This window comes from Rhizobium sp. AP16, from assembly GCF_000281735.1.
Classification (GTDB): domain Bacteria; phylum Pseudomonadota; class Alphaproteobacteria; order Rhizobiales; family Rhizobiaceae; genus Rhizobium; species Rhizobium rhizogenes.
In genome coordinates, this window is the sequence record NZ_AJVM01000070.1 from 56461 (window position 1) to 106257 (window position 49797).

Below are 49797 nucleotides of genomic sequence, written 5' to 3' on the forward strand. Positions count from 1 at the left end.
CCTCCGCCGCCTCTTCCTTCTTCTCGTTGCAGCCGGAAAGCGTGAGGCCAACAGCGGCAATGAATGCAGCGCCGGCTATGGATCGTATCGTAGTGGTCGTCAGCGAACGCATGTCGCTCTCCTTAGTCAAACGGAATGCAAGCACGGCCGATCATTCGGCACGCGGACTGCTATTTCTTCAGCGCCCTGATGGCGAATTCGATAAGGTCTTCGGGTTCGGCCCGGTTCGGCTTGCTAAGACTTTGCGCGACCATCTGCGGATGGCAGAGGATAGTCGTCGCCGCGCCGAAGCATTTCGATGCAACATAGGGGTCCTGTTCAAGAAATTCGCCGGCAGCGATACCCTCAGCGATGATCTCGGCTATCAAATCATGAATACGATCGATAAACTTTTCGATGACGTGCCAATCGTGCTCGATGGCAATGACCACCATCTCATGCACCTTCTGCTCGTCGAGCATGTTCTCGCAGGTCTGCTTGTATTGCGCATAGACATAGGCATGCAGCCGGTCGGAGGCACTGATCGGGCGGCGGCGGATTTCCAGCGCCATCTGGTAGCTGTATTCAAGCATCCGGCCGCAAACGGCCTGGCGAATTTCAGTCTTTGAAGCAAAGAAGCGGTAGATATTCGCCGTGGACATGCCGAGGTCGCGAGCGATGTCGGCGACTGTCGTCTTGGCGTAGCCGTAATGGCGAAACAGCCTTTCGGCTGCGTCGAGGATTTTTGTGATGTTTTCCTGACGCGCCGGATCGGCGCTGACATCGGAAAGATCAAGCATGGTTTACTTTCGATTTACGAGTGACGATTTTCAATTTTCATCACTCGTAAACCATAAGACCACACCTGTCAAGAAACCGCACCGGCAACCGGACGGTTGAAACAGCGGTTGTGATCCGGTGTCAGGCACCCAGAATATGGGGACGGAAACGACGGACGCTCAGCAAGCCGACAATCAGGAATGCAATCAGCAGCACCGCCTGAACAGCCAGAAGCGGCGGCTCGTTCCCCTTTGGCGCCAGCGCGTTCAGCGCAGGGATCTTCTGGAAGGATTGGACGATCAGGACGACGCAATTGAGGTAGTGCATGAACAGGCTGCCGACGATAAAGACGAGCCGCCAGATGCCGGTCATCTGAAACTTATAACGCGCGAGCGCCGTGGGAATGAAGATCAGAACCGAGATGATGCCGAATATGATGCCCGGTGTCACGCCGTTAAAGGGAAAGAGAAACCCGGTCAGGCTCGTCAGCAGGATTGTGACCATGTAAACGAGCGTCGACCGTTCGTGACGGTCGCCGGTGATCAATCCCTGCGCGACGACAACGCCGGCGACGATCGCAATCAGACTGATGATGACGTGAATCCAGGTCAGTGCGGACATGTGAACAATCTCCCTCGCGCAGGACATTTCCGCGACAAGCGTAGTTCGGCGCGATAATGAGGGATTGTAGATTTATGCGTGAAACCGCGCCTTCCCATCGCAAGGCAAGGAAATACCGCCGGACCGCACGTAGCCTTGCCGACCTTGCAGTATAGCCAATACTTATGAGGCCGCCGGCTCTTTGAATTGGCGATGCAACGGCATCCCTTCTATTCATCCGATGAATGGCCGGATCGCGAGACGAAATGTCGAGAGCGCTGTCAGTTATGCGATTGATAAATAACCGGCCGTTATGACCGGCCCTTGTCTGGCTCTCGATAAGACACTCCCGCTCCCCTTATGAAATCCTCTGGAGGAGGAGCCTACGCGCATCCGCAGTTGACGCGGTTGAGCGAGAACCAAGCGCGGAACGAACAGGGAGGAAAATCAGGGATGAGCACCAATTATGGCGATGTCCGTCGAGATACGGGCACAGGGACGAACGTCACCGATAGACCGGCCTTATGGTCAACCATAAAAGCGGGTTTGATCGGTGGGATCGCGGGCGGCGTCCTGATCTGGATATATGAGGCGATCGTCTGGGTCGGCATCCAGCAACTGATGCCGCTGGCGGGCATTCCCCGCAATGCCACGGGCCTTGTATTCGGCAAGGGCGTACAGGAATCCCTGGGACTGACGGCCTATTTTCTCGGCACGGCAATTCATTTCTCTTTCGTTTTTGCCTGGGGCATCGCCTTTGCCTGCATCTGGCCATACTTCCGGCGTCGCGGCTATGAGGCGACCTTCGTGGCGCTCTTCTACGCTGTCGTGATCTGGATCGTGATGCATGCGGCGATCATGGTCGCCACCACGGATCATCCCAACTACTTCGATCCGATGGTCGTCATCGGTGGCTTCATGTCGCACTTCTTCTACACCGTGCCGCTAGCCCTGATCGTCAAACGACGCCTTGCAGCGGAAACCGGCTCGTAAGACCACCAATACCCGTTGGTGTGCAGAAATAGGCCACCTTGCCATCACGGGTAGCGTTCGACAGGCTCTTCGCATCGAGAAGAGCCTGTCGAATCATTGGATTTAAAGCCTAGGCGAGGCGCACGTCCAGCGAGATCGGCACCGAGGCCAGCGCCTTGGAGACCGGGCAACCGGCCTTGGCCTTGTTGGCAAGCTCGGTGAACTTGGCCTCGTCGGCACCGGGAACCTTGCCCGTCAGCGTCAGGTGGATCGCGCTGATGGCAAACCCGCCTTCGACGCTTTCAAGCGTGACCTTGGCCGTCGTTTCCATGCTCTCGGCGGTGAAGCCCGCCTCATTCAAGATCAGCGACAGCGCCATGGTGAAGCAACCCGCATGCGCCGCGCCGATCAGCTCCTCCGGATTGGTGCCCGCGACGCCTTCGAAGCGGCTGGCAAAGCCGTAGGGATAATGGTTGAGCGCGCCGCTCTGGGTCGAGATCTGGCCCTTGCCGTCCTTAAGACCGCCGGACCACTGGGCCGAACCTGTGCGATTGATCTGCATACCGTCCTCCTTGTCGTTGATTGAGCGTCGGGAAAAAGGGGCCTTGCCCTCCCGGCAATGGCCGATGGGGAACCGCCTTCTGGCAGCCCCAATCAGCAATATAGTGTTCTATCCGTCGATGACGACAGCGCGGTAACGGCGAGCCCACCGCTGCCTTGAAAAGACGCGCTGTTTTCTTCCCGGAGGATCCAAAATGGCGCATCCACCCTTTCCAGTCGCGCAAGTCAGTTGACAAATCATCATACCAGGGAATTGCCTGTGTATGATGATTGTAGTAAGGTGTTTTCGACTGCGAGGAGCGGGGAAGAGATAGTTGGATTCGTTTGAACGGCAAGAGCATGGCTTGGTCGATCGGCCGGAACGCCGCCCGCGCGTGCGCCGGAACGTGACGGCGGCGATTGCCGAAGATATCTGCTCCGAACGCTATCCATCGGGCTCGGCCCTGCCGCGTGAAAACGATCTCTGCGAGCTCTATGGCGTCAGCCGCACCGTCATCCGCGAATCCCTGAAGATCCTGGAATCCAAGGGCCTGGTGCGCGGCAAGCCCCGCATCGGCACCACCGTCTGCGACAAGGATGACTGGAACATCCTCGACCAGGACGTGCTCGAATGGATGGGGCCTTATATTGCCGAATTCGATATTCTCGGCAGCATCCTCGAGGCGCGCCGCACCATCGAGCCTGTCGCGGCCGAATACGCCGCCGAGCGCGCTACCGCCCAGGAGATCGCCGATCTCGACCGGGCCTGGCGGCAGATGTGCGAGTCCGGCGACGATCCGGAACGCTTCACCGAAGCCGATGTGATGTTCCATACGGTGCTCTTGGGCGCCAGCCACAACCAGGTGTTCCGCCGCCTGTCGAGTGCCATCCATGCCGGCCTCAAATACGCACTGCACGCCTCGAATGTCGCCGCCGACAGCCGCGATGAGGCGATCGCCGTGCATGGCGAGCTGGTGGAGGCACTGCGCCTGCGCAACGGCATTGCCGCGCGCGACTGCACCCATCGCCTGCTGGACCTTGCCGCTCGCGACCTTGCCGCCGGAAAGGCGACGGGACGAGCGGAGAAAAGCAGGACCTGAAAACCCGAGATCCGCGGCCTTCCGCCGCCGATGTGACCAAAGAGCCGAAACGGAAGCATTCCCATGAAAATCACCAAACTGACGACCTATATCGTGCCGCCGCGCTGGATGTTCCTGAAGATCGAAACTGACGAAGGCATCGTCGGCTGGGGCGAACCGGTCGTCGAAGGCCGTGCATTGACCGTCCAGGCCGCCGTGCACGAGCTGGAAGACTATCTGATCGGCAAGGATCCCTTCCTGATCGAGGACCATTGGAATGTCATGTACCGCGCCGGCTTCTATCGCGGCGGCGCCGTCCACATGAGCGCCATTGCCGGCATCGACCAGGCGCTGTGGGACATCAAGGGCAAGGCGCTCGGCCAGCCGATCCATTCGCTGCTCGGCGGCCAGGTGCGTGACAAGATCAAGGTCTATTCCTGGATCGGCGGCGACCGTCCTTCCGACGTTGCCAACAACGCCAAAGAGGTCGTCGCTCGCGGCTTCAAGGCGATTAAGCTCAACGGCTGCGAGGAAATGCAGATCGTCGACACCTACGACAAGGTGGAAAAGGCAGTCGAGACCATCGCCACTATCCGCGAGGCAATTGGCCCCTATGTCGGCATCGGCGTCGATTTCCACGGCCGAGTCCATCGCCCGATGGCCAAGGTTCTCGCCAAGGAGCTGGAACCCTACAAGCTGCTGTTCATCGAAGAGCCGGTACTCTCCGAAAATCGCGAAGCCTTGAAGGAAATCGCCAATCATTGCTCGACGCCGATCGCGCTTGGCGAACGGCTCTTCTCGCGCTGGGACTTCAAGCAGGTCCTGTCGGACGGCTATGTCGACATCCTTCAGCCCGACCTTAGCCACGCCGGCGGCATCACCGAATGCCGCAAGATCGCGGCGATGGCGGAAGCCTATGACGTGGCGCTGGCGCCGCATTGCCCGCTCGGTCCGATCGCTCTTGCCGCCTGCCTGCAGGTCGACGCCGTCAGCTACAATGCCTTCATCCAGGAACAGAGCCTCGGCATCCACTACAACAAGGGCAACGACATCCTCGATTACATCTCCAACAAGGAAGTCTTCCACTATGCCGACGGCTTCGTCTCGATCCCGCAAGGCCCCGGCCTCGGCATCGAAGTGGACGAAGCCTACGTCATCGAACGCGCCAAGGAAGGCCATCGCTGGCGCAACCCGGTCTGGCGTCATGAGGATGGCAGCGTAGCGGAGTGGTAGGTCGCTGATATTTTTGGAGGAGTGGGTGTCAGGGACCGCCGTCTCTCATGTGACGCACCTCTGATACCCCCTCTGTCACTTCGTGACATCTCCCCACATTGGGGAAGATCGTTGGGAGCTTGCCGCTCGTTACCCGCAAAACAACAAGCGGCATTTTCAACAGGCTCGATGCTTGCTCAAGCCGAGAGAGTTCCGCGAGTTGCCAATCTCCCCCTTTATGGGGGAGATGTCACGCCAGTGACAGAGGGGGTGCCGCACTCTCCACGAACGCGGAAGCCAACCACCCCAATCCCCACCCCAAAATAAAATACGCCTGCGGTATCGGCGCAGATACCGCAGGCGCGTCATGCGTCTCACAAACCCCCAGGGAGACGCATTCCCGGAGCACGATCAAACGAAAGAGTGGAGTAACTTTCAGATCATGCCCAAGCTTAAAAGTCCGATGCTATTCCCGCTCGCCCGTGAAGTTCAGGAGGAGCTGGAAGATGTTGACGAAGTTCAGGTAGAGCGACAGGGCGCCAAAGACGGCGAGCTTCTGCGAGGTCTCCTGATCGTGGTTCTCGGCATATTGTTCCTTGATGTTCTGCGTATCCCAGGCGGTCAGGCCGACGAAGACCACGATGCCAATGATCGAGATGGCGAACTGCAGCGCGCTGGAGCCCAGGAAGATATTGACGACGCTGGCGATGACGACACCGAACAGGCCCATCATCAGGAACGAGCCGATATTGGCGAGATCACGCTTGGTCGTATAGCCGTAGAGGCTGGTCGCGCCGAACATGGTGGCGGCGATGAAGAAGGTCCGCGCGATACTGGTGCCGGTGAAGACCAGGAACACCGATGCAAGCGACAGGCCCATGACGGCACAGAAGGCCCAGAACATCGTCTGCGCGGCACTCGCCGACATCGTCTGGATGCGGAACGAGAAGAACAGCACGAAGGCGAGCGGCGCCAGCATGACGACCCACTTCAGCGGCGACTGGAAGATCGGCACGTAGAGCGCCGGCGTCGTGCCGACGATCATCGCGACGATACCGGTCACCACAAGGCCAATGCCCATGTAGTTGTAGACGCGCAGCATGTGCTTGCGCAGGCCTTCGTCGAAGAGCGCCTGCGAGCCGGCAGCGGCGCCATAGCCGAAGCGCGGATTGGTCGGGTTCATAGTCGATCTCCTTTGATCAAAACTAGTAAAGGGTGCGGGCGAGCTTTTCAGCCTCGCCATCGAGTTCGTTCGCCTTGCCGCCGCCAATCAGGGCGTAGGCGACTTCGCCGATCTGCCAATAGGCAGCCTGGACGTCGTCGCGCGTGACATGGCTGACCTTCTGGACGGCGAAGTTGCCCGGACGGATGGCAAACAGTGATAATTGCCCGCCCTTGCCGGCATCGACCGTCATTTCGACGCTCGGACCGAATTCGGACGGATAGATCTGCGCATCGGTGACGCGCCAGCCTGTAGGCATCTCCGGAAGGACGATCGCCGTCGAGGCGCGGATCTCTTCCGGATTGTAGCCCGCCTGCCCAGGCTGCGACTTCATCGTGTCGCGCGTCGCGGTCGCCTGATAGGCGCGCACCGCATCGTCGACGAAAGCGGGTGCCGGAACCGATGCATTGACCTCGCTTGCCGTGAAGGCGCCGAAGGATGTATGCGCCACCCAGCCGGTCGCCATCAGCATGGCGACGGCCGCCACCCGCTGGAAGGAGCTCAGCACGCGGCCATAGGCGAGCCCACGCTCCAGCCGCCGGGCGGCCTCGCGGGTTTCCGCCCTTGCCGCCAGACCTTCACCCGCCAGCGCCATGCGCAGCTCGCCCCGCATGCTGAGATCAGCCATGACCTTGGCGGCAATCGCCGGATGCTCGGAGAGATAGGATTCCACCTCGACACGGCGCGCCACGGTCAGCTCGCCATCGACATAGGCGTCGAGATCGCTATCGATGATCGGATCAATTGTTTTCATTGCCGCCTCCGTCGATGAGCCGAAGATGCGAAATCTTGGGTGCCGTCTCCTCGAAGCTCCGGAGGCTGGCGCGGGCCCTGGCGATGCGCGACATCAGCGTTCCCATGGGAATGCCGAGCGCGGAGGCCGCCTCCTGATAGGAAAGATCCTCGATCGCCACCAGATGCAGCGCCTCGCGCTGCTCTTCCGGCAGATTGAAGAAGGCGTCGCGCACCTGGCTCAGGCGCACGGCATGGTCCTGCGAGGCCGGAAGGGCCGGCTCGAACTCGACTGCTGCCTCTTCATGGCGACGGTTCAGTGAACGCTTCTGGCGCAGGCGGTCGATATGGGCATTGTGCAGGATCGACAGCAGCCAGGTGCGCAGGTTTGCGCCACGCCGGAAACTTGCCTTGCGTTCATAGGCCTTGACCAGCGCATCATGCACCAGGTCTTCCGCCTCATCCGCATTGCGGACAAGCGAACGGGCATATCGTCTCAGCGAACCGAGCTGCCCTAAAACGTCGAATGTCCGTTTGTTGCGTTCCATACCCCAATATACGGAAGCCGGGCCGATCTTATTCCATGGCCCGACAAATATTTTTTTGCAGGCTCCTACATCAGCACGAAATCCCTGGGCTGCGGCATCGGCGGCAGGTCGGTTTCGCCGAGCGCTTCCCTGAGATTGATCTCGATCGTATCGGCGAGAGCGCCGATCGCCAAAGCGTTCGGACGATTGCCGAAGGGGTCCTCCAGCTCGTCGCCAAGCGCATCGAGGCCGAAGAAGGTGTAGGCGACCAGAGCGGCCACGAAGGGCGAACCCCAGCCCAGCGTGTCGACGAAGCCGAAGGGCAGCAGGAAGCAGAAGAGATAGGCGGTGCGATGCAGAAGCAGCGTATAGCCGAACGGCAGCGGCGTGTTGCGGATACGCTCGCAGGCCGCCTGCACCGCACCCATTTGAGCGACGCTGGCATCGAGCATTTGATATTGGATATCCGAAATTCCGCCCGCTGCCTTCAGCCGCGCCAGATCGGCCGACATCAGGCGCAGCAGGAGATCCGGTTTATTCTGAGCCGCGCGATAGAAATCGGCTTCGCTGGGCGCCAGGTGTTGCAGCACCTTGTTCTCGTCGCCGCCGGGCCGCAGATGGCAGACCAGCGCCTGCGCAAAGGCCATTGTCAACCGCAGCAAACCCTTGCGTGCCTGACGCCCGGTCTCGCCGGCAGCCTCCAGCATTAATGTCTGCCGCGCAAAGCCGCGGCTGACCTGGATGAGCAGCCCCCAGTCGCGCCGCCCTTCCCACCACCGATCGTAACAGGCGTTGTTGCGGAAGCCGAGGAAGATCGAAAGCGCGATGCCGAGCAGCGAGAAAGGCGACCCGTTGAAGGAGAGGATGACGTTCGGCCGCTCTTCATGCCCCCAGACGATCAACACCGACAGCAGGAAGATCACGACGATCTGCGGCAATATCCGTCGGACGACTGAACCGCGCACAATGAAGAAAAGCTGGAAAAGGCTCGGCCGGTCGCGGACGATCATGGTAAAAGGCACTCTCGATTGATGTCTGGCAATTGCAAAGCAATACACCAGACATCAGGAGAATAACGAGCATTTCCTGCAAAGCCGCTCTGACCGGCCCGCATTGCTAGCCGGCTCTCCTCAATTTGCCGAGGCGTTCGCTGCGACCAGCACCGGATCGGAGCGATAGTCCCCAGGGAACAAACGCTGCAGGTTTTTGACCTTCGGCAGGTCGTTGACGACGATATAGGGATAATTGGGGTTCATCGTCAGGAAGTTCTGGTGATAGCCCTCGGCGACATAGAACTGCCGCTCCGGCTCGATCTTGGTAACGATCGCCGCGTCGAAGACCTTGGCGTGATTAAGCTGCCCGATATAGGCTTTGGCGACATCAGCCTGCTCGGCGGTCATCGGGAAGATCGCAGAACGATATTGCGTGCCGCTGTCCGGCCCCTGATAGTTCAGCTCTGTCGGGTCATGGGCGACCGAGAAGTAGATCTGCAGCAGATGCCCGTAGCTGACCTTGTGCGTATCGAAGACGATCCGCACGGATTCGGCATGGCCCGTATCGCCGCCGCTCACCGTCTCGTAGTGCGCCGTATCCTTCTTGCCGCCGGCATAGCCCGAGGTGGCGCTGATCACACCGTTGACATGCTGGAACACGCCCTGCACGCCCCAGAAGCAGCCACCGGCAAGCACCGTGGTTTCCGTGCTGCCCGAGCCCGGCTTTTCATCCACGGCCGGCGCCGGAATGACGCGAGCATCTTCAGCCAAGGCGTGGCTTACGAATTGCAGTGCAACGCCGGCCAGCAACACGGCGCCAACAGCAAAGGCTGCCGGGCGGGCAACATGCGACAGGGCCTTGCGGATCGTAACTTTCGATGAAACCGTCATGATGATCTCCTCTCGACCGCGATTATAAATTCTCTGGTCACAAGGAGATACGGGAGGACAGGGTTTTTTGTTACACACGCCCGCGTGAAACACCGAAACGTGATGCTGCGCCAGGCCAGCCGAGTCAGTACGACAGCTCAGTAGTGCGGCGGCTTTGTAATGGCCGGCGCATCCATCGTCTGCTCTTCCAGCGTCAGGAAACGCTCGGCCAGCCGGTCGAGCTTCAGCCTCGTCTGCTCGACCACTTTCCATTGTTCCGCCACCTGGTCGGACAATTCCTCGATGGTCTTTGCCTGATAGGCCACCAGCTCTTCGAGCGTGGTGATGCGGCTTTGTTCGTCTGACATCTCTGTTCCTCTTTCGGCAGCGATCTATATCACCCGAACCGCCGGCGTATAGTCTTTCAATTAGGCATATGACAGGCACCGGCGCCATTTGACGAATATATGACAAAACTGGAAAACAGGTGAAAAGACCCGTTACCTAACTGACATCGGGGCCTTCTAAAGAGATCGGCAAGAAGCGCCGGTTTTGAAGGATATTCCCTCCACAAGCGCTCTCTTTCAAGATTTCCGGAGAAGCGCCTTGAAGATCATCCAGATCACCGACACGCATTTGAGCCCGAACAAGCCGCATTTCAACGGCAATTGGGAGCCGCTGGCGCGGTGGATCGAAGCAGCTGGCGCCGATCTCGTCATCCATACCGGCGATCTCAGCGTCGATGGCGCCGACAAGGACGAAGACCTCACCTTTTCCATGGACCTGATGCGTCAGGTCTCCGTGCCGATGTTGATCGTGCCCGGCAATCATGATGTCGGTCATTTGCCGGGCTCCTACCAGCCCGTCAATCCCGAGCGTCTGGAGCGCTGGCGCCGTCTCGTCGGCCCGGACTACTGGGCGAAGGACGTGGACAACTGGCGGCTGATCGGCCTCAACAGCCTGCTGATGGGCTTTGAAGACGCCGAAGAGCAGAAGCAGTTCGATTGGCTGCAGGAGACGCTCGAAAGCCGCGGCGACCGCCGCGTGGCGCTCTTCGCCCATAAGCCGCTGTTCGTCGATGCCCCGGACGAAGGCGACACCGGCTATTGGAGCGTTCGCCCGGTGCAGCGCCGCCGTCTCTACGATCTGATATCAGCCCACGACGTCGCCCTGCTCGGCAGCGGCCACCTGCACTGGACCTGGGAAGGCCGCTTCAACGATACGGCGCTAGTCTGGGCGCCGCCCGCCGCCTTCATCCTCGACACAATGGAACGCGAGATGCCGGGCGAACGTCTGATTGGCGCCGCGATCCACGAACTCGGCGACACCGTCACCACCGAGATCGTCGCCGTCCCCGGCATGACCGCCTATTTCCTCGACGACGTCGTCATGGAAGTCTATCCGCAAGCAGCTCCGAAGGCACAGAAGGAGCCGACGGAATGAGCGCGCTCTCGCTTCGCGGCATCACCAAATCCTTCGGCGGCAACGCCATTCTGAAGGGCGTCAGCCTTGACGTCGAACCGGGCGAATTCATCGCCCTCGTCGGCCCATCCGGTTGCGGCAAGAGCACGCTGCTGCGCATCCTTGCTGGGCTCGATCATGCCGACACCGGTGAAATCGTTCTCAGCGGCAACGACGTTTCCGGCGTCGCGGCGGCCGACCGCAACATCGCCATGGTCTTCCAGTCCTACGCCCTCTATCCGCATCTGACGGCTTCGGAAAACATCGCCGTGCCGCTCGCCATGCGCCGCCTGACGCGCGTGCAGCGCCTGCCCTTCATCGGCGCGCTGATCCCCGGCCAGCGCGCGACCCGCAGCGGCATCATCCGCGATGTCCGCGAGATGGCGACCTCGCTGAAGATCGACCACCTGCTCGACCGCAAGCCCGGCCAGATGTCCGGCGGCCAGCGCCAGCGCGTGGCGCTCGCCCGCGCCATGGTGCGCCGCCCCAGCGTCTTCCTCATGGACGAGCCGCTTTCCAATCTCGATGCCAATCTGCGCGTCCATGCCCGCGGCGAAATCGTCGATCTGCATCGCCGGGCCGGCGTTCCCACCGTCTACGTCACGCATGACCAGGCCGAAGCGCTTTCCATGGCCGACCGCGTCGCCGTGATGATCGGCGGGCAGTTGCTGCAGCTGGCCTCACCGCAGACGATCTATGATGATCCGGCCCATGTCGAGGTCGCCCGCTTCGTCGGCCAGCCGCGCATTAACCTGCTGCCGGCGCTCGCCGAAAACGGCATCGTCGCCTTCGGCGGCATCAGGCTGGCGCTGGAGGAGACTACTTTTGCCGGCTCCACTGTTACCCTCGGCATCCGCCCGGAATTCGTTCGCCTCGCCGGCAGCCGCCAGGACGCGCTCGCCGCCCATATCGAGCGGATGGAATTCCTCGGCTCGGAAGTCATCCTGCATGCCAAGCTCGACGCCATCGGCGAGAGCATCGTCGCCAAGCTCACCCCCGCCGACACTGCGGGCCTGTCCGCCGGTATGCCGGTCGCGCTGACACTGGCGCCGGAACAGGCCATGGTCTTTGCTGAAGACGGCCGCCGCCTGCGCACGACCCCCGTTACGGTCGAAGCCGGCAGGGAGAAGGCCCATGGCTAGCATTACCGCCACGGCTATCCCGATGCGGTCGGCGGCAAAGCACGAGCGTAGCGAGACCCGCACCGCCCTGCTGCTGGCGCTTCCGGCGATCATCCTGATTGTGCTGTTCGTTCTGCTCCCGATCGTCGCCGTCATCGTCCTCGGCTTCACCGACTTTCAGCTCGGCGACAAGAGCCTGCGCTTCGTCGCCTTCGAGAACTACGCACATCTGCTCAAGGACCGCACCTTCCAGAAATCACTGTGGAACACGGCGGTCTATACGGCCATCGTCGCTCCCGCCTCGATCGTGCTTGGCCTCGGCGTCGCGCTGTTGATCGAGAGCGAAGGCATCGGCCGCAGCTTCTTCCGCACCGCCTATTTTCTCCCCGTTGCCTCGCTGATCGTCGCCATGGCAACCGTGTGGCAATACCTCTTCCATCCGACCATCGGCCCGATCAACGCCATGCTCGGCGAAATCGGCCTGCCGCGCCCGAACTGGCTCGCCTCCTCGGCGACCGCGCTTTACAGCCTGTCGATCATCGGCATCTGGCAGACGGTCGGCTTCAATATGGTGCTGTTCCTCGCCGGCCTCACCGCCATCCCGCGCGAGCTCTATGCCGCCGCCGAAGTCGACGGCGCGAAATCGGCGTTCGACCGCTTCTGGCTGGTTACCTGGCCGATGCTCGGGCCGACGACGCTGTTCGTCACCACGATCAGCATCATCAATGCCGTTAAGGTCTTCGATACCGTCAAGACGCTGACCGAAGGCGGCCCGAACCATGCCTCGGAAGTGCTGCTCTTCACCATCTACCAGAAGGGCTTCGTCTATATGCAGGTCGGCTACGCCTCGGCGATGACGACCGTCTTCCTCATCATTCTGGTGGTGCTGGCCTTCCTGCAATATCGCGTCCAAGACCGGCAGGTGCATTACACATGACCTCCACAAGCTTCACTCCCGGCCGCATCCTGCGCCTTTCGCTGCTGATCCTCGGCTCGCTCGTCTTCCTCGCGCCCTACATCTTCATGATCTCGACCGCCGGCAAGGCGCAGGACGATATCTTCACCTCCGCCCTGAAGCTGATCCCGACGCATTTCTTCTATATCGAGAACATCACCAAGGCGCTGAGCAAGGTGCCGATGGGCACGCTGCTGCTCAATGGCGTTGTCGTCTGCGGCCTGATCTTCTTCTTCCAGGTGCTGATCGCCATCCCCTGCGCCTACGCCATGGCGAAGCTGAAATTCCCCGCCGCGCGCCTGATGATGGTGCTGGTCATGCTCGGCCTGCTGATCCCGATCCACGCAACCGCCCTGCCGCTCTATGTCGCCTTCAACAGCCTGTCGCTGCTGAACAGCTACACCGCGCTGGTGGCGCCCTTCTCGATCTCGGTCTTCGCGATCTTCATGTTCCTGCAGTTCTTCCGCGCCATGCCGGATGACCTGATCCATGCGGCTCGCCTCGATGGCATGTCGGAGCTCGGCATCGTCGCCCGCATCATCGTGCCCAACGCCTGGCCGGCGGTCACCGCCTTCGCGATCTTCTCGGTCGTGGCGCATTGGAACGATTTCTACTGGCCGCTGATCGTCATCAGCAACCAGAACTACGCCACGCCGCCGCTGGGCCTCATGTATTTCCGCGCGGCCGAGGCTGGCGACGACTACGGCGCGCTGATGGCCGCGACGCTGATCATCACCCTTCCCCTCGTCGCCGCATTCCTTCTGGCACAGAAGCGCTTCGTCGAGGGCATCACCATGACCGGTCTCAAGGGCTGACCGGTTCGAAACAGGAGAACGAGCGATGAAGCATATCACCCAGATTCTCGCCGCCGCGGCCATCTCGATGGTCGTGTCGGTCCCGGCCTATGCCGAGACGACCTTGACGGTTCACTATCCGATGCCCGGCTTCTTCAAGAACGTGATGGACACGATCTCGAAGAAGTTCATGGAAGAAAACCCGGATATCAAGATCCAGTTCGCCGCTCCCTCGGCCACCTACGAGGAAGGCATCCAGACCATCCTGCGCCAGGCTGGCACCAGCGAGATGCCCGATGTCACCTTCATCGGCCTCAACCGCCTGCGCATGATGGACGAGCGCAATGTCGCCGTCGATCTCGGACCGCTCGTCCAGAAGGACGGCAACATGGCCGCACAGGGCTTCTCCGACACCATCCTCAAGCTCGCCCAGGTCAAGGGCAAGCAGGTCGGTCTCGCCTTCGCGACCTCGAACCCAATCATGTATTACAACGCCGACCTGGTGAAGGCTGCCGGCGGCGACCCGGAAAACCCGCCGAAGACCTGGGACGAAGTCATCGCGCTTTCGGCCAAGATCAAGGCACTCGGCAACGGCGTCGACGGCATGGACTTCCGCTGGCAGGGCGATGACTGGATGTTCTCCGCCCTCCTCTTCGGCGCCGGCGGCAAGATGCTGAGCGACGACGAAAGCAAGGTCGCCTTCAACGGCCCTGAGGGACAGAAAGCCGTCGAGCTGATCCAGCGCTTTGTGAAGGAAGGCGGCATGCCGGTCTTCACCAAGGCTGCCGGCGAACAGGCTTTCGCCGCCGGCAAGGTCGGTTTCGAATTTCAAACCACTGGCGCGCTTGTCAACACGATCAAGAATGTCGGCGCCAAGTTCGACCTGCGCACCGCCAAGATCCCGCTGATCGATCCGGTCAACGGCCGCCTGCCGACCGGCGGCAATGCCGTCGTCATCCTGACCCATGATCCGGTCAAGGAAGAAGCCGCCTGGAAGTTCGCCAAGTTCGCCGCCGGCCCCTATGGCGCCTCCGTCGTCGTTCCCGGCACCGGCTATGTCCCGAACAACGAGCTCGCCGCCAAGTCGGCCGAGTATCTCGGCGACTTCTACAAGAAGAACCCGCTGTTCCAGGCCGGCCTCAGCCAGATGCCGGTGATGATCCCCTGGTATGCCTTCCCCGGCGCCAACGGCGTCAAGGTCACGCAGACGATCGTCGACAACCTGTCGCGCATCGTCGATGGCTCCGCCGAGCCGAAGGAAGCGCTCGATGACGCCGCTTCCGACGTCGAAGGCATGCTGCCGCGCAGCTAAGGCTTGATTGACCACCAGACACGCCGCCTCCTTTCCCGGGGGCGGCGTTTCCATATCCGTAAATGCGTCAGGACGAAGTGTTGAGATTGCGGACTGTCCCGCCCGGCCGCAGCCGATAGGGCACCGTCAGGTGGCGCGGCGGTGCGGCATTTTCCGCCATGTCGAGCAGCAGCGAGGCGGCCGCGGCCCCCATGGTCGCATCCGGTATATCGACCGTGGTCAGCGACACCTCCATCAACTGGCCGAGGGAGATTCCGTCGAACCCGGCCACGGAGATATCACGCGGGATCGACAGCCCCTGACGTCGCAACGCTCCCATCACGCCAAGGGCCAGGAGATCGTTGGAGGCTATGATCGCGGTCGGCCGCTGGCCCGATATGACATCCACCAGATCGAGCTGCTCCAGACCGTCGATGAAGGAAATCTCCAGGGGAGCGAAGGGGGGATGGCCGGCGGCCTCCATCGCCTTGACATGGCCGAGATAGCGTAGCCTTGCCCGATCAGAGGCGGAGAAATGCCCGGCGATGAACAGGATACGGCGATGCCCCTGACGCAGCAGATGATCGGTCAGATCCCGGCCGGCGCCGAAATTGTCGGTCGCGACAGCGGCGGTGAAGCGGGCCGTCGGCAGATTGCCGAGCAGCACGGTCGGCGGCAGCGCGGACGAAAGAGCTGGGCTGTGTTCGGGATCGCAGACCGTGAGGATGAGGCCGGTCGGCTGCTGCTGGAGCAAGGATGCGACGGCATCCGCCTCCTGTGCCGGATCGTAGTTCGACTGCGCGATCAGCACACTATGGCCGGCATGCAGCGCCCGATGCTGAATGCTGGAAAGCGAAGCAGCAAAGACCGGGTTGGTGATGCTGGGAATGAGCACGCCGATCGCCGGCCGACGACTGGTATAGCTGCCGGCGCGACCGCTGGCGCGATAACCCAGCTCGGCCGCAGCCCGGCGCACGCGGCGCACCATCTCGTCGCTGACCGGGCCGTTATGATTCAGCACCCGGCTTGCGGTCGCGATCGAGCAGCCGGCGCGAAAGGCGACTTGCTGGAGCGTCGACATGATCTCATGCATCTCCGGCTTCAGGTCCGCCGTTGAAGGCCGGCAGGCCATGGGAATGGCGGGGATTTATAGCAGTTCGATGACAGTTATTTGAATGAGCTCGAAATGGGAACGCGATCAGCGTTCCCTTTATGATCGGCGTTGGCATGATTGCTATATTAGCAATAGTATATTTATATCATATTTTAACGCGACTGACGGCTTTCGCTTTGCACTATCTAGGATAGTGGCGTGAAAATTGGTAATCGTCAGTGGCATCGGTCCCTAAGGGGCCGGCTATTGTTGGCTTGGGGCGTGGCAACGATGCTGCAGGATGCGCAGTCCAAGGACTATTTCAGGCTGAGCGCGCCGGCGCGCTCGCTTCGCGCTATCCTCTGCAAAAACGGAATCGACATCGACTGTCCCGAAGGGCGCGCTTTCGTGCTTGGCCTGCAGCATCAGGAGCCGGCGCTAGACCGGGCCGAGCTTGGCGAATGCCTCGTTCCGGTCATTCCCTTTCCTCACGGCATGATCGCGCTTGCCCGCCTTATCCTCGACCCACCTGCGGAGGTGGATGACAAAGAGACGATCAGCCTCTATCTGCCACGCCACACCTTCGACCGGATTGCCGACCTCTCGCTTGCGCCCGGCTGCGCTGCAGGCGATACCGTCCTCGAAAACCTGTTATCCCGCCTGATCCCGGCCATCGAACATCCTGATCGGACAAGCCCTCTACTCGTCGAGCACATCGGCAAGGCTTTCAATACGCATATCGTCCAGCGCTACGGCCGCCGTATGGCGATGGTGCGATCCGCTGTCATCGGCGGCTTGACGCCATGGCAGCTGCGCCGTGCCCGCGATACGATCAATGCCCGGCTGGATCGGGATGTGTCTCTGGCGCAACTGGCCAGCGACTGCGGCCTTTCGACCAGCCATTTTGCCCGCGCCTTTGCGCGCAGCACCGGCATCCCGCCGCATCGCTGGCTGATGCAACGCCGCGTCGACCGCGCCAAGGAACTGATGCGCAAGGGAACGCCGCTTGCTGAAATCGCGCTGATGTGCGGCTTCTCGGATCAAAGCCATTTGACGCGCGTCTTCTCGCAATCCGTCGGCCTCACGCCGGGACGCTGGCGGGAATCGCAGATCCCGGCCGCCTTCGACATGACATCGATCGCATTAGGCGAGGCATGACCCGCGACATCTAGGCGCTTGATCTCCGCTGCGCCGCAGCAGATCCTCAATAAGACCACGAAGACGAATGATGCTGTCATCAAGCAATGCCATCATCGCGCTGCTGTGATCCGCAGATCCGACCCTTTGAAAGGATGCTCTCATGTCTGAAGCAGAAGCACGGACGCCTGCCACCTCTCCCGAAAATACCGAACGGCTGTTCTTCCTCGACATCAATGACGGCCGAATTCTCTCCTCCGCCATCGACGGCACCGACCTCCAGCTGATCATCCAGCGGCCGGGCCGCAGCCCGGACGGCATTCTCGTCGACAGCGAAAACGGTTGGCTCTACTGGACGGAAATGGGCACCGACTACAATGCCCATGACGGCTCGATCGAGCGTATCGATCTCGACGGCAGCAACCACGTCACATTAATTCCGCCCGGCAGCACGCTGGTGACGCCGAAGCAGATCCAGATCGATTACGGCAATGGCAAACTCTACTGGTGCGACCGCGAGGGCATGCGTGTCATGCGCGCCAATATCGACGGCTCCGATATCGAGACGCTGGTGCAGAACGGCGACAGCCCGCAAGACAGCGCCGATATCGAACGCTGGTGCGTCGGCATCGCGCTCGACCTGCCGCTCGGGCAGATCTACTGGACGCAGAAGGGTCCGCCGGATGCCGGCCTTGGCCGCATCTTCCGCGCCGGCATCAACATTCCCAAAGGCGAGACGGCAACGAGCCGCAGCGATATCGAAGTCCTGCTCGACAAGCTGCCCGAGCCGATCGACCTCGAACTCGATCTCGCCACCCGCATCATCTACTGGACCGACCGCGGCAATCTTCCACGAGGGAACACCGTCAACCGCGCCGAGATGGACGATCTCGCAGCAACCTCCGAAGTCGTCCTCGAGGGCCTCGACGAAGGCATCGGCCTATCGCTCGACCTCCCTAACAACCGCATGTTCTTCACCGACATCGGCGGCAATCTCTACTCCGCCAGCCTCGATGGCTCAGGCGAGCGTGAGCTTCTGCATCATGCGGGCTCGTTCACGGGGATTGTTTACGCGGAAATCTGACCAACCGGCGACGCCAAACCCATACCGTAGGCACGCAAAGAAGCGTGCCTACGACACATCTTCTTCCAAGATCATCCGCTCTAGGTTCCGATTAAGTCGCCGCATCAATTGCAGCAGCATTTGAACCTCGTCGTCGTTGAATCCCGCCAGAACCATCTCCCGTCCCTCGTCCAAAGCATCGCGGGCTGCGGGAAGCTTCGCGAGGGCCGCCTCGGTCAACGACACGAGGCTGCTGCGCCCATCCGCCGGGTCTGGCGTGCGCCGGATCAAACCATCGCGCTCCATGCGGGCCAACATCTGCGCCATCGACGGCTGCTCGATCTTGGCGAACTTCGCCAATTCCTTCTGAGACATCCGCGCTCCATTCCGAAGCAGGTAGAGCACCGGCAGCTGGCCGATGTTGAAGCCCAACGCCTTCACTCGACGCTCGCCGAGCCGCGCAAAGCTGCGCGACGCCATGTTGATGAGCGGCGCCGGATTCTCGAACAAGTCCCAATCGGTCATATTTTCGTCACTTGTATAGGTGCCTATGTTGATTTGTATAGGTACCTATCTACAGAAAGAAGAGAATCTTGTCCATGACATCTTATGCCCGCATCGCCATCATCGGCGCAGGCCCCGCCGGCCTGACACTCGCCCGCATTCTCCACCAGGGCGGAGTGAAAACCACCGTCTTCGAACGCGAGGAGCACGCACTCGCTCGGCCGCAGGGTGGAACGCTCGACTTGCACGTCGAATCCGGCCAGCTGGCGCTGCGCCACGCCGGCCTCTACGAAGAATTCCTGGAGATCGCGCGCTACGAAGATCAGGGGAGCCGGCTCTACGACAAGAACGGTACGCTGCTGTTTGCCGATGACGAGGCCGATGAATCCGACAGGCCTGAAGTGGACCGCACGGCGCTGCGCGAGATCCTGCTCGCCTCCCTGCCGGCGGACATCATCCGCTGGAACCACGGCCTGCGCGAGGTATGTCCTCGGGACGACGGCGCCTACGACCTGTTCTTCGAACACGGAACGGCTGGCCCCTTTGATCTCGTCGTCGGTGCCGATGGCAGCTGGTCCAAGGTAAGGCCGCTGGTCTCCCACTACCGCCCGCAATATAGCGGCATCAGCTTCATCGAATTCGGCATCGACGACGTCGACGCCAGCCATCCCGAGCTCGCTGCCCTTGTCGGCCGTGGCAAGATCAGTGTCGAGGCTGACGGCAGAGGCATGATCGTGCAACGCAACGGCAATGCCCACATCAGGGGCTACGCGATTTTCCGCGTGCCCGCCGACTGGGCCGACAAAGCCTTTGACTTTGCGTCGCCGGCGTCAGCCCGCGCACAGCTGGCCGCGGAATTCGAAGGCTGGGCGCCGAAGATCCTCGCCCTCATCCACGCAAGCAATGACCATATCGTCTCGCGGCCGATCTATGCGCTGCCGGTCGGGCATCGCTGGCAGAACCGTATCGGAATAACGCTTCTGGGCGACGCCGCGCATGTGATGTCGCCCTTCGGTGGAGAAGGCGTGAACGCGGCCATGCTGGATGCGGCCGAACTTGGCCGTCAGCTTCTGGAAAACGACGACTGGAGAAATGCCGTCAGAGCCTATGAAGCAGAGATGTTCGAACGCGTCATGGAGCCAGCAGAACATGCGGCGGAGGCAGTCGCCACCGAACTATCCCATCTCGGAGCGGAGCTATCGCTCCAGCACTATAAGGCGCATCTCGAAGCCCGCCACAGCACAGCGGCATAACATCAACTGGAAGCAGAAAACGGGCCAAAATGGCCCGTTTCCAAAGGGTGGCAATCTCCTCAATCGCTATTAGATATTGAGGTCTCGCTCAATTGCCCTTGCGGATGCCATCGAGAAGATGCGGCAGGCCCTTGACCCCCTCATCCCGCAATTCCACCGGCAGCAAGCCGTCCGGAATATCCTGATAGGACACCGGACGCAGGAAGCGGCGGATGGCAAGGGTGCCGACCGAGGTCGTACGGCTATCGGACGTCGCCGGGAATGGGCCGCCATGCACCATGGCGTGGCTGACTTCGACGCCGGTCGGCCAGCCATTGGCGAGAATGCGTCCGGCCTTGCGTTCCAGCACCGGCAGCAACTTGGCGGCAATGGCATGATCGCCGGCATCGAGCTGCAACGTCGCTGTGAGCTGGCCTTCCAGCTTTTCGGCAACGGCGATCATCTGGTCGATATCCTTGCAGCGTACCAGCAGGCTCGCTGCGCCGAAGACCTCGTGACCGAGCCGCTCGTCGGCAAGGAACTGCTCGACATCGGTTTCGAAGAAGATGCCGGGGCTGCGGTTGACGCCTTCCGCCGGCGCACCGTGAGCAACCGTCTTCACCGCCTCGTGGCCGGCAAGAGCGGCAACGCCGGTGTCGAAAGCAGCGTGAATGCCGGGCGTCAGCATCGGCGCCGGTGCACGGCCGGTCAGTGCGGCGCTGGCGGCATCGACGAAACGGTCGAGATCGGGGCCGTCGATGGCAAAGACCAGGCCGGGATTGGTGCAGAACTGGCCGGCGCCGAGCGTCAGCGAATCGATGAAGCCGCTACCGATCGCCTCGGCGCGGGCGGCAAGCGCTGCCGGAAACAGGAAGACCGGGTTGACGCTGCTCATCTCGGCATAGACCGGGATCGGCTCCGGCCGTGCCGCCGCGATAGCGCCGAGCGCCAGGCCACCGCCACGCGAGCCGGTGAAACCGACGGCCTTGATCTGCGGATTGCGCACCAGCGCCGCACCGGTCTCGTTCGCGCCGGTCAGCAGCGAGAAGGTGCCTTCCGGCAGACCGCAGGCGACGACGGCAGCGCGAATGGCACGGCCGACCAGCTCGCCGGTGCCCGGATGGGCGAGATGACCCTTGACGACGACGGGGCAACCGGCGGCCAGCGCGGAAGCGGTATCACCACCGGCGACCGAGAAGGCGAGCGGGAAATTGCTGGCGCCGAAGACGGCGACGGGGCCAAGCGCGATCTGGCGCAGGCGCAGATCCGGGCGCGGCAACGGCTTGCGTTCCGGCAATGCCGGATCGACGCGCAGGTCGAGCCATTCGCCGGAGCGAACCACTTGCGCGAACAGCCGGAGTTGGCCGACAGTGCGGGCACGTTCGCCCTGCAGGCGGGCGACCGGCAGGCCGGTCTCTTCGGTGGCACGTTCGATCAGCGCATCGCCGATCTCCAGAATGTTCGCCGCGATGGTCTCCAGGAACGTCGCGCGGGCTTCTGGGCTGGTGGCGCGATAGATATCGAATGCCTGGGCGGCCAATTCGCAAGCACGGGCAACCTCCGCCTCGCTGGCAATCGCGAAGGCCGGTTCCAGGTTTGCGCCGGTAGCCGGATTGATGGCACGCACGGACTTGTTTTCACCGGTCGACTCCGCGCCGATCAGCAGATCGCCGCTAATCACAAAAGACTGTGTCATGGGTATTCCTTGATGATGCCGGGGCGCTGGGAGGTGCGCCCATCAGGAGCAGATAGCAGGACGAAATGACAGATGTAAGATGATAATCGTCATCTAAATATCAAGCCTTATCCCAAGGATAAGACGATGACGACCTTATGCGCCGGCCCCGCCCGGGGATCAAGGCTGAAGAGGGCGGGAAAACGAGCATGCCATCCCTATATGGTATTGCGGCAGCGTTCGTGCCAATTTACCGGTCATCCGAACGACTGATTGCGGCCAAGTCCTCATGTCCATTGCGCTTCTCGCCGATCCCATCGTCCAGTTCTGCATCCTGGTGGTCATCGGCACATTCGTCAGCCGCTTCCTGCTTCGCCACCGGCGCGCCGGCCGACTGATCGGGCAGATCGCCTTTTTTGTCAGCCTCACCGCGCTTCTACTCTATCACGGCATCGTGCCCTATGAGCAGAGTTCGCCGGTGGGCACGGTGACATTGCGCGTCTTCACCGGCTTCGCCAAGATCGTCTGGTGGCTCAACGCCGCCTGGGTGCTGGTGGCCTTTGTCCGCCTGTTCCTGATTTTCGAACGCAAGCCGCGCGAAGGCCGGCTGCTGCAGGATGTGGTCGTCGGCATCATCTATCTCGGCGCCATTCTCTCCGTCGTCGCCGATGTCTTCAGCGTCCCCATCGGCACATTGATCGCCACCTCCGGCGTCTTCGCCATCATTCTCGGCCTGGCGCTGCAGAGCACACTCAGCGATGTCTTCTCCGGCCTGGCGCTCAATCTCGGCCGGCCCTATTCCATCGGCGATTGGGTGGTGCTCGACAACGATATCCAGGGCCGCGTCGTCGAGACAAACTGGCGGGCCACGCATCTGCTCAACGGCACCAACGACCTCGTCGTCATTCCAAACAGCACCCTTGCCAAGACGCGGATCACCAATCTCTCCAGCCCGGACGAGAGCCACGGCGTCACCATCACCGTGCGTGTCCAGCCGACCACGCAGCCGAACGTCATCGCCGAGGTGATGCGCAACGTTCTGATCAGCTGCAACGCGATCCTAAAGACGCCTGAGCCCAGCGTCATGGTCAATTCGATCGACGCCCAGGCGGTGGAACTGCAACTGACCTTCCGCATCCGCGACATATCGCAGACCACCGCCGCCAAGAACGAAATCTACGATCTCATCTACCGCCATTCGAAAGCCGGCGGCCTGAAACTCGCCGGCCCTCCCGGTGCAATCATGATGCCATCGGAAGAGCGAGCCGAGGTAGCAGCGAGCATCGCCCAGCATCCGGGCACGCCCTGGCGGCTGCTCAGCAATATTCCGCTGTTCTCGTCGCTGACCGAAGACGAGAAGGAACACTTGGCATCGCATATGCAGCGCCACACCTATCGCAAGGATACCGTCATCGCCGAGCAGGGAACACGGCTGCGGGCACTGACGATCGTGCGTTCCGGCGTCGTCAGCATCACCCGCAAGGAAGCGCAGCGGCAAATCGAGCTGACACGGCTCGCCCCCGGCGACTACTTCGGCGAAGCCGGCCTGCTGATGGACACCGGCGAAGTCGGCACGATCCGAGCGCTCACCTTCGTCGTGACATACGAGATCGGCGAGGATTGCCTGGCGCCGCTGCTGCGCGACCGACCCTCCCTCGCCGAGGAGCTGGGGGCCATCCTCTCAAAACGCATCGAGGCCGAGCATCATCTCTTCGGCGCCAGCAACATGTTGGTCAACGGCGCTCCCATCAGCTCGCTGAGCGCCCGCATCAAGCATCTGTTTCAGATACAGCACGATTAGCCGCTACCCATTCACGCCGCGTCAGCCGCCTCAGTTCGCTCAGGTGCATGAAAGAGATTGCGGCCGACGGCGAGCGCCGCGTTCAGATGAGATGCCACATCCTGCGCCTCCGATCCGAGCAGAAGCTCGGATGTGATGACGCGCGCGCCGCAGTAGCCGAATATCCCATGATCGATCTGCGTCTTCATCGCGCCGAAATAGCCGTGCCGCGCATAGGTGCGCAGGCTGGCGCCGCCGATGGCGACCAGATGAACCTTGAGATGGCGAAGCTTCTTCTCTGATTTTCCGTCCGGACCCTCATCATAGGCCCAGCCATTGGTGAACACCCGATCGATCCATCCCTTGAGCAGCCCCGGCATCGACCACCAGTAGACTGGGTAGACGAGCACGAGGGCATCGGCGCGATCTATCCTCGCTTGTTCGACGGCGACGTCGGCGGCAGGTGGCGCCTGCCGCAGATGGAGAGCGATATCGGCTGCGGTGAATCGCGGATCGAAAGCCTCCGCCGCAAGATCGGCGATTTCGAAGGTGTCGCCTTCTCCGGACAGAGACACGCCCTCGGCGATATGCGCCGCAACACTATGGCTGAGCGACGTCTGATTGGGATGCGCGACAACGATAAGCGCGTGCATGGCAAAAACTCCTGCGAACGGATTGCGGGTGGGGAAAACATCTTATATACTTTTAGTAAGTTACTTTTGGTATATAGCGATGTCAAGCACCGAAGACCTGGAACAGGCATCTACTTCCCAGCCGCGCCGCCGGTTGACGAGAGAGGACCGGCATCGCCAGCTTCTGGCCGTCGCATGGCAGGTGATCCGCGACGAGGGTACGGAAGCGCTGACGCTCGGCCGCCTCGCCGAGCGGGCCAACATCACGAAACCCGTGGTCTACGACCATTTCAGCACGCGGCCAGGCCTGCTGGCGGCCCTTTACCAGGACTTCGACGCGCGGCAGACAACGGCGATGGACGCCGCACTTGGGGCGAGCGAGCCGACCCTGACGGACAGGGCAACGGTCATTGCTACAGCTTATGTCGACTGCGTGCTTTTGCAGGGACGCGAGATACCCGGCGTGATCGCGGCACTGGCCGGCTCACCGGAGCTCGAAAAGATCAAGCGTGACTACGAGACGGTGTTCATCGAGAAATGCCGGATCGCCCTCGCCCCATTTGCAAAGACCGGCACCATCGCTTCCGCCGGCCTGTGGGCCATGCTCGGCGCGGCCGAAGCTTTATCCTACGTCGCGGCAACCGGGGATATTACCGCCGCGGAAGCGCAAGCCGAACTCTTCGAAACCATTATCGCCATGGTTGCCAGGAACGCATGAAAGCCGCATGCATCTGCTCTAATTCGATTGCGCCGCGGGTGGCGTCGCCGACTTTGCCTCGAAGAATGCCTTGGCATCCGCAGTAAATTGCTCACGCGAAGTTGGCCGCGTGTAGAACATATGCCCACCGCGATAAAGTTTCAGCGCCACCCGATCGGCAAAGGCGGCCGGCATGTGGTCGAGTACGTACTTGTTGACACCGAAGGGAATGATGATGTCGCTATAGCCCTGTGCCACCAGCAGCCGGGAGGATGGCACCAGCGACAGCATTTCCTTGATATCGTCCGTCGCGCTGGCACTCAACCGCGAGCCGCCTTTACGGCCGCCCCAGTTCCATTGCTCGTTTACGGAGTTCGACAGCAGCGTGTAGGTCATGTCGGTATGGAAGCCGAGTTCGTCGCGCGCGTAGCTCGAAAAAGCGCCGCCATAGGCGCGCACGAAACCATCCAGGATCGGATCGCCACCATGCTCCGCATCCGATTGGGGATAGGGATCGGGCGCCAGGAACGAGGCGTCGTACATACTGGCGACATCCGCGCCGGCGCCATCGGAGTGTTTCTGATAGACGCCGCCCAGAAAGCCCTGATTGCGGGCAACGACATCTTCGGGGATACCCGTCAGCTTGGCCACGCGCCCATAGAAGGCGCGGCCTGCATCGCCAGTCGGTGGCGGGCCTGTCAGCGCCGGCAGATATTCGTTGAGCGCAAAGGTCTCGGCGTCTTTCACCCCCTGCTCGCTAAAGGCATTTTGCCGCTCCAGTTCGGCGGCCGCCAGCGACGGCAATTCGAGCGCCGCGCCGAACGCCAGATCATTCGCCCCAAAGACGAGCCGTCCCTCGATCAGAGGCGACAGCATGACGATGCCCGAAATCAGGATGCCCTGTTCCCGCCGCAGGCTGCTGGCGACCTTTGCCGAGCGCAGGCCGCCATAGCTTTCGCCGAGAATATATTTCGGCGAGGCAGCCCGCCCATTATGAGCGACATAAAGCGCAATCGCCTTGGCGAGGCTGTCGGCATCCGCACGCACATCGTAGAAGCCATTGGCGTCATCCGGCTTGACCGTACGGCTCCAGCCGGTGCCGATCGGATCGATCAGCACGAGATCGGTGAAGTTCAGCCAGCTCTTGGGATTGTCGACCAGCTTGGCATTGGCACCGTCACGGGCGTCGGGACCGAAATCGAGAATGCGAGGGCCGACCAGACCGAGGCTCAGGAAAGCCGAAGCAGCACCCGGCCCGCCATTGAAGACGAAGGTGATCGGCCTGTTGGGATCACGATCCTTGGCAACATAGGCGGTGTAGAAGATCGCCGCAGTGCGCTGGCCATCCTGGCCGAAGAGATCAAGCGTTCCGGCCGTCGCCGTATAGGGAATGCTCTTGCCATCGGCATTCAGTACATGATCGCTGACCGCATCGGCCGGCAGCAGCGAAAGAACGCTGCCGCCGCCGCCGCCGCCAGTGTGGCCCTGCTCCGGCGGCGCGGCAAAGGCGAGCGTCGAGACAAGGGAGAAGACCAGCGCAAGGCCCGGAACCATCTGGCGAAAAGACATAAGAATGCATCCTCCATCGGCCCCGCGCATCGACGCCGTCGCCCCGGATACTATTCCACTGACGGCAAAGGCGGGAACTCAAGAGATGTTGATCGCCGCTCCCTCCATCACATCCCTTTCGCTGAGAGATGCTATTGAGGACCTGACGACCATTTGCGAGAGTGCGCCCCAGCTCGGGGAAATGGCATTCAACCAGGATCGCAAGGAATTCGACAATGAAGCAGGACATCGAAATCAATACCGCCGATGGCGTCGCCAAGGCGTCGATCTTCCGCCCCGACAATGACGCCTCCGCCGAGCGCGGCATCATTTTCTACATGGATGCCATGGGTCCGCGCCCGTCGCTCCGTGGCATGGCGCAGCGGCTTGCCGATTCCGGTTACATCGTGCTTCTGCCGGATCTGTTCTATCGCTTCGGCGACTATGGCCCGTTCGACGGCACAGCCTTTGGCGACCCGGCCTCGCGCGAAACGATCATGACGATGCTGCGCGGCACGACGCAAGAGATGACCAAACGCGACAGCGCCGCCTTCCTCGATACGTTGAGGGCCGCCGGCGCCAAGGGTTCGGTTGGCACGGTCGGCTATTGCATGGGCGGCGGACGCGCGCTAACGGCCGCCGCCACCTATGCCGACCGCATCGCGGCGGCCGCAAGCTTCCATGGCGGCAATCTCGCCAGCGACGCCGAAGACAGCCCGCACCATCTTGCCGCCGACATCAAGGCGCGCGTCTATATCGGCGTTGCCGGCGTCGACAACAGTTTTCCGCCGGAACAATCCGCCCGCCTCGCCGAGGCGCTCCGCATTGGCGGCGTCGACCACATCATCGAAAACTATGTCGGCATGGCCCACGGCTGGACCGTCCCCGACCACGGCGTCTACGACGAGACCGGCGGCGAACGGCATTGGAAACGCCTGCTGAATTTGTTCGGCGAAACCCTGTCCTGACCGGTCAACCGCTTCAAACGAAAACACCCCACTCTCGAACGTAGGAATGGGGTGTTTTGTGAATTGCCCGACAAACCGGGCGAGCGACTAGAACTTGATCATGTCGATCCGGGTCAGCGTCGTCTTTTGCGAGACGCCGGGTGCGTTGACCATGTGCCAGGCCACATATTGCTCGGCGTAAAGCTCGGTCGACGACATGCCGTCCACGGGTAAGATGATGTTCATGCCGTTCAGCGCCGCATCCGTGGCGGTATCGAGAACCGCGCCCTCGGACGCCGTGCCGGTGACGATCACCGTCTGGATACCCTTGTCGGAGAGAATGTTGCGAAGATTGGTGCCGACGAATTTATCCGGACCGGACTTGACGATCGGGTCGCTTGCCAGCGGCGCGAGATCCGTGGCGATATCCTGCGGCTCGCCCTTGCCGGCGAGGCTATAGACCACGAACACGCCCTTGGCACGCGCTTCGTCCAGCATCGCCTTGACCTTCGGCACGGAGGCGAGGCAGCGCGGCTTGGTATTCTTGTTGCACGGCCCCTTGGTCGGATCCTGTGCACCGTTGAAATCGAGAATCAGTAGCGCCGTCGTCTTGAGATCGACGGTCACCGGCTTCAACTCCGGCGCCGCCGGCGGCTTCACAGTCTGCCAGTCGTCGATAATGGTCTGGGCAAAGGCCGCCGACGTGCCGAGAGGGCTCATGACCGCGCTAAAAGCGATGAAACCAATACCGAAGGCAACACCCGAATTCCGCATTACCCTGCCGATATCTCTCATGACATCCCTCTCTCCCCAACTCTCAAGATTTGTACGATCTGACCATGCATCCTGGATAGGTGAAAACAGGCGGGATGATAACGAAACTCTTCGTGATCCCCAACTGGTCAGAGCATCCACCTCACCGAGGCAAGTCCCCGGGGCAGCGCCAGACACACAAGCAAGCCGCGAAATTTCTGCAAGACAATCCATCGTTGACAAATACCGGCCAGACCATAATCTCCTCCTCAAGCGCTTGCGATCGCCACCATTCTTTCGGAGATGAAGATCATGCTGGCGAAATGCACGAAACGGTTGGTTCTGGCAGGCCTCGCCCTCGGTGTTGCGGCGCATATGGCCTCCGCCGCGCAAACGCTCGACCTTATCGCGCAGAAGAGCACTATCCGGATCGGCTATATCACCGATGAAGCGCCCTTCTCCTTCAAGAACAAGGACGGCATTCCCACGGGTTATACCATCGACCTCTGCGGCAGGATCGCCGATGCGGTCGCGCGCAAGCTTCCGCAGGTGAAGCGGGACTATGTCGAAATCACCCTTGCCGACGGCTTCGGCGCGGTGAAAAGCGGCCAGATCGACCTCCTCTGCGGCGCCATCACCATCAATCTTGCCAGGCGCGAGACCGTCGATTTCTCCCAGCCGATTTTCCTGACCGGCGCAAGCGCGCTGCTGCGCAAGGATTCGCCCGAATACCTGCAGATCCTCTTCCTCGACAAGCGCCCGACCCGCGCCACCGACACGAAATCGCCTTCGGCCAGCATCATCGGCGTCCGCTCCGACACCACCACCGGCGCAACGCTGCGCGAGGCCCTCGGCCCCGATGTCCCGCAAACCCGCGTCGTCGATTTCCCCAACCATCAGGACGGGCTGAACGCGCTTGAAAACCACAAGATCGACGCCTATTTCGCCGACCGCGCCCTCCTCATCAGCCTCGCCGCGCATGCCCGCACAGCCTCGGCGCTGGCCATCGGCAACCGCCTGTTTACGCATGAACCCTACGGGATCGCCCTACGACGCGACGATTCCACCTTCCGCCTCCTCGTGGATCAGACGCTCACCGAATTTTACCAATCGGACGATTTCCCGAAGCTGTTGAAGACCTATTTCGGAGATGAAGGACCTGTTCTGCGCAGCGAGATCATGACGCAGTCGATTCCGGATTAAGGCCGGACGCACTCGTTTTTGCCGCGAGCACTTGCATTTCCGATTGTATCGAGCGCCGAGAAGGCCGCTGGTTTTACCAAGCGGGCTCTTTGTACGGATCGATTATCCGGCCGAACAGTCAGGGACTTATGGGGGAATGTTTTTGGTTTTGGGGGCAGGCTCTGAGGTTTTTTGTCCGACTGCGTCGGCTTTGCCTCCTTGCAGGCCCCTGAGAAGGGGTTAACTCCGCGAGCAAAGCCGAAGCGTTTGTCCGCTCGACCGGTTACCAAATACGAACAAGCCCTCCTCGCGGGAGGGCTTGTTCGTTTGATAAGTCTCGTAAACTTTGGTTGCGGGGGCGCGCTGCTACCGCAAGCATAGCGTCGTCAGGAGGTAGACTTTCCTCTCTCCTGACGAAGTCGAGAATGCCGAAGAGTTCGCCGCGCAGCGTGGCATGAACCTCACCCCGCTTGTCGCCAGGCATGAGGACGATGTCGCCGATCAACGAACGCAACGCCTCTGCCGCCTGCCGTCCGCCATCCGGATCGTTGAGCGTCTCCGTCAACGCTCAACACGACGGCGGTAGAGATTGGCAATATTTGGATGAACGTCAGGGATATCGGCCGGCGCCTCCAACTGACGAGCCGTGATCTCCGCCTTCTGCTGTTCAAGATCGGCCATGCGCGCCTTCATCGACGGCCGATACATGCCGTCCTCGATTGCCGTGATGATCCCGGCAATAGCAGGCTCGACCTTGGCGAGCGCCCTCTGGTCGGTCGCCGCCTGTGCTCGCCGGATTGTGGCTCAGCCGGTTCAATCTCCTCGGCATGGACACGAACAGCTTCCGCCACCGCCTCGGCGGACACAAGACAGTCCTTGAGGCCGGTAAGAACACGCGCCTCGATCTTATTGTGAGTGATGCAATGGCCATTCTCACACGTACCACGCCGATGATGGTTGAGGCAGGCATAGCGGTTCGGGACGATGATGTCGAACACCACTCTCTCCAGCCGTTCCTGAGGCATAAGGGCATCGCCGCCTTCTTTCTTTTCTTCCTCTCCTGGCTCCTGATCGAGATCCGGTCCCGAACTATCATTATTGGCCGGTATTCTCCCGACCTTCCGTCTTTTCCTGTCGTCTTCCATGCCGTTGTCCGCACCCTCGTCCTGAAACAAGCAGGCATGAAACGGTAAGGGATTCGGATTGCGAAGATAGAAACGATCATAGTCGGGGCGTGGCGAAGAACTGGCTACAATCACCGGGATCGAAGGCCGTGCAATTCATCGCCACTGCCGGATCACTAGCGATCAGACCTCTCCTCTCGCCCTTGGCGACACGGCCACTCCGAGAAAGACCTGCATCGTCTGATTGAGTCGCGGATGTCCTCATCGTCAAGCTTAGTTGGTCAGATCTGCGTTCATGAAGAGGTGGGCAAGGGGTATCCGTTGGTGCCGATCCTCATTGAAGCAAGCCCTACCCAGCTATTTTTGAATACGGATACTCTCTATCCTGTCGACAACGTGACCATCCCCATATGAAACGCGTGCAATAAATTTATCGCGCCCGATATATCCCGGAGCTGATTGATAATAGATCCCAGCCACAGGCAGCTTCAGGGAATTGCATCTGGCGAACTGGCCTTTGGCCTTGGAGATCAATCCCTTTTCATCAGAGATCGTTGCTGTCCCATGCCGCGGCAGTTCGATGACACGCACGGTTGGAACGTGAGATACGGTGCAATCAGGGTTTAGATGCCATGACTGTCTAATTTGCTCTCGTTTACCGCTCTTGACGACGTGATCTTGTGGTATTTGCCTCACACCGTCTGCAGAGGTGGTTACGCACCCGGACAAGGATATGGCTGAAATGGCGGAAACAAAACTCAGCAAAAATCGCGGCATCGCTCGCATACTCTTCTGATTAAATTGGGGACATCGAAGCTGAAAGAAAAAGGCCCTCCCGCGCAAACGGGAAGGCATCTGTCCGCTGGAGGCGCCATTCACTTGACGACGTTGATGTTTGTAGTCGCATCCTGGACAAGTCCATCGCCATAGGAGCTTCGCGTGACGATCCTGTCCTTACCGACAAAGCCCTTGTCGGATGTGTAATACTCGACCGTACCACGAACCCTGGTCGCATTGCATTTCTTGTAGAACCCACTTGCAGTGGGGAAGATGGCTTCAGAGTTGATCTCAAGCTTGCCGTGTTTAGGTGCCTCGAGCACTCGCACCTTGGGCAGGGCCAGCATACTGCAATCAGGATTCAAGCTCCAATCGCGGCCGATTCTTGTCCGCTCGCCGCTCACCGCAAGCCCATGGAATTCGCTCTGCTTGATACCTTCGGCATTCGTCGTAACACAGCTCGACAGTCCGATACCGATGAACAACACAGTCAGCACCGAAAAAGGCAATTTTGTCATATTCAGTCCCCTCATTGGAACATTTTCCATAAACGCAACATTTTTGATTTACTGCGATGCGTATCATACGCATCTGATCTCGCTGCATTTTCCAAACAATCCCTCAGCTTTATCGCTCGTGCATAGCCTGAGAGGTCACCTCCGCCAGCGGAGAGAAGAGATATTCCAATATCCGTCTCTTGCCCGTCCTGATCTCGACAGTCGCCGCCATGCCGGGGGAAAGTGGAACATCCTTGCCATCGACATTTATGGTGCCGCTATCGAGCTTGATGGTCACCGGGAAAACCAGGTTCTGGATGCGCTGCGCATTTGTCGTCGGAATGATGCCTTGCAGTTCTTTGGCGGGATCGGATTCCAACTGGCTTGCATCAGGCTCGGGGATCGCATCGGTCGCAACCTCCATCACATGCCCGTTGATCACGCCGTAACGCGTGAACGGAAATGCCTCCATCTTGATCACGGCCGGCTGGCCGACAGAGACGAAGCCGATATCGCTGTTTGGAAGATACGCCTCGATCTCCAGCGACGAATTATCCGGAACGACGCGCATGAGTTCCGCGCCTTCGTTCACGACCTGTCCGACGGTGCTGATGGCCGAGGCCTGAACGGTGCCGTCGATCGGACTGGCGATAATCATCGATTCCCGCCTCTTACGGGCTTTCAGAAGCTGCTGTTCCAGCCCGTCGGCCTGCCGCGAGGCATCTCCCGCTTTCTCGACATTATCCGCTACAAACGCCTCGGCAGTCTTTTCGCCATCGCTGGTCGCAACGGCATAGGACGCCTGGGCTTCGGCAAGCTGGCCTATATCCTCCGCAAGGGTTGCTTCCTCTTTCTCACTCGTTTCGAGGGCATCGATAACGCCGGATCGGGAACCGGCATCCTCATCAACAAGTGACGAGCGCATCGTCACTCTCTCCTTCAGCGTTGCGACCAGTATCCGCTGTGCCGTTATCGTCGCACCAAGCCTGTCGATGGTCGCCTGCTGCTGAGCTCGTTGGGCAGCAAGATTGTTGAGATTGGCGCTGAGTTGAGAAAGATCGGCGGTGTAGATCGATTGCTCTCTTTTGCGAACGCTAGCAGGCGTTCCCTCAGCGAAAGTCAGCAAAGCATCGGGGATCTGACGCAAACTGCCCCATATTCCTTGCTTCTTCCATTCGGCCACCGTCGCCAATACTGCCTCTCGTCGAACAATCTCGCCTCGGAAGGCCTGCAGATTGATGGCCAGACCATCCTCGTCGGCCTTAAGCTCTGTGTCATCCAGTTCGACCAGGACTTCGTCAGCCTTGACCCGCGAGCCGTTGACGACCGGTACGGCTTTGGTTTTGCCAACCTCGAGGGATTGCACGACCTTGACGCGGCCGGCCGGCTGGATCTTGCCCTGGGCAGCTGACACGATGTCGAACGTGCCGAGATAGCTCCACAGAAGCGTTCCGAACGCCAATGCGCAAATGAACCAGATGAAGGCCGTACGGATCGGCGATGCAGGTGTTTCGAGAATCTCGAGTGCCGCCGGCAGAAACTCGTTATCGATGCGCTGACGCTTCGGCGGCGACGGTTTGCGCGGCAGGTTTTGACGGCGAACGATCTGGTTCATGGCTGATTGAGACCGTTCTGCAACTGCCATAGGTGGGCATAGAGACCATTGGGACGAGCGAGCAATGTCTCATGCGTCCCCTCCTCGACAATCCGGCCGTCCTTCATGCCGATGATGCGGTTGCAATGCCGCACGGTCGCCAGGCGATGAGCGATGACCAGCACCGTCCTGCCCCGGACGATCTCACGCATATTGTTGAGGATGATCCGCTCGCTTTCGTAGTCGAGCGCGCTGGTGGCCTCGTCCAGGATCAGGATGGGCGGATTGGTCGCCAAGGCACGCGCAATGGCGAGGCGCTGACGCTGCCCGCCGGAAAGGTTGGCGCCACGCTCCTCAATCAGCGTATCGTAGCCACGCGGCAGCTTGGAAATAAACTCATCCGCTCCGGACAATCGCGCCATCTGCATGGCGGCGGCGCGCGACATCGAGGGATTCACAAGGCAGATGTTTTCATGGATCGACCGGTTGAAGAGCATGTTCTCTTGCAGGACGACGCCGATGTTCGATCGCAGCCAGGCGGGATCGACCTGGGCGATATCCTGGCCGTCAACGAAGACCTGACCGCTATTCGGAATGTAAAAACGCTGGACGAGTTTAGTAAGTGTTGACTTACCGGAACCGGAGGGGCCGACGATCCCAATCACTTCCCCCGGTCGCACCGACAGGGAGATGTCCTTCAAGACATCCTGACCGTCCTGTGAATACCGGAAGTTCACGGATTTAAAGGTGATGGCGCCCTTGGGCGTCGGCAGACTGACGGCGACCGCCGGGCGCGGCTCCGGTGGCGCATTCAGGATGTCGGCAAGACGGGCTACAGAGACCTGTACCTGCTGAAAATCCTGCCAAAGCTGCGACAGCCGAAGGATCGGCTGCGATACCTGGCCGGCAATCATGTTGAAGGCCACAAGCGCCCCGACGCTCAGCTCGCCATTGATGACCGCCTGGGCACCAAACAGAAGCAAGGCGGCCGAGACGATCTTGTTGACGTATTGGATCGCGTTCTGGCCCTTGGCGGCCAGCATTGTGGTCGTGAACGACGAGCCGACATAGGCGGCCAGGCGCTCTTCCCATTGCGACGCCACGACCGGCTCGACCGCAGCTGCTTTCAGCGTCTGCACGCCCACCACCGTTTCGACCAGCAATTGCTGGCTATAGGCGCCACGCTCGAATTTTTCGTCAATCTGGACCTTGAGCAATGGGCGGATCAGGAAGCCGATCGCCAGATAGAACGGGATGGAGGCAACAACGATCCAGGCGAGTTTGGCTGAATAGGAAAACAGCACGAAAATGAAGACGATCGTGAAGATCAGGTCCAGACCCGAGAACAGTCCCTGGCCGGTCAGGAAATTGCGGATCGTTTCCAGCTCCCTGACCCTGGCGATCGTCTGACCTGTCGCGCGGGTCTCGAAATAACTCAGCGGCAGGTTCAGCAGGTGGCGGAAGAGCCGGCGGCCGAGTTCGACATCGATGCGGTTGGTGGTGTGCGAAAGGGCATAGGTCCGCAGATACTGCAGGATGACGTCGAACAGGCCAACGGCGGCCAGACCGATAACGAGCACGATCAGCGTCGAATAGCTTCTATGTGCCAGCACCTTGTCGACGACCACCTGAAAGAACAGCGGTGTCACCAGAGCAAACAACTGGACGAACAGAGACGCCAGCAGCACATGGCCCAGAGCACGACGATAGCGCCAGATTGACGGCAGGAACCATTGAAACCCGAAATTCTGCCGCGAGGCACCCGGACCGGCAAACCGGCGTTGAACGAGGATGAAGGATCCGTTCGTTGCATCCAGGACTTCGCGCGCCGACAGAGAGCGGGCGGAAAAGTCGACGGCATTGATCAGCCGGTAGGTTCCGTCGGGATTGGCGCCGCCAAAGACCGCAAAGGTTCCGTCTGAAAGAATAGCCACCGCCGGAGCGGGAAGCGTGACAAGGCGCGCTTCGCCGGCGACGCTTACGACACGAGCCTTGAGGCCGATGCTCTTGGCGGCGCGCAGGATATCGTCCGGCTCGGCATGCTGTTTGAGAGCAAGCTCTCTCGACAGTGTCTCCGGCTTGGAGCCAATGCGAAAATAGCCGGCGATGGCAACCAATGCCGCAAGTCCGGAATCCGGACCCAACACCTCCTCGGCTATTGCGTCTGATGGCTCGCCACCCTCGGCGACAAGAACACTATCCATCGGGCGCAATCGTCAACACGGGTGAGACACGACGCTTGTTCCTGAGCAGGAGCGCCAAAACTCTCCGGCGCTCCTGACATGACGATGATCCGTTATGCAGCATTGGATATCGGGATTGCCGGCTGCGAGACGAGCGTGGCGTCCGCGGCAAGATATTTGGTGGTGCCGTCGGTGGTCTGGTACGAGCTCGTTCCGGTGATCGACGACCCATCGGAGAAGGATTGAGCGCCATCGGTCGAAGGCAACAGGTTTATGAGCTTGATGCCGGCTTCCGACATGGTCTCGAGTTCACCGGCATCGGTAACACCGTTCTGGTTGGCGTCGCGCCAGACACGGAACTCGCTCCAGCGTGCGTCGTTGGCATCAAGGACATTATCCTGGTTGGTGTCGAACACCAGCCGCAGGCCATCGAGGTCGGAGATCGAACCGCCATTGGCCGCCACTTGATCCGGTGTTGCCCATTCGGAGAAGGCCAGTTCCTTCGATTGATCAATCACGCCATCCGGTCCGGCCTGCCCATTCTCACCGAGATCAATGGCCAGGAAGCCGTCCTGCGGGCCGACCCAGGCTGTTCCGTCCCGCGCACCATCACCGTTCCAGTCGAAGGTCGTCGACGAACCGGTCGCCAGAGCTGTAAGATCGAGTGGCCGCAGATCGATGTGGCCATCGCCGTTCAGATCGAGCAACACCGGGTTATGACTGGTACGCGGCGTCGGCCACTGATCCGCCATCACAAGGTTGTTTTGAGATCCTCCGCCTTGGTAGATATAACGCTGCCAAGCCGTGTTCTTACCCGAACTGTCGTATTGATAGTTCGTATAGCCACCATCGTCATTGTAGGAAGTTGCTGTGTGAATGATGTTGTTGACGAAGTTCTGGACCAACCGCGTCCAGGGTTGGTTATTGTTCACATCATGGGAGGTCGCCGTATAGGTGCCTGATGTATCGCTGTAAACATTCTCCGTGATTAGCTGACCACTCGTCGTATAGACATTGGCAAGATAAGACCAACTCTGCGAATTATTGACGTCATAGGCATAAAGTACCTTGCTGCCGTCATCGTAGTTGACATTGCGGTTGGTCATCTGCCCGGCGGTGTTATACGTCTCATTGATCGTCGACCACGACTGTGCATTGGCCGGATCCCAATAGTTCACGCCGCGGGTACCATCGTCGTAGTAGACCGTCTGAGATACGGTTTGACCGCTTGCTGCATCGAAATTGTTGTCAACTCGACTCCAGGACTGCGCGTTGGTCACATCGAAGTCGATTGCACCCGTTCGTTGTCCAGCCGCATTGTAATAGTCGATATGCTGCTGGGCGCCCGTCGGGGTATAATACAATATGGCCGACTTGGTGCCATCATCATTGTCTTGCTCGACATGATAAAGCTGGCCAGTGGTATTATAAACCTGGACGTAGGTCGACCAGCCTTGGGTATTCGCCACATCATAGCTGTAGACGTTCCTTGATTGATCATCGTGGTAGATGATCTCCTGGGTCATTTTCCCAGTCCCGCTCACATCGTAACTGTATTCCACACGCGTCCAGTCGTTTGAATTGGTCACGTCATAGTCGACAGCATTGGACTTCTGTCCCGCGCTATTAAAGTAGTCGATATGCTGCTGGGCACCGGTCGGCGTGTAGAAGGTGATTTCTACTCGCGTGCCATCGTCATTGAATTGCTTCTCAAGCGTCTTCTTGCCGGTCGCGTCATAGGATTGCTCGACCCGTGTCCAGGTATTGGCGTTGAGCGGATCATAGAGAATGGCGGAAGTGGGGATGCCCGCCTTGTTGGCGTTGGCGACGCTGAGCGTCTTGCCGCTCGCCGCGTCATAGGTCGTAGTGACCGAGGTCCCGTCGCTGGCGATCGCGATCTGCGACGTCTTTCGTCCCTGCCCGTCGCTGGTGACCCGCAACGTCAGGCTACCCATGGCCGAAACCGTATCGATAACGGTCTTCGTGACAGCGCTGCTGGCGTTGAGGTCAACCTTCGTCAGCGTGACTGAGCCGTCCGCATGCGTGACGGAGGTCTCCGTGTGATCGATGACACCATCATTGTTCGAGTCTTTGCTCAGCACCGTGATCAGGCCATCCGTGCTGGTGGTGATCGTACCTTTGGCGATGACCGCACCGCTGGCGTTGGTTTCCGTGACAGTCGTCGCAGTCGAGCCATCGACCTGAAGCTGCGACTGCATGACCACTTCAAACGTTCCGTTACCATCATAGTCGTATTTGACCGTCTTGGTATGACCGTCAGCGGAACTACCGGTCTCGACCTTGGCGGCGATCGCCTGCTTCCAATAGACCTTGCCGGCGAGCAGATAGGTCGCCTTCTGTGCCGTGGCGTTGTTCGTCACGATCGACACCGTTGCGCCGGTCGTATCCGCCGTCAGCGTTTCCACCTGGTCGACCGTGCCGTCGCCGTCGACATCCTTCGAGGTCGTACGCACCATACCATCAGACGATTGCTGGATCGTGGTCTTCGTCGCCAGCTTGTTGGTGGTCAGATCAGTGTCGGAGATGACGCTCGTCCGGCTGCCGTCGGCATTTTTGGTATCGACCTCGACGCGGTGGCGATCAAGCGTTCCATTGCCGTCAAGATCCCAGTCCGTCGTGGTCTGCAGGCCATTGGCAGTCGTCGTGGTGGTCGAGCTGTCCGCCTTTACCCCGGCGGCCTTGTAATCAATGACAGTCAGTGTCACGACGCCGGAATCCGCGGTCACCGACTGCTGGTGCTGGTCGACAACGCCATCGCCATTGGCGTCGCGGTCGATCGTCACCGTCTGCTTGTCAGCGCTGGTGAGCGTGATCGTCTTGTCGAGCAGCTTGCCGGAAGCGTCCATCGTGGCGACAGTCTCACGCTTCGCTCCGTCGGCAAGGCTCTCGATCGTGTCGCTGACGGTCTGTGTCGCAAGCCCCGTGCGTTGCTCGCTGGTCGAGACAATCTCACCATCGGCGTTGGTCGTCGTGACGAAGGTGGAGATCGCCGTGCCGTCCGCCTTGGTGGCGGACATGGTGCGTGTCTTGGTGCCATCGGCATTGATCACGGTCACGTCGGTCGAGGTCTCACCGTAGGTGCCTGAACCTGTCAGATCCGACTGTGTCGTGATCGATAGACCATTGGCGCTGGTCTTGGTCAGGTATCGGCTGGTAAGCATCGTCCCCGTAAGATAGCTGACAGTCTCCGTCTTAGATCCATCGGTATTGAGCACTGTGACATCTGTCCGGCTCTTGGTGAAAGTACCGGAGCCGGTCTGATCCCACTTTGTGACAACGGACAGTCCGTCGGCGGAGGTATCCGTCTCGGTCGTCGCCTTACGGACCAAATTGCCATTGCTATCGGCAACGTCGATACGCTCTACGACGGTCTTGCTGACATCCGCGTTGATGACCGTAGTGTCCATAAAGCTCTTGTTGGTGACACCATTCCCATCGGTGTCGTAGTTGGTGGTCTGGCTAAGGCCATCGGCACTGGTGATGATCGTTTTTGTGTGAGAGATCGCACCCGTACTCGTGAGATCGGACAAGGCCAGCCGCACGCCACCATCGTCGCTGCGGGTCGTCACCGACTTCTGGTCCACCACGCCGTTGCCGTCGATGTCGAAGGTTACCGTGGTCGTCTTTTTGTCTGCGCTCAATGTTGTCGTCGTCGTGTTCGCAACGAGCCCTGTATTGATTACAGTCTCGGTCGTCGAACCATCCGCATTAAGCGTCATGACGTCCCTTGTCCTCCTGACCTCGGAGAGAACGACGTCTGGATTGTTAAGTGCCCAGGTCTGAGCACCGCTTGCTGTATGTGCCAGCCCTTCTGTGGAATCAGCGGCCTGCTGAGCCAAGGAGGCGCGGGTGGTCCCCGCGGCTATCGCGCTTACCCAGCCCTCGGCGGCGCCCGCTTCCGGTGCTCGTCCAAGCGCATTCTGGTACATCAGCTTGGCAAACTGGAGATCAGTGAGCGTACCGTATTTCTGTGCGAACTCGGGCGACCCAAGCAGAGAGGTAGCAATCTGAACTGCCGTCGTTCCGGATTTGAATTGCGTCGTAAACGTGGCAAATCCGGTGGCGTCGGGGTCACGGCCCAGAATCGCACGATAGAGGCGGTAGATCTCGTTGCGTGTCGTCGCCCCGACCAAGTCGTTGGAAACGACCGTGGTCTTCGCCAGTCCATTAGCGGATGTCGTGACGCTTATCTGTTCGATTGGTGCGGTGTTGCTCGATCGGGCAATAGCCTCCTTGCGGTCACCATTGGCCAAGAGCGTCGTGACATCCGAAACGACCTGCTCATAAACTCCGTCGCCATTGAGATCGGAGCTCGTCTTCGTCGACAGGCCGTTGGCCGATGCCACCGTCACAGCGCGGCTGTTCAGTGTCGTGGTGCCAGCCTTGTAGGTTTCGACCGTCTTTGTTGTCTGGCCTGTCGCATCGATGGCCGACGTGGCCTTGATATCGAGTATACCATCACCATCGATATCAACCTGGCTGGTAACGGTCTTGCCATCGGCCGTCGCGGTATTCGTTGTCTTCGACAGCAATGCACCGGCGCTGGTGGTCACCGTGTCGACTTCGGAGGTCGAACCATCAGCATTGAGCGTCTTGGTCGATGTCGCAACCCGGTCGCGTGTGGTGTTGCCGTCGTAGTTATATTCCGTCTTGGTAACGAGACCGGTGGCAACCGTTGTGACCTTGGTCTGATCGATCGCGGTTGTCCCCGCGTAATCGGTCGTGGTGACCAAGGTCGAGCCGTCGCTGTTGAGCGTCGTTACCTTCGTCGTCTTGGTATCGAAGACGCCGTCGCCGTTGACATCCTTCTGGACCGTCGTCGACAGACCATTGCCGGAGGTGAGCGTCGTCACCTTATCGAGCAGGACACCGGTATTGCTCTTGTCGGTCACCGTCTCGGTGCGGCTGCCATCGGCATTGATGACTGTCTGGTCCACCGTCGTCAGATCGGTCGTGCCATCGCCATTGAGATCGCTGGCCGTGGTCGTCGTCAGGCCGTCGGCGCTGATGGTGGCAACCGTTTTCGCATGCAGGACGCCATCGGCGCTTGTTGCGGTCGTCGTGGTCGTCTGGCTGCCGCTGGCGTCAACGACCTGTACGCTTGTGCTATCGGTATGCCCATCACCATTGCTGTCGGTGGTGACTGTCGTGGTCTTGCGATCGGCGCTGACGAGTGTAACGGTCTGGCTTTCCAGCGTGCCGTTGCTGCTCTTCGTCGCAACGGTTTCCTGACGCGTACCCGTGGCGTCCAGCACAATGACGTCGGAAACAGTCTGATCGAACGTGCCGTCGGCATTCGCATCCGTCTGCACGGTCTGTGTCAGGCTGTCGACCGATGTCGTCGTCACCGTCTTACTGATGACTGCACCGCTTGAGCTCTTGGTCGTGACGGTTTCGGTTCTGCCGCCGCCCGTGGCGGCAACGATAGCGTCGGTCGTCACGGTATCGTAGGTGCCGTCTCCATTGACATCCTTGCTCACCGTCTTCGACAGACCATCCGCGCCCGTCGTCGTCAACACCTTTCCGATCAGCGTTCCGTTGGGATTGAGAGTGCTGTCGATCTCGGTGATCGTCCCGTCGGCCGCCACCGCAATGGTCGTCAGCGTATCCGCCGCGCCATCGCCATTGGCATCGACCGAGATGTTCTTCGTCTTGCCATCGGCGCTGGTCGTCGTGACGCTCTTCGACAGCAGCACGCCGCTGGCACTCGTCTGCTGCACCGTTTCGGTGCGCGAGGCGTCGGAAGCAACCGTCGTCACATCAGATTGAACGCGATCGGTGACGCCGTCTCCTGTCAGATCCGTCGATACCGTGGTCGACAAGCCGCTCGCCGCGGCGACCGTCGTGACCATTCCGCGCGCCGAGTTGTCGCCGTTGGTCGTCGTGACCACGGTGGTCACATCGCCGTTGGTAGCAATCGTGGTGAGTGTCTGGTCGCGTCTATCCACCGTGCCGTTGCCATCGAGATCGCTGGTGACGGTCCTGGTGTGGCGGTCGGCACTGGTGGCGGTCGCAATGCTCGACAGAAGCGTGCCGTTGGCGCTGCTGTCCTTCACCGTCCTCGTACGCGAACCATCGCTGGCAACAACGGTGACGTCGGAAACGATATCATCATAGGTGCCGTCGCCATTGACATCGGTGCTGGTCGTCTTCGTCAAACCGTCGGCGCTCGACTGCACCAACTCCTGGCTCAACACAGCGCCGGACGCGCTCAGTGTCTTCGTCGTCGTGGCGGTCGAACCGTCGGCATTCGTCGCGAAACTCTGGCTCTGGTCCGCCTTGCCGTCGCCGTCCTGGTCAACGGTCGTCGTTATCATCAGATCATCAGTGCTCGTCACCGTCGTCGTGCTGTCAACGACAGAACCATCCGCGTTGAAATCCGTCACTACGCGCGTGCGAATTCCGGTCGAATCCACAGTGGTGACATCGGTCTGCGACCGGTCGTAGGTACCGTTGCCATCATCGTCGAACTTTGTCGTGACGCTGTTGCCGTCGGCGCTGGTGGTCACCAGATCCTGGAAAGCCAGGCTGCCATCGGCATTATAGGCCTGGATGGTGTTCGTCTTCGATTGATCGGCATTGGTGACGACCGTCGACTTGACAATATAGCCGTTGGAATCACTGGCGAGAACCGCATCGCCCACCGCTCCGGTGGTGCCATCAGACTTGGTATAGGTCGTGGTCCCGGTGATTGCCGAACCGTCGCTGAACGTCTGGCCACTGCCCTTCGGCGTCAGGTCGATCGACGTGATGCCGAGCGAGGCCAGCGACACGAGCTGGCCGTTGACACTGACCTTGAAGTTCGACCACTGCGCATCACCGGCATCGAGCTGGCCGTTGCCATTGGTATCGAAAACATCCTTGATCGCCTCGAGATCGCCCGTCGCCGTCGGGTCCCATTGCGTGAACTCATATTCCTTCGAATTACTGATCTTGCCATCGCCGTCGGCGTCGAATACCAGGACGCCGTTGCCGTTGCCGGCCCAAGCCATGCGGTGCTGGTAACCGTCGCCATCGATGTTCACGAACTGAGACGAGCTGGAAAGCGCGTTGACGTTCAGGCCATTGCCTGAGAGGTCGAGGAGAACAGGACTGCCGGCGCCAATACCCCCATAGCTTTTCGCTCCTGCGCCTGGATCAGAGCCCTGCGTATCCTCATCATCCATAGAACTGGGATGTATGTCGCCAAGGGGCCCGGTCGGACTGCGTCCAGGGCCGTGGCCACCATAGGGACGCCCGCCGTATCCCCCAGGCTCCCCCCTCGCACCTTCATTCGGATTACTCCAGCCATCATATTTGGAAGAGCTAGAACCGTTGCCCAACCCACCAGTTGGTGAGCCTGCCGGCCCACTTGGACTGCGCCCTGGTCCGCTACCGCCAATGCCGCTACCTGCATCAGTGCCTTGTGTATCTTCATCATCCATAGAACTAGGATGTATTCCGCCTCCCCCGCCTCCATTTCCGTAACCTGCGCCGTTGCCTCCGGAGGATTGCGAATTATACGAGCCCCACGGTCCGACCGTAAACGGTTGCAGCTCTGGTGTGGTGGGGGTGGGGGTAATAGCTGGGGGCGATGTAAAGCTTTGCGGACTAGTGGTTGGTGGGGTGTAACTGATATTCCCAAGCATTGTGTTAAGTGCGTCAGGAATGCTAGGTGGCAGTATCGGAGCATCGTTTGGCTGAACGATTGCCGGTGCCAAAGAAGTGGGCGCCGCACCCCCTAGATCCTGAACTTGAGATCCGAATATTGCTTTCAAGATATCTTCATTCAGGTCTTGCTCCGCCTTGAGATAACCAAGGGCGTAAGTAGTTACCAGCATTGCTCCTTCGACACGGTTGAAGCTTTTCGCATCGACATTCTTGTTTGCCAAAAAATCAAAAAACTGCTGGCTCGTGATTACCTTTTCTGTTGTAGCTACGAGTCCCTCGATCTCTTTCTCATATGGATCAAAAAGTTCTGTTGCTTTGTCTACTCCGGCCCCTACCGCAAGACCACCGGCGATGGCGATGCCCGCTTGGATAGCCACTCCAAATGGCCCGGCTGCGTCGAGCGGAGAAAGAACGCCCATGAGGTACGTGGTAGTTGCCGCACCGGCACGAAAACTAGCGTATCCTTTTGCAGCTCCATATAAACCTTGATTTGCATACCCAAATCCGACGCTCGCAGCAAAGCCGATGCGCCCTGTCATCTTTTCCGCAAATTCGCGAGCCGCTTCTTTTTCCCAACCAAGTAGTTTCGAAGTCGCCAGACGGTTTGCATAGTCGGCCATAGCCGTGCCGTAGCCAACCCAATTGCTCGATCGTCCAAATACCCCATCATTTTGCTTACCTGAAGACATATTTCACCTTGCCTATAGTTGAGTTGGACTACGCTTGACTGCCGATATCAACGAATACAGAAAGAGGTGTGCAGACAGGTAAAATCCAGCAACCATCGTTGTGTTCTTGATAATGTTGAAAAACATTGGCTGCGCGAAACTGAGATTGTACAGACTCTCGGACGCGGAGAATTGAAAACTGGATACAACCGCCGTCGAGATGGAAACAAAAAATGCAGCAAACAATATTTTTCTATAGTATAGATTTTTTCTAATATTTAAATTCCACAATAATGCAATGATTGTCCACAAGATGAGGACAGCACTTAAAACGGAGCCCGCGAGGATAAATGAAATTTTCTCGAGCTCACTAAAATCACCAAGATCAATACTTTCTCGAATGCGAAGATTTGGAGGCCAAAAATAAATATAATATTTTTCTAGATAAAATAGATGATTCTCAGGTATTTCTCTCAGAATTACTATGTATAAAAAAAATGACAGAACCAAAGAAAAAACAAACCCCTTGCCCACAAAAGAAACGTATATTTTCTCTTCGGCGAAGCCGACATCTCCTAAATCGATGTTTTTGCTATTCTTTTTATCATTTTCACTGATCATGTCCCACCCGTTTTGCATTTCGGAGCATCCGAGTAATGCGCGGAATTTATACTAATCTCCGCCCCGCAACGGAGAATTACTTCGATACGACCTCGCCACTATATAGCGTGCAGTCTGCCATTGGCGTGCCGTTCCGCTTTCTTGTTATCTTGCAATTCCCACATATAATCGCCACGAACCGTAACAAAGCGGTGCCAAAGCCTTAAGATTCGACCGAAATACGCGTTGCAACTCTACGTATACGCGTATTTCACACATTGACAAGATTGGAATTTAGAGAATTGAGCGAATTAAGCGAAAATAACAGCAATGCATCCGAAATACGCTCAGATCATCCCGAAGGCGAAGCCGGCCTTGCCGCGCAATGTATCGCGGCCCTGTTAACCCGACACGGCATTCCAAAGTACCGTTTTGCCGTCACCGTTTCCGAAATCCTGGGGCTTTCCTATTCTTCCGCAAATCGCCGTCTGACGGCGAATGCCTCGTGGTCGCTGGAGGAATTGAAACGTGTCGCTGAGCATTTCAACGAAACACTGGAAGAGCTGATCACACTCAATAGTGCGGATGCGCTGCTTGATGCTTCCATTGTCATTGACAACCACATCGTGCCCTGCCGGATCCGGCTGGGAGATGTCGTTGGGCAGGTGCCTCCGGGAACCCTGGTTGCCGCCGAGATCGATGGTGCGTGGCGCGTGATGCCCACTGACGCCAGATCGATCATACCGGCACACGCGGTCACCCGTCTGTTGATCGAACCGACTGTCTCCCGCCGTCGGGTCGCCATTCTCGACGACCACGCCGACACCGCGGAAACCATCGTGCATTACATGGAAATGGCAGGCCTCGATGCGGTCGCCTTTAACGATCCGCAAGCCTTGCAGGACCATGCCGATTTCGATGCCTATGTGCTCGACTGGATCATCGAACGGGACGCACGCCGCCAGACCGCGCTGGAGCTGGTCGAGAACATTCGCGCGCGCAATGCCCTTTGCCCGATCGTTATCCTGACGGGGCAGATCAGGACGGGCAATGCCGACGAAGAGAATATCGCCGCGGCTCTGGCCCGGCACAATTTGAAATTCTTCACCAAACCGGCAAGCATGCCGATCCTCCTCGCCGCTTTGAACTCGAGCTTCAAAACTGCATGATCGTCAGCAATTGCTGCCGGCGTATCGGCTTGTTCAAGACCGCATCAAAGAGAGACAGATCATGCTTCGAACCATGATGTGCGGCTGACATCGCGACAAGCTTGGTCTTATGGCGCAAGTCCGTCTTGCGGATCTGCGCCGCCAGCGCCGATCCGGTCATGATCGGCATGTCGAGATCGATGAAGATGACCGAATAGATGTGTGCGGCCAGTAAATTCAGCGCCGTCATGCCGGAAGGAGCCATGTCGGTCACAAATCCAAGCTCCTCAAGCACGTTCGAAAGGCCTTTCAAAAGGTCAGGATGATCGTCGACGACGAGTACCCGCTTTTGAGCGTCGGACGTCTCATACGAACTTTCCGCCGCCGGGACTGCGGGTATTGCAAGCTCGAATATGCTGCCGCCTTCTGACGGGCTGCTGATTGCCATGCGCGCACCAAGCTGTCGCAACAAAGTCTGGACAACCGACAAGCCAATGCCTCGCCCGCTGCCAAGACTGAACAGCCCCTTCGCGAGACTGTTCTCGATAACCCGTGGCGGCAATCCAGGCCCGGTATCCGTCACGCGCAACGCCAATTCGCCCGCGGCCTCATCGAATGCTGCGAGATCGACCTGAACATAGCCGATGGGCGTATATTTGACCGCATTTGAAACGAGGTTATGCAGCAGTTGCGCAATGCGCTCGCTATCCGCGACCACAAAAACGGCCTCACCGGGGCCTGTTTGCCGCAGTTCCAGATGCTTGGCCTTCGCCGCGGCCTGATAATTTTCCACCACCTCCCGAACGAGTTCCCCCGCCTCGAACACGCCCGGTTGCAGCTCGATATATCCGGTTTGAGCACGAGCCAGCGTCAGCATGTCGCGAAGCTGGACGGCCAGACTGTTGGCCGCCCGGCGGATGCGCGCTGTCAACTCACTTCGGGTTTTCGTATCTTGAGGTCGTTCCAGCACATCCAATGCCGAGACGATGACCTGAAGCGGGGTTCTGAGTTCGTGGCTGACCATTGCGAGGAAATCGATCTTGTCTGCGACAGCCGCTTCCGCAGCCGCCAAGGCGCGCGTCTTCGCCATGATCGCCCACCAGTAAAATATCGAAATGATAACAAAGGACAGAATTGCGCAAACCAACAATCCCGCAATCACAAGAATGATTGTGTGCCCTGCCTGGATGGTCTCGTAAGACCTTTCTTTCAGTTCGCTATCCTGGTCCCAGGCCGCTTTGGATACTCTATTCAAGGCATCGGATATATCTTCCAATTTGGGCAGCAACGCCTGAGCATCCGCCGATGATAGGCCGGGCTTAATCGCAGGCAGGACGTCTGCCGCGAATGCGGCCAGGGCGGCTCCATCCTCGGAAAAGCCGGGAAGCTTCCTATATCCGTCGTTCAGATCGGAAGGCCGCACTATGATATCGATGCCGGATATAAGGACATCGATGTCAAATGAAAGCCCATCCGGTTCAGCGGCAGATCCATCGGCAATCGTCTTCAAATCCAGCCTGACGGTTTCAAGCTCCCTCAGGGCCTGCGCGGTCGGCTTGTAGAAATATAATGGGTTCCTGGCGATGGTGGAATCCCAAAGCACGTATTCTGCTTTTATGGCGCTCCAATTATACGCCACGACGCCAATACATATGGTTGCAATTACTGCGGGAATGCTGAACCACGCCAGATGGAATAATCTCATTCCACTTCTATCCCGCATAGCTGCCAGACCAGGTATGACGACGCAGCTGGCGTGTCCAGTTCCTCCCTGAAACTGTCGCGAGGATACATGACGAAGACCGGTCCGAAATCTCTGACCGTCAAGCGGATGCCATCCTTGCCGATCGCAAGGATCGTGCCGTACTTCTCCAGATAGTCGGCATCCACCTCCACGCTGAAATCATCGAGCGCAATAAGGCGCAGTGTCTTTCCCGTCGCGCCGACTTCGCTCAATACCTTGCTCAGCAAAGGTCCGGTGAAGTCGCTTTTGGGAGTCCATGGCGTCGATGTCGCCACCGTCGATGTCGGCAATGCGAGAAATTCGCGTTCGGACATCTCGTAGACATTGTTGGCGCTGTTCGTTGTTCTGCCAATTTTGCCTGATATCGTCAGGAAGACATCCGGCGTGCATCCCTTCGGAATATGTATCGCCGCGTTCGCGATGTCCGCGCTCAACCACATGCCAACCAACAACGATCCGAGCGTAATTACTAACTTTTTGGACATGCCTACCAATCCTGCAACCATTTTGTAGTCTGGCATAGTTCCGATCATTTTCGAAGGGTATCACGTCCCCGTTGTGATGGATCGTTTGGACAGACGACATGGTTTGTGTAGGCCACGCAACGCTCTTCTTTATCAAGGTTCGTTTCAGCTGCGTCTTATCGTCCACAGACCGCCAAAATTACGATGCGCCCGATGACACTTTCGGCAATGGTCCATATGTTCTGCCGGCTGACGGATTTTTGTTAGTCAAAGCAGATGTATCGAGTGAGGCCAGAGCAACGTGATTTCCGTCTTTTGTGTGCTGCGATCCGGTGGCGAATACAAGGCCGACCATGTGTTGCGCCTACGCACGCAAGTGGTGAATCATCTGCCCAATGCGGCTTTCCAGTGCCTCTCCGATATTGAGATCGAGGACGTTCGGACCCTGCCGCTGATGTACGACTGGCCGGGCTGGTGGTCGAAGATGGAGCTTTTTCGGCCGGGGATCTCAGGGGACATCCTCTTCATGGACCTCGACACCTCAATCGTTGGCAGCCTTGCCGATATCACATCCGTCAACCAGCTCACCCTGATGCGCGATATCTATCGTCCGCAGGGCTTGCAGTCATCGATCATGTATCTGCCGGAAGCTGCTCGCGAGCGGATCTGGGCCGAATGGATCGAGCGACCACGGCATTGGATGGATCTCTATCACAAAGGCGGCGACCAGGCGTTTCTGGAGCGCTTCTGGCTCGATCGCGCCGGCCGCTGGCAGGATCTATTGCCTGGCCAGATCATCTCCTGGAAATCGCATGTGCGACAGGCGCTCCATGATGATGAAAGCGGGAACGGCTCGATCCCGGCAGACGCCCGGGTGGTGATCTTTCACGGCAAGCCGCGGCCTTGGGATATCGGGTGGTAGTCGTCATTCGCGCAAGAAGACGAACCAAAAGGAATGCCGCTCCTGAGGTAGAATGAGCGAAGGGGCGACTCGACAGCTTAGGAGTGGACATCACATGATCGACCAACGGGAAATTCGCCACGCATTCGAACAATCCAACTGCTCTATCATGCGCCGTGAAGAAAGGGATTCCGGGGCTATTCTTTTCGTTCTGAAGTGATCGCCGAATGGTTTCCGGCCAGTAGTCCGCCGAGATGCCAATGCCACTTAAGCTGGGTAGGTGCTCTATCGTAGGCGGCGTAATCGTCGCCTCAGAGAACAGGGGGAAACGAGTGCCTTTTCATCTGCTTGCTGCGAGTTACTATTCGTCGCCCTGCCCCATTTACAGAGCGCTCACCTAAAAATTGCCCCACGCACTAATTCGCCCAGCAAAAACAACCGCCCGACCGAAGCACAAGGTTCGCCCTTTTTTCCTGCCCTCTTAATCGGTCGTGTCTGGCGAGATTTTACATTCACCGTCGTTTCTCCTTTCGTTTGCGGCGATATATGAACCTGTTCTCTATGGCATGCTCTCGCCGACTGGCGTCGAGGCCCGATTCGCCGCGCCAACGCCGGCAGCTCCCGCGCCGATAATGGCGACATCGACGCTGCCGCCCGCCAAAGTTTCACCAGACATTCCGTTTCCTCGAGAAGAAGCCGCTTACCTTGCGATCGACCATGTTGATCCTATAGCAGGCACCTGCCCTGCGGACTAAGGGGGAAAATCGACATGAGGTCATGATCGGCATTCATGGGTCAGTCGCCGTGCTTGGGAATTAAAACGCAAAAATCCGGCGCTTCGTGCTTTCGGATACTGGCACTTTGGGCAGTTTTGGTTTGGGGTCAGGGTTTGAGGTTTTTTGTCCGACTGCGTCGGCTTTGCCTCCTTGCGGGCCCCTGAGAAGGGGTTAACTCCGAGAGCAAAGCCGAAGGGTTTGTCCGCTCGACCGGTTAGCAAATACGACAAAGCCCGCTTGATGCGGGCTTTGTCGTATTTGGTTGCGGGGGCAGGATTTG

Annotated in this window: 42 protein-coding genes (1 of these 42 only partly in view); 18 read left to right on the forward strand and 24 right to left on the reverse strand. The window is 59.4% G+C overall.

The genetic code is table 11. The annotated features are described in order from the left end of the window. From PMI03_RS23505 to PMI03_RS23515, 3 genes are all read right to left on the reverse strand, one after another. Nucleotides 1–112: the start of an efflux RND transporter periplasmic adaptor subunit gene (locus PMI03_RS23505; protein ID WP_007699178.1), read on the reverse strand. 1046 nt of this gene lie to the left of the window's left edge; 112 of the gene's 1158 nt are visible here — the first part of the coding sequence; the start codon lies at nt 110–112; its stop codon lies off the left edge, out of view. A gap of 58 nt (nt 113–170) precedes the next feature. Then, entirely contained in the window at nt 171–779 is a 609-nt protein-coding gene (locus PMI03_RS23510) for a TetR family transcriptional regulator (protein WP_007699182.1), read from the reverse strand. A 121-nt stretch (nt 780–900) separates the two neighbouring features. Then, a complete protein-coding gene (locus PMI03_RS23515) occupies nt 901–1380 on the reverse strand; it encodes a hypothetical protein (protein ID WP_007699185.1) in 480 nt (159 codons plus the stop codon). A gap of 432 nt (nt 1381–1812) precedes the next feature. On the opposite strand from PMI03_RS23515, the gene PMI03_RS23520 reads away from it, so the two are divergent. Continuing rightward, the gene (locus tag PMI03_RS23520; RefSeq protein ID WP_007699188.1) at nt 1813–2352 is read left to right on the forward strand and encodes a hypothetical protein; all 540 of its coding nucleotides are present in this window, start codon (nt 1813–1815) and stop codon (nt 2350–2352) included. Nucleotides 2353–2461: 109 nt separating this feature from the next. Here PMI03_RS23520 and PMI03_RS23525 read toward each other — a convergent pair whose 3' ends face one another. Then, nucleotides 2462–2893, reverse strand: a complete 432-nt coding sequence (locus tag PMI03_RS23525; protein WP_007699191.1) for an OsmC family protein — start codon at nt 2891–2893, stop codon at nt 2462–2464. Between the two features lie 313 nt (nt 2894–3206). Between PMI03_RS23525 and PMI03_RS23530 the strand changes: the two genes are divergently transcribed. After that, complete coding sequence (locus PMI03_RS23530) at nt 3207–3971, forward strand: FadR/GntR family transcriptional regulator (protein WP_007699194.1); 765 nt, start codon at nt 3207–3209, stop codon at nt 3969–3971. A gap of 63 nt (nt 3972–4034) precedes the next feature. Next, on the forward strand, nt 4035–5183 hold the full coding sequence (gene dgoD / locus PMI03_RS23535) for a galactonate dehydratase (RefSeq protein ID WP_007699196.1): 1149 nt from the start codon (nt 4035–4037) through the stop codon (nt 5181–5183). Between the two features lie 445 nt (nt 5184–5628). Here dgoD and PMI03_RS23540 read toward each other — a convergent pair whose 3' ends face one another. The 6 genes from PMI03_RS23540 to PMI03_RS23565 all read right to left on the reverse strand — a co-directional run bounded on the left by PMI03_RS23540 (nt 5629) and on the right by PMI03_RS23565 (nt 9873). Continuing rightward, nucleotides 5629–6345, reverse strand: a complete 717-nt coding sequence (locus PMI03_RS23540) for a Bax inhibitor-1/YccA family protein (protein WP_007699199.1) — start codon at nt 6343–6345, stop codon at nt 5629–5631. A 22-nt stretch (nt 6346–6367) separates the two neighbouring features. Beyond that, nucleotides 6368–7138: an anti-sigma factor gene (locus PMI03_RS23545; protein WP_007699201.1), complete on the reverse strand. Its 771-nt coding sequence runs from the start codon at nt 7136–7138 to the stop codon at nt 6368–6370. Then, entirely contained in the window at nt 7125–7664 is a 540-nt protein-coding gene (locus PMI03_RS23550) for a sigma-70 family RNA polymerase sigma factor (protein ID WP_007699204.1), read from the reverse strand. The genes PMI03_RS23545 and PMI03_RS23550 overlap by 14 nt, the downstream gene beginning before the upstream one ends. Nucleotides 7665–7729: 65 nt before the next feature. Then, entirely contained in the window at nt 7730–8653 is a 924-nt protein-coding gene (locus PMI03_RS23555) for a bestrophin family protein (protein ID WP_007699207.1), read from the reverse strand. Between the two features lie 120 nt (nt 8654–8773). After that, nucleotides 8774–9526 (reverse strand): peptide-methionine (S)-S-oxide reductase MsrA, encoded by a 753-nt coding sequence (gene msrA, locus PMI03_RS23560; protein ID WP_007699210.1) that lies wholly within the window; start codon nt 9524–9526, stop codon nt 8774–8776. 137 nt (nt 9527–9663) lie between these two features. Next, nucleotides 9664–9873 (reverse strand): SlyX family protein, encoded by a 210-nt coding sequence (locus PMI03_RS23565; RefSeq protein ID WP_007699212.1) that lies wholly within the window; start codon nt 9871–9873, stop codon nt 9664–9666. A 238-nt stretch (nt 9874–10111) separates the two neighbouring features. Here PMI03_RS23565 and PMI03_RS23570 point away from each other — a divergent pair, with 238 nt between their 5' ends. From PMI03_RS23570 to PMI03_RS23590, 5 genes are read left to right on the forward strand one after another with little or no spacing between them, the layout of a single operon-like run. Further along, nucleotides 10112–10948: a metallophosphoesterase gene (locus PMI03_RS23570; RefSeq protein WP_007699214.1), complete on the forward strand. Its 837-nt coding sequence runs from the start codon at nt 10112–10114 to the stop codon at nt 10946–10948. Continuing rightward, entirely contained in the window at nt 10945–12108 is a 1164-nt protein-coding gene (locus PMI03_RS23575; protein WP_007699215.1) for an ABC transporter ATP-binding protein, read from the forward strand. The genes PMI03_RS23570 and PMI03_RS23575 overlap by 4 nt, the downstream gene beginning before the upstream one ends. Next, complete coding sequence (locus tag PMI03_RS23580; RefSeq protein ID WP_007699217.1) at nt 12101–13024, forward strand: carbohydrate ABC transporter permease; 924 nt, start codon at nt 12101–12103, stop codon at nt 13022–13024. The genes PMI03_RS23575 and PMI03_RS23580 overlap by 8 nt, the downstream gene beginning before the upstream one ends. Continuing rightward, nucleotides 13021–13857 (forward strand): carbohydrate ABC transporter permease, encoded by an 837-nt coding sequence (locus PMI03_RS23585; protein ID WP_007699219.1) that lies wholly within the window; start codon nt 13021–13023, stop codon nt 13855–13857. Before PMI03_RS23580 ends, PMI03_RS23585 begins: the two co-directional genes overlap by 4 nt. 25 nt (nt 13858–13882) lie before the next feature. After that, nucleotides 13883–15148 carry an ABC transporter substrate-binding protein gene (locus tag PMI03_RS23590; RefSeq protein WP_007699221.1) on the forward strand — a complete coding sequence of 422 codons (1266 nt, stop codon included), beginning with the start codon at nt 13883–13885 and terminating at the stop codon, nt 15146–15148. Nucleotides 15149–15215: 67 nt separating this feature from the next. Here PMI03_RS23590 and PMI03_RS23595 read toward each other — a convergent pair whose 3' ends face one another. Beyond that, a complete protein-coding gene (locus tag PMI03_RS23595) occupies nt 15216–16208 on the reverse strand; it encodes a substrate-binding domain-containing protein (RefSeq protein ID WP_039974597.1) in 993 nt (330 codons plus the stop codon). A gap of 279 nt (nt 16209–16487) precedes the next feature. Here PMI03_RS23595 and PMI03_RS23600 point away from each other — a divergent pair, with 279 nt between their 5' ends. Together PMI03_RS23600 and PMI03_RS23605 are read left to right on the forward strand one after the other, a co-directional pair. Continuing rightward, complete coding sequence (locus PMI03_RS23600; protein ID WP_309574476.1) at nt 16488–17378, forward strand: AraC family transcriptional regulator; 891 nt, start codon at nt 16488–16490, stop codon at nt 17376–17378. Between the two features lie 142 nt (nt 17379–17520). Next, the gene (locus PMI03_RS23605; protein ID WP_007699230.1) at nt 17521–18441 is read left to right on the forward strand and encodes a YncE family protein; all 921 of its coding nucleotides are present in this window, start codon (nt 17521–17523) and stop codon (nt 18439–18441) included. 48 nt (nt 18442–18489) lie between these two features. Here the strand turns inward: PMI03_RS23605 and PMI03_RS23610 are convergent, their stop codons facing one another. Next, nucleotides 18490–18945, reverse strand: coding sequence for a MarR family winged helix-turn-helix transcriptional regulator (locus PMI03_RS23610; protein WP_007699234.1), 456 nt, complete (start codon nt 18943–18945; stop codon nt 18490–18492). Nucleotides 18946–19019: 74 nt separating this feature from the next. Here PMI03_RS23610 and PMI03_RS23615 point away from each other — a divergent pair, with 74 nt between their 5' ends. After that, entirely contained in the window at nt 19020–20177 is a 1158-nt protein-coding gene (locus PMI03_RS23615) for an NAD(P)/FAD-dependent oxidoreductase (protein ID WP_007699237.1), read from the forward strand. A gap of 88 nt (nt 20178–20265) precedes the next feature. Here PMI03_RS23615 and PMI03_RS23620 read toward each other — a convergent pair whose 3' ends face one another. Beyond that, nucleotides 20266–21852 carry an aldehyde dehydrogenase (NADP(+)) gene (locus tag PMI03_RS23620; protein WP_007699240.1) on the reverse strand — a complete coding sequence of 529 codons (1587 nt, stop codon included), beginning with the start codon at nt 21850–21852 and terminating at the stop codon, nt 20266–20268. 268 nt (nt 21853–22120) lie between these two features. Between PMI03_RS23620 and PMI03_RS23625 the strand changes: the two genes are divergently transcribed. Beyond that, the gene (locus PMI03_RS23625; RefSeq protein ID WP_007699242.1) at nt 22121–23632 is read left to right on the forward strand and encodes a mechanosensitive ion channel family protein; all 1512 of its coding nucleotides are present in this window, start codon (nt 22121–22123) and stop codon (nt 23630–23632) included. Nucleotides 23633–23643: 11 nt separating this feature from the next. Here the strand turns inward: PMI03_RS23625 and PMI03_RS23630 are convergent, their stop codons facing one another. Beyond that, nucleotides 23644–24264 (reverse strand): NAD(P)H-dependent oxidoreductase, encoded by a 621-nt coding sequence (locus PMI03_RS23630; protein ID WP_007699244.1) that lies wholly within the window; start codon nt 24262–24264, stop codon nt 23644–23646. A 79-nt stretch (nt 24265–24343) separates the two neighbouring features. Between PMI03_RS23630 and PMI03_RS23635 the strand changes: the two genes are divergently transcribed. Next, on the forward strand, nt 24344–24961 hold the full coding sequence (locus tag PMI03_RS23635) for a TetR/AcrR family transcriptional regulator (protein ID WP_007699246.1): 618 nt from the start codon (nt 24344–24346) through the stop codon (nt 24959–24961). Between the two features lie 18 nt (nt 24962–24979). Here the strand turns inward: PMI03_RS23635 and PMI03_RS23640 are convergent, their stop codons facing one another. Then, a complete protein-coding gene (locus PMI03_RS23640) occupies nt 24980–26509 on the reverse strand; it encodes a S10 family peptidase (protein ID WP_007699248.1) in 1530 nt (509 codons plus the stop codon). Nucleotides 26510–26724: 215 nt separating this feature from the next. Between PMI03_RS23640 and PMI03_RS23645 the strand changes: the two genes are divergently transcribed. After that, on the forward strand, nt 26725–27456 hold the full coding sequence (locus PMI03_RS23645; protein ID WP_007699250.1) for a dienelactone hydrolase family protein: 732 nt from the start codon (nt 26725–26727) through the stop codon (nt 27454–27456). Between the two features lie 87 nt (nt 27457–27543). On the opposite strand, the gene PMI03_RS23650 is transcribed toward PMI03_RS23645, so the two are convergent. After that, entirely contained in the window at nt 27544–28230 is a 687-nt protein-coding gene (locus PMI03_RS23650; RefSeq protein WP_007699252.1) for a cysteine hydrolase family protein, read from the reverse strand. Between the two features lie 270 nt (nt 28231–28500). Between PMI03_RS23650 and PMI03_RS23655 the strand changes: the two genes are divergently transcribed. Beyond that, nucleotides 28501–29391, forward strand: a complete 891-nt coding sequence (locus PMI03_RS23655; RefSeq protein ID WP_007699253.1) for an amino acid ABC transporter substrate-binding protein — start codon at nt 28501–28503, stop codon at nt 29389–29391. A 540-nt stretch (nt 29392–29931) separates the two neighbouring features. On the opposite strand, the gene PMI03_RS31870 is transcribed toward PMI03_RS23655, so the two are convergent. Beyond that, entirely contained in the window at nt 29932–30078 is a 147-nt protein-coding gene (locus PMI03_RS31870; protein ID WP_007699254.1) for a hypothetical protein, read from the reverse strand. A gap of 119 nt (nt 30079–30197) precedes the next feature. Between PMI03_RS31870 and PMI03_RS30770 the strand changes: the two genes are divergently transcribed. After that, nucleotides 30198–30563, forward strand: coding sequence for a hypothetical protein (locus tag PMI03_RS30770; protein WP_309574477.1), 366 nt, complete (start codon nt 30198–30200; stop codon nt 30561–30563). 806 nt (nt 30564–31369) lie between these two features. Here the strand turns inward: PMI03_RS30770 and PMI03_RS23665 are convergent. The 4 genes from PMI03_RS23665 to PMI03_RS23680 form a co-directional block, all read right to left on the reverse strand. Continuing rightward, nucleotides 31370–31789: a hypothetical protein gene (locus tag PMI03_RS23665; RefSeq protein WP_007699265.1), complete on the reverse strand. Its 420-nt coding sequence runs from the start codon at nt 31787–31789 to the stop codon at nt 31370–31372. A 109-nt stretch (nt 31790–31898) separates the two neighbouring features. After that, nucleotides 31899–33383 carry an HlyD family type I secretion periplasmic adaptor subunit gene (locus PMI03_RS23670; protein WP_007699267.1) on the reverse strand — a complete coding sequence of 495 codons (1485 nt, stop codon included), beginning with the start codon at nt 33381–33383 and terminating at the stop codon, nt 31899–31901. Continuing rightward, on the reverse strand, nt 33380–35566 hold the full coding sequence (locus tag PMI03_RS23675; protein ID WP_039974586.1) for a type I secretion system permease/ATPase: 2187 nt from the start codon (nt 35564–35566) through the stop codon (nt 33380–33382). The genes PMI03_RS23670 and PMI03_RS23675 overlap by 4 nt, the downstream gene beginning before the upstream one ends. 92 nt (nt 35567–35658) lie before the next feature. Then, nucleotides 35659–42732, reverse strand: a complete 7074-nt coding sequence (locus PMI03_RS23680; RefSeq protein ID WP_007699271.1) for a DUF4214 domain-containing protein — start codon at nt 42730–42732, stop codon at nt 35659–35661. 2054 nt (nt 42733–44786) lie between these two features. Here PMI03_RS23680 and PMI03_RS23695 point away from each other — a divergent pair. Next, complete coding sequence (locus PMI03_RS23695) at nt 44787–45653, forward strand: helix-turn-helix domain-containing protein (protein WP_007699279.1); 867 nt, start codon at nt 44787–44789, stop codon at nt 45651–45653. On the opposite strand, the gene PMI03_RS23700 is transcribed toward PMI03_RS23695, so the two are convergent. Together PMI03_RS23700 and PMI03_RS23705 are read right to left on the reverse strand one after the other, a co-directional pair. Further along, on the reverse strand, nt 45640–47337 hold the full coding sequence (locus PMI03_RS23700) for an ATP-binding protein (RefSeq protein ID WP_007699281.1): 1698 nt from the start codon (nt 47335–47337) through the stop codon (nt 45640–45642). The two genes, PMI03_RS23695 and PMI03_RS23700, sit on opposite strands and share 14 nt — an antisense overlap. Next, nucleotides 47334–47897: an oxidoreductase gene (locus PMI03_RS23705; RefSeq protein ID WP_309574478.1), complete on the reverse strand. Its 564-nt coding sequence runs from the start codon at nt 47895–47897 to the stop codon at nt 47334–47336. Before PMI03_RS23705 ends, PMI03_RS23700 begins: the two co-directional genes overlap by 4 nt. Nucleotides 47898–48141: 244 nt before the next feature. On the opposite strand from PMI03_RS23705, the gene PMI03_RS23710 reads away from it, so the two are divergent. Further along, nucleotides 48142–48762 (forward strand): hypothetical protein, encoded by a 621-nt coding sequence (locus PMI03_RS23710; protein ID WP_007699286.1) that lies wholly within the window; start codon nt 48142–48144, stop codon nt 48760–48762. Nucleotides 48763–49516: 754 nt separating this feature from the next. Here PMI03_RS23710 and PMI03_RS31875 read toward each other — a convergent pair. Beyond that, on the reverse strand, nt 49517–49797 hold a 281-nt coding region (locus tag PMI03_RS31875), incomplete at its 5' end, for a hypothetical protein (protein WP_309574479.1).

What these genes read in the sequence shown, in the direction of transcription:
- PMI03_RS23510 (WP_007699182.1), bottom strand. Translation starts at nt 779, where the DNA reads ATGCTTGATCTTTCCGATGTCAGCGCCGATCCGGCGCGTCAGGAAAAC.
- PMI03_RS23515 (WP_007699185.1), bottom strand. Translation starts at nt 1,380, where the DNA reads ATGTCCGCACTGACCTGGATTCACGTCATCATCAGTCTGATTGCGATC.
- PMI03_RS23520 (WP_007699188.1), top strand. Translation starts at nt 1,813, where the DNA reads ATGAGCACCAATTATGGCGATGTCCGTCGAGATACGGGCACAGGGACG.
- PMI03_RS23525 (WP_007699191.1), bottom strand. Translation starts at nt 2,893, where the DNA reads ATGCAGATCAATCGCACAGGTTCGGCCCAGTGGTCCGGCGGTCTTAAG.
- dgoD (WP_007699196.1), top strand. Translation starts at nt 4,035, where the DNA reads ATGAAAATCACCAAACTGACGACCTATATCGTGCCGCCGCGCTGGATG.
- PMI03_RS23540 (WP_007699199.1), bottom strand. Translation starts at nt 6,345, where the DNA reads ATGAACCCGACCAATCCGCGCTTCGGCTATGGCGCCGCTGCCGGCTCG.
- PMI03_RS23545 (WP_007699201.1), bottom strand. Translation starts at nt 7,138, where the DNA reads ATGAAAACAATTGATCCGATCATCGATAGCGATCTCGACGCCTATGTC.
- PMI03_RS23550 (WP_007699204.1), bottom strand. Translation starts at nt 7,664, where the DNA reads ATGGAACGCAACAAACGGACATTCGACGTTTTAGGGCAGCTCGGTTCG.
- PMI03_RS23555 (WP_007699207.1), bottom strand. Translation starts at nt 8,653, where the DNA reads ATGATCGTCCGCGACCGGCCGAGCCTTTTCCAGCTTTTCTTCATTGTG.
- msrA (WP_007699210.1), bottom strand. Translation starts at nt 9,526, where the DNA reads ATGACGGTTTCATCGAAAGTTACGATCCGCAAGGCCCTGTCGCATGTT.
- PMI03_RS23565 (WP_007699212.1), bottom strand. Translation starts at nt 9,873, where the DNA reads ATGTCAGACGAACAAAGCCGCATCACCACGCTCGAAGAGCTGGTGGCC.
- PMI03_RS23575 (WP_007699215.1), top strand. Translation starts at nt 10,945, where the DNA reads ATGAGCGCGCTCTCGCTTCGCGGCATCACCAAATCCTTCGGCGGCAAC.
- PMI03_RS23580 (WP_007699217.1), top strand. Translation starts at nt 12,101, where the DNA reads ATGGCTAGCATTACCGCCACGGCTATCCCGATGCGGTCGGCGGCAAAG.
- PMI03_RS23585 (WP_007699219.1), top strand. Translation starts at nt 13,021, where the DNA reads ATGACCTCCACAAGCTTCACTCCCGGCCGCATCCTGCGCCTTTCGCTG.
- PMI03_RS23590 (WP_007699221.1), top strand. Translation starts at nt 13,883, where the DNA reads ATGAAGCATATCACCCAGATTCTCGCCGCCGCGGCCATCTCGATGGTC.
- PMI03_RS23595 (WP_039974597.1), bottom strand. Translation starts at nt 16,208, where the DNA reads ATGTCGACGCTCCAGCAAGTCGCCTTTCGCGCCGGCTGCTCGATCGCG.
- PMI03_RS23605 (WP_007699230.1), top strand. Translation starts at nt 17,521, where the DNA reads ATGTCTGAAGCAGAAGCACGGACGCCTGCCACCTCTCCCGAAAATACC.
- PMI03_RS23610 (WP_007699234.1), bottom strand. Translation starts at nt 18,945, where the DNA reads ATGACCGATTGGGACTTGTTCGAGAATCCGGCGCCGCTCATCAACATG.
- PMI03_RS23615 (WP_007699237.1), top strand. Translation starts at nt 19,020, where the DNA reads ATGACATCTTATGCCCGCATCGCCATCATCGGCGCAGGCCCCGCCGGC.
- PMI03_RS23620 (WP_007699240.1), bottom strand. Translation starts at nt 21,852, where the DNA reads ATGACACAGTCTTTTGTGATTAGCGGCGATCTGCTGATCGGCGCGGAG.
- PMI03_RS23625 (WP_007699242.1), top strand. Translation starts at nt 22,121, where the DNA reads ATGTCCATTGCGCTTCTCGCCGATCCCATCGTCCAGTTCTGCATCCTG.
- PMI03_RS23630 (WP_007699244.1), bottom strand. Translation starts at nt 24,264, where the DNA reads ATGCACGCGCTTATCGTTGTCGCGCATCCCAATCAGACGTCGCTCAGC.
- PMI03_RS23635 (WP_007699246.1), top strand. Translation starts at nt 24,344, where the DNA reads ATGTCAAGCACCGAAGACCTGGAACAGGCATCTACTTCCCAGCCGCGC.
- PMI03_RS23640 (WP_007699248.1), bottom strand. Translation starts at nt 26,509, where the DNA reads ATGTCTTTTCGCCAGATGGTTCCGGGCCTTGCGCTGGTCTTCTCCCTT.
- PMI03_RS23645 (WP_007699250.1), top strand. Translation starts at nt 26,725, where the DNA reads ATGAAGCAGGACATCGAAATCAATACCGCCGATGGCGTCGCCAAGGCG.
- PMI03_RS23650 (WP_007699252.1), bottom strand. Translation starts at nt 28,230, where the DNA reads ATGAGAGATATCGGCAGGGTAATGCGGAATTCGGGTGTTGCCTTCGGT.
- PMI03_RS23655 (WP_007699253.1), top strand. Translation starts at nt 28,501, where the DNA reads ATGCTGGCGAAATGCACGAAACGGTTGGTTCTGGCAGGCCTCGCCCTC.
- PMI03_RS31870 (WP_007699254.1), bottom strand. Translation starts at nt 30,078, where the DNA reads ATGTATCGGCCGTCGATGAAGGCGCGCATGGCCGATCTTGAACAGCAG.
- PMI03_RS30770 (WP_309574477.1), top strand. Translation starts at nt 30,198, where the DNA reads ATGGACACGAACAGCTTCCGCCACCGCCTCGGCGGACACAAGACAGTC.
- PMI03_RS23665 (WP_007699265.1), bottom strand. Translation starts at nt 31,789, where the DNA reads ATGACAAAATTGCCTTTTTCGGTGCTGACTGTGTTGTTCATCGGTATC.
- PMI03_RS23670 (WP_007699267.1), bottom strand. Translation starts at nt 33,383, where the DNA reads ATGAACCAGATCGTTCGCCGTCAAAACCTGCCGCGCAAACCGTCGCCG.
- PMI03_RS23675 (WP_039974586.1), bottom strand. Translation starts at nt 35,566, where the DNA reads ATGGATAGTGTTCTTGTCGCCGAGGGTGGCGAGCCATCAGACGCAATA.
- PMI03_RS23680 (WP_007699271.1), bottom strand. Translation starts at nt 42,732, where the DNA reads ATGGATGATGAGGATACGCAGGGCTCTGATCCAGGCGCAGGAGCGAAA.
- PMI03_RS23700 (WP_007699281.1), bottom strand. Translation starts at nt 47,337, where the DNA reads ATGAGATTATTCCATCTGGCGTGGTTCAGCATTCCCGCAGTAATTGCA.
- PMI03_RS23705 (WP_309574478.1), bottom strand. Translation starts at nt 47,897, where the DNA reads ATGCCAGACTACAAAATGGTTGCAGGATTGGTAGGCATGTCCAAAAAG.